The organism is Xanthobacter pollutisoli (assembly GCF_040044995.1).
Taxonomy (GTDB): domain Bacteria; phylum Pseudomonadota; class Alphaproteobacteria; order Rhizobiales; family Xanthobacteraceae; genus Xanthobacter.
Map to the genome: position 1 here is coordinate 1 of NZ_JBDZDP010000026.1, position 40,417 is coordinate 40,417.

At 66.7% G+C, this 40,417-nt stretch carries 39 protein-coding genes and 6 pseudogenes; 14 read left to right on the forward strand and 31 right to left on the reverse strand.

Annotation, left to right across the window (positions count from 1 at the left end; genetic code table 11):
- Positions 1-210: 210 nt before the first annotated feature.
- The 10 genes from ABLE93_RS24000 to ABLE93_RS24045 all read right to left on the reverse strand — a co-directional run bounded on the left by ABLE93_RS24000 (position 211) and on the right by ABLE93_RS24045 (position 5,754).
- Positions 211-945 carry a lytic transglycosylase domain-containing protein gene (locus ABLE93_RS24000; protein WP_149578529.1) on the reverse strand — a complete coding sequence of 245 codons (735 nt, stop codon included), beginning with the start codon at positions 943-945 and terminating at the stop codon, positions 211-213.
- Positions 946-1,041: 96 nt separating this feature from the next.
- A complete protein-coding gene (locus tag ABLE93_RS24005; protein WP_149578523.1) occupies positions 1,042-1,587 on the reverse strand; it encodes a S26 family signal peptidase in 546 nt (181 codons plus the stop codon).
- The gene (locus ABLE93_RS24010; protein WP_373878253.1) at positions 1,584-2,114 is read right to left on the reverse strand and encodes a DUF2840 domain-containing protein; all 531 of its coding nucleotides are present in this window, start codon (positions 2,112-2,114) and stop codon (positions 1,584-1,586) included. Before ABLE93_RS24010 ends, ABLE93_RS24005 begins: the two co-directional genes overlap by 4 nt.
- Entirely contained in the window at positions 2,111-2,362 is a 252-nt protein-coding gene (locus tag ABLE93_RS24015) for a hypothetical protein (protein WP_149578524.1), read from the reverse strand. Before ABLE93_RS24015 ends, ABLE93_RS24010 begins: the two co-directional genes overlap by 4 nt.
- Complete coding sequence (gene parA, locus ABLE93_RS24020) at positions 2,359-3,012, reverse strand: ParA family partition ATPase (RefSeq protein ID WP_149578525.1); 654 nt, start codon at positions 3,010-3,012, stop codon at positions 2,359-2,361. The genes ABLE93_RS24015 and parA overlap by 4 nt, the downstream gene beginning before the upstream one ends.
- Positions 3,009-4,163 (reverse strand): replication initiator protein A, encoded by a 1,155-nt coding sequence (locus tag ABLE93_RS24025; RefSeq protein WP_149578526.1) that lies wholly within the window; start codon positions 4,161-4,163, stop codon positions 3,009-3,011. The genes parA and ABLE93_RS24025 overlap by 4 nt, the downstream gene beginning before the upstream one ends.
- 15 nt (positions 4,164-4,178) lie before the next feature.
- Complete coding sequence (locus ABLE93_RS24030) at positions 4,179-4,460, reverse strand: helix-turn-helix transcriptional regulator (protein WP_149578527.1); 282 nt, start codon at positions 4,458-4,460, stop codon at positions 4,179-4,181.
- A gap of 140 nt (positions 4,461-4,600) precedes the next feature.
- Positions 4,601-5,104, reverse strand: a complete 504-nt coding sequence (locus ABLE93_RS24035; protein WP_348842259.1) for a DUF2285 domain-containing protein — start codon at positions 5,102-5,104, stop codon at positions 4,601-4,603.
- Positions 5,025-5,384, reverse strand: coding sequence for a transcriptional regulator domain-containing protein (locus ABLE93_RS24040; protein ID WP_309298307.1), 360 nt, complete (start codon positions 5,382-5,384; stop codon positions 5,025-5,027). The genes ABLE93_RS24035 and ABLE93_RS24040 overlap by 80 nt, the downstream gene beginning before the upstream one ends.
- A 112-nt stretch (positions 5,385-5,496) precedes the next feature.
- Positions 5,497-5,754 (reverse strand): DNA -binding domain-containing protein, encoded by a 258-nt coding sequence (locus ABLE93_RS24045; RefSeq protein ID WP_149578528.1) that lies wholly within the window; start codon positions 5,752-5,754, stop codon positions 5,497-5,499.
- A gap of 205 nt (positions 5,755-5,959) precedes the next feature.
- On the opposite strand from ABLE93_RS24045, the gene ABLE93_RS24050 reads away from it, so the two are divergent.
- Entirely contained in the window at positions 5,960-6,178 is a 219-nt protein-coding gene (locus ABLE93_RS24050) for a helix-turn-helix domain-containing protein (RefSeq protein WP_138397488.1), read from the forward strand.
- Between the two features lie 57 nt (positions 6,179-6,235).
- Here ABLE93_RS24050 and ABLE93_RS24055 read toward each other — a convergent pair.
- Positions 6,236-6,412, reverse strand: a pseudogene (locus ABLE93_RS24055) (DUF736 domain-containing protein); the annotation flags it as partial.
- A gap of 161 nt (positions 6,413-6,573) precedes the next feature.
- Entirely contained in the window at positions 6,574-6,873 is a 300-nt protein-coding gene (locus ABLE93_RS24060; protein ID WP_149578558.1) for a DUF736 domain-containing protein, read from the reverse strand.
- Between the two features lie 143 nt (positions 6,874-7,016).
- Between ABLE93_RS24060 and ABLE93_RS27080 the strand changes: the two are divergent.
- The 3 genes and pseudogenes from ABLE93_RS27080 to ABLE93_RS24075 all read left to right on the forward strand — a co-directional run.
- Positions 7,017-7,514 (forward strand): annotated as a pseudogene (locus tag ABLE93_RS27080) (tyrosine-type recombinase/integrase); the annotation flags it as partial.
- Between the two features lie 55 nt (positions 7,515-7,569).
- Positions 7,570-7,932, forward strand: coding sequence for a tyrosine-type recombinase/integrase (locus tag ABLE93_RS27085; protein ID WP_408068511.1), 363 nt, complete (start codon positions 7,570-7,572; stop codon positions 7,930-7,932).
- A gap of 436 nt (positions 7,933-8,368) precedes the next feature.
- Positions 8,369-8,668: a DUF736 domain-containing protein gene (locus ABLE93_RS24075; protein WP_149578558.1), complete on the forward strand. Its 300-nt coding sequence runs from the start codon at positions 8,369-8,371 to the stop codon at positions 8,666-8,668.
- 96 nt (positions 8,669-8,764) lie between these two features.
- Here the strand turns inward: ABLE93_RS24075 and ABLE93_RS24080 are convergent, their stop codons facing one another.
- The 4 genes from ABLE93_RS24080 to ABLE93_RS24095 all read right to left on the reverse strand — a co-directional run bounded on the left by ABLE93_RS24080 (position 8,765) and on the right by ABLE93_RS24095 (position 10,388).
- Positions 8,765-8,905 carry a hypothetical protein gene (locus ABLE93_RS24080; protein ID WP_348842260.1) on the reverse strand — a complete coding sequence of 47 codons (141 nt, stop codon included), beginning with the start codon at positions 8,903-8,905 and terminating at the stop codon, positions 8,765-8,767.
- Positions 8,906-9,024: 119 nt separating this feature from the next.
- Positions 9,025-9,411, reverse strand: a complete 387-nt coding sequence (locus tag ABLE93_RS24085) for a DUF302 domain-containing protein (protein ID WP_149578546.1) — start codon at positions 9,409-9,411, stop codon at positions 9,025-9,027.
- Between the two features lie 45 nt (positions 9,412-9,456).
- Positions 9,457-10,146, reverse strand: coding sequence for a c-type cytochrome (locus ABLE93_RS24090; RefSeq protein WP_245327175.1), 690 nt, complete (start codon positions 10,144-10,146; stop codon positions 9,457-9,459).
- Between the two features lie 32 nt (positions 10,147-10,178).
- Positions 10,179-10,388 carry an SHOCT domain-containing protein gene (locus ABLE93_RS24095; RefSeq protein ID WP_149578544.1) on the reverse strand — a complete coding sequence of 70 codons (210 nt, stop codon included), beginning with the start codon at positions 10,386-10,388 and terminating at the stop codon, positions 10,179-10,181.
- Between the two features lie 178 nt (positions 10,389-10,566).
- Between ABLE93_RS24095 and ABLE93_RS24100 the strand changes: the two genes are divergently transcribed.
- The 9 genes and pseudogenes from ABLE93_RS24100 to ABLE93_RS24140 all read left to right on the forward strand — a co-directional run bounded on the left by ABLE93_RS24100 (position 10,567) and on the right by ABLE93_RS24140 (position 22,193).
- Positions 10,567-10,845, forward strand: a complete 279-nt coding sequence (locus tag ABLE93_RS24100) for a metal/formaldehyde-sensitive transcriptional repressor (RefSeq protein WP_138399103.1) — start codon at positions 10,567-10,569, stop codon at positions 10,843-10,845.
- A 12-nt stretch (positions 10,846-10,857) separates the two neighbouring features.
- Positions 10,858-12,027 carry a nickel/cobalt efflux transporter gene (locus tag ABLE93_RS24105; protein WP_149578543.1) on the forward strand — a complete coding sequence of 390 codons (1,170 nt, stop codon included), beginning with the start codon at positions 10,858-10,860 and terminating at the stop codon, positions 12,025-12,027.
- Between the two features lie 63 nt (positions 12,028-12,090).
- Positions 12,091-12,805 (forward strand): annotated as a pseudogene (locus ABLE93_RS24110) (response regulator).
- Complete coding sequence (locus ABLE93_RS24115) at positions 12,802-14,136, forward strand: ATP-binding protein (protein ID WP_209483288.1); 1,335 nt, start codon at positions 12,802-12,804, stop codon at positions 14,134-14,136. Before ABLE93_RS24110 ends, ABLE93_RS24115 begins: the two are co-directional and overlap by 4 nt.
- Positions 14,137-14,229: 93 nt before the next feature.
- On the forward strand, positions 14,230-15,855 hold the full coding sequence (locus tag ABLE93_RS24120) for an efflux RND transporter periplasmic adaptor subunit (protein WP_238513388.1): 1,626 nt from the start codon (positions 14,230-14,232) through the stop codon (positions 15,853-15,855).
- 9 nt (positions 15,856-15,864) lie between these two features.
- Positions 15,865-18,997, forward strand: a pseudogene (locus ABLE93_RS24125) (efflux RND transporter permease subunit).
- A 12-nt stretch (positions 18,998-19,009) separates the two neighbouring features.
- On the forward strand, positions 19,010-19,384 hold the full coding sequence (locus ABLE93_RS24130) for a hypothetical protein (RefSeq protein WP_149577254.1): 375 nt from the start codon (positions 19,010-19,012) through the stop codon (positions 19,382-19,384).
- A 62-nt stretch (positions 19,385-19,446) separates the two neighbouring features.
- Positions 19,447-20,967: a multicopper oxidase family protein gene (locus ABLE93_RS24135; protein ID WP_149577255.1), complete on the forward strand. Its 1,521-nt coding sequence runs from the start codon at positions 19,447-19,449 to the stop codon at positions 20,965-20,967.
- 98 nt (positions 20,968-21,065) lie between these two features.
- A pseudogene (locus ABLE93_RS24140) lies at positions 21,066-22,193 on the forward strand (MFS transporter).
- Between the two features lie 276 nt (positions 22,194-22,469).
- Here the strand turns inward: ABLE93_RS24140 and ABLE93_RS24145 are convergent.
- The 6 genes and pseudogenes from ABLE93_RS24145 to ABLE93_RS24170 all read right to left on the reverse strand — a co-directional run bounded on the left by ABLE93_RS24145 (position 22,470) and on the right by ABLE93_RS24170 (position 28,873).
- Positions 22,470-24,857 (reverse strand): heavy metal translocating P-type ATPase, encoded by a 2,388-nt coding sequence (locus ABLE93_RS24145; protein WP_232847551.1) that lies wholly within the window; start codon positions 24,855-24,857, stop codon positions 22,470-22,472.
- Between the two features lie 153 nt (positions 24,858-25,010).
- Positions 25,011-25,523: pseudogene (locus tag ABLE93_RS24150) on the reverse strand (methyltransferase family protein); the annotation flags it as partial.
- On the reverse strand, positions 25,520-25,813 hold the full coding sequence (locus ABLE93_RS24155; RefSeq protein ID WP_188079545.1) for a DUF2933 domain-containing protein: 294 nt from the start codon (positions 25,811-25,813) through the stop codon (positions 25,520-25,522). The pseudogene ABLE93_RS24150 and the gene ABLE93_RS24155, both read right to left, overlap by 4 nt.
- 67 nt (positions 25,814-25,880) lie before the next feature.
- Positions 25,881-26,480, reverse strand: coding sequence for a Spy/CpxP family protein refolding chaperone (locus tag ABLE93_RS24160; protein ID WP_149577257.1), 600 nt, complete (start codon positions 26,478-26,480; stop codon positions 25,881-25,883).
- Between the two features lie 2 nt (positions 26,481-26,482).
- Complete coding sequence (locus ABLE93_RS24165) at positions 26,483-28,381, reverse strand: DUF3141 domain-containing protein (RefSeq protein ID WP_149577258.1); 1,899 nt, start codon at positions 28,379-28,381, stop codon at positions 26,483-26,485.
- 138 nt (positions 28,382-28,519) lie between these two features.
- Positions 28,520-28,873 (reverse strand): hypothetical protein, encoded by a 354-nt coding sequence (locus tag ABLE93_RS24170; RefSeq protein WP_232847539.1) that lies wholly within the window; start codon positions 28,871-28,873, stop codon positions 28,520-28,522.
- Positions 28,874-29,001: 128 nt separating this feature from the next.
- Between ABLE93_RS24170 and ABLE93_RS24175 the strand changes: the two genes are divergently transcribed.
- Positions 29,002-29,211 carry a hypothetical protein gene (locus ABLE93_RS24175; RefSeq protein WP_012116555.1) on the forward strand — a complete coding sequence of 70 codons (210 nt, stop codon included), beginning with the start codon at positions 29,002-29,004 and terminating at the stop codon, positions 29,209-29,211.
- 354 nt (positions 29,212-29,565) lie between these two features.
- Here the strand turns inward: ABLE93_RS24175 and ABLE93_RS24180 are convergent, their stop codons facing one another.
- From ABLE93_RS24180 to ABLE93_RS24220, 9 genes are all read right to left on the reverse strand, one after another.
- Positions 29,566-29,994, reverse strand: a complete 429-nt coding sequence (locus tag ABLE93_RS24180; RefSeq protein WP_012116554.1) for a hypothetical protein — start codon at positions 29,992-29,994, stop codon at positions 29,566-29,568.
- Positions 29,995-30,131: 137 nt separating this feature from the next.
- Positions 30,132-30,299: a hypothetical protein gene (locus ABLE93_RS24185; protein ID WP_188079546.1), complete on the reverse strand. Its 168-nt coding sequence runs from the start codon at positions 30,297-30,299 to the stop codon at positions 30,132-30,134.
- A gap of 385 nt (positions 30,300-30,684) precedes the next feature.
- Positions 30,685-31,608, reverse strand: coding sequence for a DUF2493 domain-containing protein (locus ABLE93_RS24190; RefSeq protein WP_348842261.1), 924 nt, complete (start codon positions 31,606-31,608; stop codon positions 30,685-30,687).
- Between the two features lie 339 nt (positions 31,609-31,947).
- A complete protein-coding gene (locus ABLE93_RS24195) occupies positions 31,948-32,985 on the reverse strand; it encodes a DUF7146 domain-containing protein (RefSeq protein ID WP_149577259.1) in 1,038 nt (345 codons plus the stop codon).
- A gap of 92 nt (positions 32,986-33,077) precedes the next feature.
- Positions 33,078-35,141, reverse strand: a complete 2,064-nt coding sequence (locus tag ABLE93_RS24200; RefSeq protein WP_012116550.1) for a ParB/RepB/Spo0J family partition protein — start codon at positions 35,139-35,141, stop codon at positions 33,078-33,080.
- A 173-nt stretch (positions 35,142-35,314) separates the two neighbouring features.
- Entirely contained in the window at positions 35,315-36,508 is a 1,194-nt protein-coding gene (locus ABLE93_RS24205) for a hypothetical protein (RefSeq protein WP_012116549.1), read from the reverse strand.
- 187 nt (positions 36,509-36,695) lie between these two features.
- A complete protein-coding gene (locus ABLE93_RS24210; RefSeq protein ID WP_012116548.1) occupies positions 36,696-37,217 on the reverse strand; it encodes a hypothetical protein in 522 nt (173 codons plus the stop codon).
- A gap of 21 nt (positions 37,218-37,238) precedes the next feature.
- The gene (locus tag ABLE93_RS24215) at positions 37,239-39,233 is read right to left on the reverse strand and encodes an ATP-binding protein (protein ID WP_012116547.1); all 1,995 of its coding nucleotides are present in this window, start codon (positions 39,231-39,233) and stop codon (positions 37,239-37,241) included.
- A gap of 2 nt (positions 39,234-39,235) precedes the next feature.
- The gene (locus ABLE93_RS24220; RefSeq protein WP_348842263.1) at positions 39,236-40,354 is read right to left on the reverse strand and encodes an SIR2 family protein; all 1,119 of its coding nucleotides are present in this window, start codon (positions 40,352-40,354) and stop codon (positions 39,236-39,238) included.
- Positions 40,355-40,417 lie beyond the last annotated feature (63 nt).

Below are 40,417 nucleotides of genomic sequence, written 5' to 3' on the forward strand. Positions count from 1 at the left end.
AGCCCGCAAAAGAAGTCCATCACCCGCCTCCTGCGTTGCGTAACGCGGGAGATTTTACCGGGCGGCGAAGCTGTTGGTGGCGCGCTCTTCGGCGGGGAACCGTCCTGCCGATTACGGGCGGCAATCGGACGGTTGTGTCCTGCGTCTCCCATCCCGCCCCTCGCCTGAACACGAGAGGCCCCGCCAATCTGCGAATGAGCCCGGTCGTGGTCATTGCACGCCTCCAGAGCCGCCACGGGCGACGAACAGGCCAGCAGACTGCGGAACGATGGCCGAGATATCGCGCACGTCAGGTGTCGGCTGAGCATGATCCGTTGACATTGGATCTGCCGCTGACGTGCGCACTGGCTGCACGGCGAAGATCGGAGCTTGAGCCCAGGAGGGTGTCTCGACCGCCGGCGGAGAGGGTGATTTCGGCGCGGAAGGTTCGGCTTCGCCGCGCGCGATGTCCGGCGCCAACTTGTCGACGTAAGCGCGCGTCTCCGGGGGCAGCGGGCGTCCCTTCCGAGAGGCCTCGTAGCGGCCCGGCCCCGCATTGTAGGCGGCGAGGAAGCCAGGATTGCCGTAGCGATCGAACAACTCCCGCAGGTAGGCCGCACCCGCCATGATGTTGTCGTGCGGGTCGTAGGGGTCGTCGCCGAGGCCATAGTGGACACGCAGTTCAGCCCAGGTCTGCGGCATGATCTGCATCAGCCCCATGGCGCCTTTTGGCGAGGTAGAGCGCGCGTCGCCGTCGCTTTCGGCGCGCATGACGGCCCGGATCCAGGCTGCGGGAATGTCGAAACGCTCCACCGCTTCCGCGATGAAGTCGGCGTAGCGATCGCTTGACGACGGCGGGTTTTGTGGCCCTCGTGTTTCCGCCGCCATGGCTGTCATTGACCAGCCGCAGAGCACTCCGGAAAGGAGAAGAAGGACCAGCGCACGAGGGCAAATGAGCACGCGCATCGGTCCGCACGCGCCATCACAGGCGCGCAAAAACAGTCTCGTCCGCGGCATGACGGCCTCTCGACGTGTGATGAAGGTGAAGATGGTCGGTCGCCCTCAGCGCGTCGGCGCACGCCAGACGAAGTGCCCATCGCCGGCCTCATCGGTGTAGAGCGGCACGGCGCGGCCGATCACGGTGCTGGCGGGCAGTGGCCCGAAATACCGCCCATCGAGACTGTCGGGCACATCGAAGTTCATGAGGAAGAGCTCGCCGTGGGCGATGCGACGGCATCCGCGCCAGACCGGCAGGGGACGTCCCATGCGGTCGCGCTCCAGCGCCTCACCGTAAGCCACGCCATCGACGGTGATGGTGCCGTCTTTGCGGCAGACCTCCTGCCCGGGAAGCGCCGCCACGCGCTTCATCAATGGGACGCCGGCGCCCACATAGGCGCGCTCCACCAGGAAGCGGGCGAGCGCTGCCGGCGGCGTGATGGCGAGGAGGTCCATGACATCGAGCCTGCGCGCGGGCTCGATTTCGTAGAGCCCGACGGGCGCGCTGGCGGAGACGTTCCACACCAGCTTGAGCGGTGTCGGAACAAAGGCGGCCGCCGCCGCCCCCATCACCGAGAAATACGTCACCATGACATAGCCGAAGCGGGTCATTCTTCGCACTCCCGCCGCTTGAGCCACGCGTGATGGCGCTCAGTCGTGTAGGCGCGGGGCATGTGGCCGGCGATCAGGCGGTTGTGGACGTGCCGCCAGTGGTCGGGGGCGACATCCGCGCCGTTGACGCCGATGGCCTCGACGGCATCCACGTGCTGGAGCACTTTCTCGACCTTCGGCCAGCCGTCGGCGCGCAGCAGGATCTCTCCGCCGGGACGCACGAAGGGCAGCGTCTGGTAGGCCTCGCCGGGTGCGACGGCGCGCACGATGTCGATGCGCGACACCACGGTGCCGAAGTCGTTTGCAGCCCAGCGGACGAAGGCGAAGATGGAGTTCGGCGCAAACGATACGATGCGGCGGCTACGGTCGAGAGTTTGTGCCTGCGCAGGCCGGCCGAAGCGGATCCAGTTCTCGATCCGCTTCTCGATCCAGGTCAGCTCCACATGGGTGAGCGGGTCTGGGGTCGGCGCCGCGGGTGATGGGGCGATGGGTTTGGGAACAGAGGATGGCACCGGCGGGCTCATCATGAGGCCTCTCCTGATGTCGGGGGAAATTCTCGGGCGAGGAGATCGCGGAGCATGTCCGCGACGGTCTGGCCGCGACCGAAGGCGGCGATCTTGATGCGCCCGCGCAGGTCGGGCGTGACGTCGATGGTGAGCCGCGCGGTAAAGCCGCCGGTGACGTCATTTGACGTCTTCGCCTCCGCAGCCTTGATCCACTGCTCCGGATCAGCCGGCCGCGCGGCGAAGCCCTTGCGGGTCGGCGGTGCGCTCATGGTAGGCGTCCATAACCGGCGAGACCGACGATCTCCGCCGCCAGCGCCGTGATCTCGCGCGCAGCCGGGCCACGTTCGTCCAGCTCGCTGACGAGCCGCCCGGACTGTGCCGACATGGCGAAGGCGACGCGCTGGCCAATGGTGGTCGCGAGCACGGGCGGATCGTGATCCGCCAGCGTCTCGGCCGTCTCACGGGCGAGCACGGTGCGGGCACCGCAGCGGTTCAGCACGAACCGCGCAGCAAGCGCCGGTCGGTAAATGCGCGCCTCATTGAGGAGCGCGAGCATCTCCGCGGAGGCCCAGCCATCGAGCGGCGATGGCTGCGCCGGGATCAGCACGAGGTCGGCGGCGAGGAGCGCCGAGCGCATGAGGCCGGCGACGCGGGGCGGCCCGTCGATGACCACATGGTCGGCATCCCGCGCCAGTTCGGGGGCCTCCCGGTGCAGCGTGTCACGGGCGAGGCCGACGACGCCGAACAGGCGCGGCAAGCCCTCGCGGCTGCGCTGCTGCGACCAGTCGAGGGCCGAGCCCTGAGGGTCCGCATCGATGAGGGTCACGCGCCGGCCGCGGCTCGCCCAGGCGCCGGCAAGGTGCAGGGCAAGCGTCGTCTTGCCGACTCCGCCCTTCTGATTGAGCAGCGCGACGATCATCGACGGCCTCCCGATGCGTTCGCGGGAGGCAGATCGGCTACGGGAAGAGGTTCTGGCGCCTGAAATCCGTCTTTACGGAAAGACGGAAGACCCTCATCCTTAGAGGTGCGCAGATGGGCAGCTTTTTGGGCCGGCTGAGCGCGGTTATCCACATCGCCCGCGCGCCTTTTAAAGTTAGACTCTATGTTAGAGTCTAAGTTAAGAGCGCGATTTTGCGTTTTCGGGCTTAGGGTTAACCCCTGTTTCGGTTCCTGAAAGCACGAGGGGCCGGTTCCTGATGGCACGTGGCACCGGGTTCCCGATGGCACGAAGGGATTCACAGGTTGTCCACAGGCCGGCTCGAAGGCGAGCAGCGTGCGCGCACCCGCGTCACACTCCAGAAACAGGGTGTAGCCGGGCAGCGGCTGGCGGCGGATGATGTCCCGCAGCTCGAAGGCGAAGCGCTTGAACGGCGAGAGGCTACCGGACTTGAGGTGCAGGTGGCGGAAGTCGAAGCGCCAGCCGTTGTGCTGGCGGCCGCCGTGCTTGCGCACCAGCCGGTAGAGCCAGCGGTCGAGCCCGCCCGTCAGGTCGAAATAGGCCCGGTCGATGGTGAGAACGAGGGCATCTTCGAGAATGGCGCAATAGAACCAGTCAGGAACGATGAGCTCGATTCCCGCGGGTCTGCCATCCCGGTCGGTGCGCTCCTTCCACTCGTTGATCCAGGAGAAGCGATGGCGCCGTCCCTCGGCCCGCTGGCGGATCGAGGTGGACACGGTTGTGGATTGCAGCCGGTCGAGCGCCGCCTTCAGGCGCTGGTAGTCCCGCAGCGAGGTGCCGCGCCCCACGAACCTGAGGATCTCATAGGGGGTGGCGACCATGAAGCGCGACGTGCGCAGGCCAGCGTCGCGGGCCTCCACGATCTGGCTCGCCGCCCAGATCAGGATGTCGGCGTCCCAGATGGTCGCCATGCCGTGGTCAGGCACGGCCTCGACCCGGATGGAGACATCGCCGGCGGCAAAATCGATGGGCGCGATACGATGGGTCTTGGAGAGGGAGAAGAAGGGATAGGCCATGAGATCCTGCGCATCCCGTGGCGCGAACGCGCCGGGAAGCGCGCGGAACAGATCGAGCTGTCCGCGCTCCGGCTGGGAGCGATGCCGCGCCGCCATGGAGAAGGGTTCCGATCAGCGTGCGAAACGGTGGGGCTCGACAACGCCGGGCAGGGCGTGGCGCTTGGCCGGCAGCACGCAGCCGCGCGGATCGGAGGTGGAGGTGACGGCGCCACGGGCGACCCAGGCCTGCAGGTCCTCGATGGCATAGACGACGCGTCCGCCGAGCTTGCGATAGCCGGGTCCGGTTCCGTAGGTGCGGTGCTTCTCGAGCGTGCGGGGCGAGAGGCTGAGGAAGACGGCGGCTTCCTTGGTGCGCAAGTAGCGTGGCGGCAGCGGGACAGCGTCGGGTCGCATGGATCGAACCTCCGTGGGCGATCTCGGGCCGCTGGTCATCAGCGGCGGATGGCGATCACGGTGGCGAAGGGCAGCCGTCGAGGGGGATGGGGAAGTTGAGGGGGGCGAAAATCCCCACCCTCAGGATGCCGACGATGCGGCTATGGTCTTCTGCGATGACGCAGGAGCCTGAGATAGCCGCCGCCGATCATGGCGAGGCCGCCTTTGACGAGGCCGATGACCTTGTCGCGCAGCGCCGAGGTTTTCCAGGGCTCGGATGCCACGCGCTTGTGGCTGTAAAGGAAGATGGCGATGTCGCGATAGCTGGCGCCGTTCGCCCGACCATCGGCCGCCAGCATCATGGTGCGCAGCCGGCCACGCTGCTGCGCGGTGATGCGGGTGTCGGGGATCGCCGGCCGACCCTCGACAGCGCGCCAGAAGCGGGTCAAGGCCTCCACCCGTCCAATGGTGTCCGCGTCCAGCGGGATCAATGCCGCCAGCGGCGCGTCGGGGCGAGTCCCGGTCAGCAGCAGCACCTGCGCGGCATGAGGTGCCGGACGATGGACCCAGTATCGTCCCTCGGTGCTATCGCGCGGCGCAACCATGCCGCCGAACGACACGCTGGGCGCGCCCGGAAGAAACGCGGGCTGTTGGGCGAGAAGCACGATGGCCGGATCGACAACCGGCGACCACGGGACGTTCTGTTCCACAGCGGAGAGAGATGGCCGCGCGGCGAAATCGCAGCCCCCAGCGTTGCTCCACCTCCCGGGGGAGCGGGTCGGCGTCCGAGCCGGCCTTCACGAGGGACTGGTAGTGTTCCTGGTAGGTCTCGTCCCGGCGCAGGCATTCCCAGGCGAGGCCCTCCACCGACAGCGTGTCGAAATAGACGTAGCTGGCATCCTCTCGCCAGCGCGATGTATCGGGCTTCATCACTCGTCTCCGCATCCAGCGTGCGTGTCGAGTGAGGACAATCTGGGATTGAGAATACTGGGGGAAGTCTGCCAGGGAGCATCGCGTGATGCCGCAGCCGCATCACCCCTGCAAACGGGCTGCAACGTCAGACAGGGCGGTGGAGGAGGTCCTTGTAGCCGCTGGAGGCCACCCATCGGGCCCGGGCCAGATGGCTGTCATGGACATGACGGGCACGTTCGGACTCCCGAGCCGCGTCGATGCCGAACAGCACCGAGGCGATCTCCTCCCAGCCGGCGCCATCCGCCGTGGCGTCCAAAAGGCGCGCATAGAGCTTGATGTGCGCTCGGTCGTAGTCGGTGAGCTCGGAAGCGGACGGAGCGGTGTCTGCAAACGCGTCGGTCATGTCACCCCCCGTTTCCATGCCTGGCGCAGCCTTCGTCCCTTCTAGACGACGGCGGATGGTGAAGCGAGCCCGCGAGCCGGGAGCATCCCCGGGCCGCTCGGTGATCGATCGGCATCGGCATTGCCGCCGTCTAACCCGCTAGGGCCGCTTGATTACATATTATAGTTGATAAGCTCAAAGTGTGTAAATTGCGATCCGTCTGCGCATGGATATGCGCAAGCTGGTCGGCCGGAACTTCGCTCGCCTGCGTCAGGAAAAAGGCCTGACGCAGGAGGATGTCGAGGCGCGCTCCGGTTTCAGCCAGCAGTATATCAGCGGCCTCGAGCGTGGCCGGCGCAATCCGACGGTCATCACCCTCTACGAGCTGGCTCAGGCGCTGGGGGTCAGCCACGTCGAACTGGTGCGGCCGGACGGCAACGACTGACCGGTGAACCCGGTGGCGGGAAGGCCCCGGCCGGAACCGGCCGGGGCCTTGTGCGGCTCACTCGCCGCGGCGCCCGCTGGGGCGGGACCAGATCAGCGAGAAGGTGTCGGCGTCCTCGTCGTCGAAGAGGTTGGCGTAGATCGGGGCGTTGAAGCTCGGGTCGTCGAGCTTGAGGCCCAGATAGTCGCGGCCTTCGCTGGAGCGCTTGGACCAGGCGGCGCCGATCTCGATCTTATGTGGAGCTCCACATAACGTCGATTATGCGGAGAGCGGGATTATGCGGAGCGCTGGCCTGTGAGGTCTGTGTTGCCGCCGGTTTCGGCGGGGGTTCTGCTCCGCATAATTGCGAGGGTGGAAGGCGGGCGCCCCGCGGGAAGCGGAGCGCCCGTGGCCGGTCATCGCGACCAGATGAGCTTGTGCTCGCCCTTGTCGCCCTGGACCAGGGAGGCGTAGACCGGCGCCGTGAAGGACGGATCGTCGAGCTTGAGCGAGAGGTATTCGGTGCCCGTCTCGCGGGCGGTCCGGCTCCAGCCGGCGCCGAACTCGACGCCGTTGGCGGTGACGCGATAGTCGGGCGCCTTGTCGGTGTCGCGGTCGCAGGGCTTGATGGTGGCCTTGACGTTGAGGGTGAGGGTCTTGATCGTCCCGGCATAGGCGCCGTTCTCGTCGCGGGTGAAGGTGCCGATCTGAGCCATTGTCATATCTCCTGAGAGTTGCCCGAAGCCGCCCGATGAGGCCTCGATGGCGGTCGAGAGGCGACGGACCGGACGGCTGCACCCCTTGTGGGCCGCAGCGGCAGCGGAGGACGGTGGCAGCCGAGCTTGTTGTCCCGCGAGGAATGACCGCTTGCGGTCAGGGGAAGAAGGTCGGCGGAGCCGTTGCAGGCCAAGGCCGAACCGGCGCCAGACCAGCCCGGAAGAGAGGCCGCCTGGGGGCTTCGCCGCATGATCGGCAGAGATCGACGCAGGCGGTCGGCACCTCATCAGCACGTCGGCGACGCCAGCGCGTCATCCTCCCGCGGTCACCGACGCCAGGCTCCGAGCCAACGACACATGCCCCGCCCGATACGGCACAGACCGTGGCCGCGTTCGGACCGGCCATCCTGCTCCTGGCCCGACTGGGCCTCAGGGCCAGCGAAGTCGCCAACCTCGACTTCGATGAGATCGACTGGGTGACAGGCCGCATAACCCTTGCTGGCAAGGCGCGGCGTGAGGAGCGCCTGCCGCTGACCCAGGAGATCGGGGACGCCATCCTCGCCTATATCGAGCGGGCGCGGCCACGGATCGCGACGACGCGGGTGTTCCTGACGGACACGGCGCCTGTCCGCCAGCTGAGCCGGATCGCCGTGAAGTGCATCGTGCGCCGCGCCCTCGACCGGGCCGGCGTCAAAAGTGTCCATCGCGGCGCCCACGTTCTGCGCCACTCCGCCGCGACGTCCATGCTGCGCAGCGGCCGAGACCTGCTCATCGCTGCGTGGTCGGAGCGTCTCGCCACATCAGCTCCGGCACAGCTGCGCGGTCGTCATGCTGCAGGCCACCCACGACATCCGGAAGGTTGCCCTGTGGCTTGGTCATGCCGACATCCGCACGACGGAGGCCTATCTCCGCATGGACCCCTCTGAAAAGCTGGAAGCGATCGAGGCGGTCATCCCGCCGGAGCTCAGGCGCGGCCGGTTCAAGGCACCGGATGCGCTGATCGCTTCCTTGCTCTCGGACCTGGAGGCACCGGCCGGATCGGAACGGGTCCGCACCTGAAGCGGCTCTCTCGCCCAATCGCCCCGGTCCTGCACCGGCATCGTGTTCGACACGGTCTGTGCCGTATCGGGCGGGGCATGTGTCGTTGGCTCGGAGGCTGGCGTCGGTGACCGCGGGAGGATGACGCGCTGGCGTCGCCGACGTGCTGATGAGGTGCCGACCGCCTGCGTCGATCTCTGCCGATCATGCGGCGAAGCCCCCAGGCGGCCTCTCTTCCGGGCTGGTCTGGCGCCGGTTCGGCCTTGGCCTGCAACGGCTCCGCCGACCTTCTTCCCCTGACCGCAAGCGGTCATTCCTCGCGGGACAACAAGCTCGGCTGCCACCGTCCTCCGCTGCCGCTGCGGCCCACAAGGGGTGCAGCCGTCCGGTCCGTCGCCTCTCGACCGCCATCGAGGCCTCATCGGGCGGCTTCGGGCAACTCTCAGGAGATATGACAATGGCTCAGATCGGCACCTTCACCCGCGACGAGAACGGCGCCTATGCCGGGACGATCAAGACCCTCACCCTCAACGTCAAGGCCACCATCAAGCCCTGCGACCGCGACACCGACAAGGCGCCCGACTATCGCGTCACCGCCAACGGCGTCGAGTTCGGCGCCGGCTGGAGCCGGACCGCCCGCGAGACGGGCACCGAATACCTCTCGCTCAAGCTCGACGATCCGTCCTTCACGGCGCCGGTCTACGCCTCCCTGGTCCAGGGCGACAAGGGCGAGCACAAGCTCATCTGGTCGCGATGACCGGCCACGGGCGCTCCGCTTCCCGCGGGGCGCCCGCCTTCCACCCTCGCAATTATGCGGAGCAGAACCCCCGCCGACCGAGCCCGACAGATTGACCTATACGATCAGTGCCGTATCGATCGGCGTCTTCTTGCCCGAATCCTGCGCCGCTGCACGATCCGCCGCGACCAGAGCCAAGCCGAAGGCAGAAAATCGAAGCAAGGAAGATCTCTCTGGAACCGAGATGCTATCATCCATTTGCGCGGAATAGTCCGCGCATTCAACGTGATAATGCGGCGACGCGCCCTTTCCAGTAAGCCTAAATAAATCCAGGCGCCGGGAGCGACCCATGAGGATGCAATGCGCCCGAAACCGTGTCAGAGCGAACCGATCACGCTCTTGAGCTTCGCCTGGACGTGTTCGGCCGCCTGCTTGAGCCGCGGATTGTCGATCGCTTGCATTGAGGCGACGGGATCGATCGCCGCCACTTCGGTGTTGCCGTCCCCCTTGTCCTGCACGATGACGTTGCACGGCAGCATCGTGCCTACCTTGTCCTCAATCTCAAGCGCCTCGTGGGCAAGCGCCGGGTTGCAGGCGCCGAGAATGCGGTAGGGACGGAAATCGACATTGATCTTCTTCTTGAGAGTGTCCCTGACGTCGATCTCGGTGATGATGCCGAAACCCTCGCGCTTGAGCGCCTCAGTCGTCAGCCGCACGGCGTCATCGAAGCCGAGCGCAAGCGTTTTGGCGAAATAATAGCTCATGGTTCACTCCCAAGGCGTTCTTGCAAGACGCGAATATAGGAAAGTTCAACGCAGGCCGGAGAGATATTCGGCCACGGCCCTCTTATCGGCTTCGCTCAGCGCCGCCGCGATACGGCCCATCATTGTCGACGACGGACGCGCGCCACTCGCGAAGCGATCCAATTGATCGACGATATATGCCGCATGCTGTCCATTCAGATAGGGAGCGTCGGCCATCATGCCCATCATCGGCATCCGCTCCATCATGCCGCCTCCCATCATGCCCGTCACGGGCATGCCGCGTTGGCCGGACGCACGGTGACACATGGCGCAAGCGGGCATTCCCGCGAAGAAGATGCGCTCTCCAATCGCCGCCAAGCGTTGGTCCTTGACCGCGTCCGCCTTGCGCGACTGCTTGCCATAAAAGCTCGACGCATTCGCCATGTCGGCGTCGCCGAGGTCTGCCGCGATTGGCGCCATGATGTCCGACCTGCGAGTCCCATTCCTGAAGGCCCAGAGTTGGCGATAAAGGTAAGCCGGACTTTGACCCGCCAGTTTCGGAAATTGCGATTCGCTGCTATTGCAATCCGCGCCGTGGCACTCGGCGCATTTGGCATCGGCCACATGGCTTCCTAGCGCCGGGTCGCCTGCGCGCGCGCCATCCGATTGTCCCCGTGAGGCTCCCGTCATGGCGAGTAAACCTGCTCCAGCGATGAGAATGATCGCACCCGCTAATGAGATCGCCATCTTGCTCATTGTCATGGCTCCGCGACGTCACCCGGTCCGGATCAGGCGCTGAGGTCGCGCTTTTCCTGGAGGTATTCGTCGCGCTGGATTTCTCCCTTCGCGCAGTACTCACCGAGAATGTCGAGGCCTCGCGAAAGGCTTCGATCGTTACCGATCCGCACGGCGCCTCCAAAGAAGGAGAGGACAAGCGCAACGATCCCAACTGTCAGAAGCACCAGCAACAAAAAGGAGAGGATGCCGTCGGCATCCATCCCCAGCTATGTCTATCAGCCCGAGGGCCGTTCCACCACATCGGGGTCATTGCGCAGATTGCCAAAAGCCCGTCCGCCCCGATGTCCGCGGCCGGTTCCGCAAGTTCCCGTATTTGGCCCTGCCGCCGAGCGAAAGGAACGATTTATATAGGGTACCCCCCTATATTATAAACCCGTGATGGCACACACGATCAAGCACAAGACCAAGCTTCTCGCCCGCATCCGCCGAATCAAGGGGCAGGCCGAAGCCGTGGAGCGCGCGCTGGAAGCCGAGATCGGCTGCACCGACGTGTTGATGCTGGTCGCCTCCATGCGCGGCGCCATCAACGGACTGACGGCGGAGCTGATGGAGGACCACATCCGCCATCACGTGGTGAACCCGGACGCCGAGCCGGACCCCGAGCGTGCCAAAGGCGCCGCCGACCTGATCGAGGTCGTCCGCACCTACCTCAAGTGATCTGAGAGCAAGATGACTGCGTTTACAGACCTGCTCCAGCAGGGGGCCGCGCACGCCTGGCTGTTCATCCCCTCGGCCATCCTGCTCGGTGCCCTGCACGGGCTTGAGCCGGGCCATTCCAAGACGATGATGGCCGCCTTCATCATCGCCATCCGCGGCACGCTCACCCAGGCCGTCCTGCTGGGCCTCGCCGCAACGGCCTCGCACACGGCGGTGGTCTGGCTCATTGCCCTCGGGGGGCTGTATTTCGGGCAGCAATGGGGTGGCGAGGCCAGCGAACCCTATTTTCAGCTCGCTTCAGCCGTGGCGATCATCACCATCGCCGCCTGGATGGCCTGGCGGACGTGGCGCGAGCAGAGCGACGCGCATCACCACCATGAGGACAAGACCCGTCTCCTCTCGACCGCAGAAGGGGAACTGGCGCTCGACATCTTCGAGGATGGCGTGCCGCCGCGGTGGCGCATCTCCAGCCCCGGCGGGCGCATGCTTCCTGACGCCGAGCGCGTCTTTCTCGAAACCCTGCGGCCCGGCGGCGGCCGTCAGGTCTTCCCGTTCGTGCACCGGGGTGAATTCCTCGAGAGCACGCACGATATTCCCGAGCCCCATGCCTTTTCAGTGGAGCTTCGCATGCGCCTCGCCGACGGCGGGGAGGAGGTCCATGCCCTCGTGTTCGAGGAGCATGACCATGCCCACATGAATCTCGGCGACGAGGACGACGCCCACGCCCGCGCCCACGCCGCCGATATCCGCAATCGCTTTGCCGGCCGCCCGGTGACCACCTGGCAGATCATCGTCTTCGGACTGACGGGCGGGTTGATCCCGTGCCCGGCGGCGATCACCGTGCTGCTGATCTGCATGCAGCTGAAGGTCTTCAGCCTCGGCTTCGTGCTGGTCCTGTGCTTCAGCATCGGCCTGGCGCTCACGCTGGTGTCGGCCGGCGTGCTCGCGGCCCTCAGCGTCCGGCACGTCTCGCAACGTTGGTCGGGCTTCAGCGCCTTCGCCCGGCGCGCGCCCTATGCCTCGGCCGCGCTGATCCTGATGGTCGGCCTCTACACCGGCTGGCTCGGCTGGCATGGTCTTTCACGGGAGCACGCTCCGTCGGCCGGCATCAGCGCGGGCGCGGTGCAAGGCGATTTCTTGCCTGCGCCAACTTCGTATGGCGAAGCACGCCGGCTGGGATAAAAGGGCTTGTCCGCAGAGCAGCCGTCGCGCCCGCAGGACGGCCTCGCAGGAGTGCGTCACCCCGTGTCTCCCGAATGCCATATCCTGATCGTCGATGATGACGCCGAGATCCGACGCCTCGCCGGCAAGTTCCTGCGCGAGCACGGGCACAAGGTCACCGCGGCACAGGATGCGCGCGAGATGCGCGAGGCAATGAAGGCGGGGGCGGTGGATCTCATCATCCTCGACATCATGCTGCCCGGCACGAGCGGGCTCGACCTATGCCGGGACATCCGCCGCACGTCGGACGTGCCCATCATCATGCTCACCGCGCGCGGCAGCGACGTGGACCGGATCGTGGGGCTGGAGCTCGGTGCGGACGACTATCTGTCGAAGCCCTTCAATCCGCGCGAGCTGCTCGCGCGCATCCATGCGGTGCTGCGGCGCATGCGGCCTTCGGGCGACGCCACGGCTTCCGGGGGCCACCCTGCTCGCCTTTTCCGGCTGGACCCTCGACACCCGCCGGCGCGAGCTGACCAATCCCGAAGCCGTGGTGGTGGATCTGTCGACTGGCGAATATGACCTGCTCCTGACCTTCCTCGAACATCCCCAAAGGGTGCTGACGCGCGACCAGCTGATGGACGCTGCCAAGAACCGCACCGCCACAGGCTTCGACCGCGCCATCGACATCCAGGTCAGCCGGCTGCGCAAGAAGCTTGAGTCCCATGGCGGACCGGAGATGGTGAAGACCGTGCGCGGCGCCGGCTATTTCTTCGTCCCGGAGGTGGAACGCTCGTGATCCGCGCCCTGATCCGCGCATCGGACAGCCTCGCCGTCCGCACCGCCGTGGTGGCGGTGCTGGGCATCGTCGTCGTGCATGTGCTGAGCCTGTGGACCTACGAGCACGCCATGGAGCGCGAGCGCCATGCGGCCCATGCCATCCGCCTCGCCGACCAGATCGTCGCGCTGCGCCGGTCGCTGGCAGCAGCGCCGCCGGAAAGCCGCGAGGATGTGGCCCATGACTTGTCCGGCGGCGCCATCGACGCGCACTGGAGCCGGGAAGCCATGGCCGCACCCGGCCCCCATGCCGCGGAGGGATGGCAGCGCCTCGCCGACGACGTGCGCACGCTGGCGCCTGACCTCGGACCGCAGGATGTGCTGGTGGGCGCGGGCACCGATCCGCACCTCAGCCTGGTCGCCGTGCGCCTTCCGGACGGCAGCTGGCTGAACGCCCGCCTGTTCGCCTCCATGCCGCAGGCGGCCGGGACGCACGGATCGGTGCTCTCCACGACCCTCATGGCGACGGGCGTGCTGCTGCTGTCGCTCGCCATCGCCGCCTGGCTGACGCGGCCGCTCAGGGCCATGGCGCGGACCGTCGCGGCCCTGCCTCCGGACGCCCCTCTGGTGCGGCTCCCGGAGACCGGCCCGACGGAGGTGCGGGAGCTGGCCCACGCCTTCAACGGCATGCAGGCTCGCATCGCGGAGCTGATGGAGCGGCGCACCCAGGCCCTCGCCGCCGTCTCCCACGATCTGCGCACGCCCATGACACGCCTGCGCTTCCGCATGGAGGACGTGGGCGACCCCGCCCTGCGCGAGGCCATGGCGGCGGACGTGGCGGAGATGGAGCAGATGGTGGACGCCACCCTGTCCTACCTGCGCGGCGAGGCCAGCGAGGAGCCGGTACGCCCGCTCGACCTCGTGGCGCTGGTGGAGACGCTGGTGGACAATGCCCGCGACCGGGGCCTTGCCGCCGATCTTGCAGCCCCGCCGCGCCTGGTGGTGGCAGGCCGCCTCGTCAGCCTGAAGCGGATGGTGTCGAACCTGCTGGAGAACGCGCTTCTCTATGGCGGCGCCGCGCATGTCGTGCTCGCGGAGGAGGGCGCCGAGGCGGTGCTGACGGTGAAGGACGAAGGCCCAGGCATTCCGCAGGACCAGTTCGCCGCCGTGCTCGAACCCTTCGTCCGGCTCGACACCTCGCGCAGCCGGTCCACCGGCGGGGTGGGGCTCGGCCTTCCCATCGCCCGTGCGGTGGCCGAGGCCCATGGCGGCACGCTGACCCTCGCCAACGGCGCCGGCGGCGGCCTCGTCGCGACAGTGCGCCTGCCCAAGCTCCAGACTGAAACAAACTGATACAGAAGCGATACGCGGCGTGACAGCCCGTGCGCTATCTGGCTCCCGTACCGGATTGAGGATCGGACGGGTTGAAGGATGGTGCGTCATTTCATGCGGAGAGTTGGCCTTGGGTCGTGGGCCCTTCTCGCCGGCCTGGTGCTGGCGACGGGCGCGATGGCGCACGAAGGCCACGACCACGGCGCGCCTGCCGCGCCTCAGGTAACGTCTCTCGCCCCCCGTGCCGAGGCCGCCTCCGCCGATTTCGAGCTGGTGGCAGTGCTGCGCGACGGCATCCTCGCCATCCACCTCGACCGCTTCACCGACAACGCGCCGGTGGACCGCGCGACCATCGAAATGGACACGCCCGAAGGCGCGCAGACCGCAAAGCCCGAGGAGCCCGGCACCTATGTGGTTGCCGCTCCGTTCGCCGCGAAGCCGGGCACGCACGACCTCGCTTTCACGGTCACGGCCGGCGGCACGGTGGACGTGCTCGCAACCACTCTCACGGTGCCTGCGGCTTCGGTGACGGCCGACCCCAGAGCCACTGCGCCGGCGGCGCTGGCGCTGCTGGGCGGATCGCAATTGGGCTTGGGTGCCGGCGTCGTTATCGGCTTTCTCGCGGCCGTGCTCTTGATGTCGCTGCGGCGGCGCACGGCGGCACTCGTTCTCGCTGCCGGTCTGGGGCTTGCCTCCGCCGCGCTCCCGCCGGATGCGCAGGCCGCGGATACGCCGAAGCCTTCCGCACGCGATGCGGCCCAGCGCCTGCCCGACGGCTCGGTGATCGTGCCGAAGCCCAGCCAGCGCATCCTCGGCGTGCGCACCATCGTCACGGCTTCCGCCAGCCATGCCCGCGCGGTGGAACTGCCGGGGCGGGTGGTGCCGGATGCCAATGCCAGCGGGCTCGTGCAGACGGCGGTGGGTGGGCGGCTGGCACCGCCGCAGGGCGGCTTCAAGCCGCTCGGCACCAAGGTCGCGGCGGGCGACATCCTCGCGTTCGTGCACCCGCCCATCGGCGCCTCGGACCTCAAGGACCTGGAGCAGCAGGGCTTTGAGCTGGACCAGCAGATCGCCATCGTGAAGCGCCGCTATGAGCGCCTGTCGGCTATCCAGAACGCGGTCACCCGCCGCGAGGTGGAGGAGACGGAGATTGAGCTGAAGGGTCTACAGACTCGCCGCGCCACGCTGGAGCGGGTGCAGCGCGAGCCGGAGGCGCTGCGCGCGCCCGTTGCCGGCATCATCGCCACCTCGGACGCGGTGGCGGGACAGATGGCGGACCCGAACACTGTGGTGTTCCGCATCATCGATCCGGATCGGCTGTGGGTGGAGGCGCTGGGTTTCTCGCCGGACATGGGCCGCTCCGGGGCTTCCGGGCGATTGCCCGATGGCCGCTCCGTCGCGCTCACCTTTCTGGGCGCGGGGATGTCCGACCGCAGCCAGGCCGTTCCGCTGCAGTTTTCCGTCACCGCGGGTGCCGAGGGGCTGCGTCCAGGCCAGTTTCTCACGGTCCTCGCGGAGGCCGGCGCCCCGCGCATGGGCATCGCCATCCCCCGCACGGCGGTGGTGCGCGGGGCGAACGGTCAGGCCATCGTCTATGAACATGTCGCAGCCGAGCGCTTCGTTGCGCGCGAGGTAAAGACGGAGCCCCTCGATGCCGGCCGCGTGCTGGTGGTGGCCGGCCTGCCGCCCGATCGCCGCGTGGTTACCGAGGGCGCCGAACTCATCGACCAGATCCGCTGAGGCCGGCCGATGTTCAGCTTCCTCGTCACCCAGTCCCTCAAAAACCGCCTGCTGGTGCTGGCGCTGTCCCTCGTGCTGGTGGTCACCGGCGCCTTTGCGGTCACCCGCCTGCCGGTGGATGTGCTGCCCGACCTCAACCGGCCCACCGTCACCATCATGACCGAGGCGGAGGGCCTTGCCCCGGCCGAGGTGGAACAGCTTGTCACCTTCCCGTTGGAGACGGCGATGAACGGCCTGCCGGGCCTCATCCGCCTGCGTTCGGTCTCGGGGGTGGGGCTCTCCGTCCTCTATGTGGAGTTCGATTTCGGCACCGACATCTTCCGCGACCGCCAGCAGATCGCCGAGCGCATCGCTTTGGTGCGGGACCGGCTGCCGGCGAACGTTGCCCCGCAGATGGGGCCCATCAGCTCCATCATGGGGCAGATCCTGATGTTCGCGGTGACGAGCGACACTGCGTCCCCCATGGCGGTGCGCGAGGCGGCGGACTTCATCATCCGCCCGCGCCTGCTCGCCATTCCCGGCATCGCGCAGGTCATCCCCATGGGCGGGGAAGTGCGGCAGTTCCGCGTTTCGCCGGACCCTGCGGCCATGCGCGCCCATGGCATCTCCCTCGATGCGCTGGAAAAGGCGGTGGCGCAGTTCGGCACCAATTCGGGCGGTGGCTTTGCTGACCATGGCGGGCGCGAGTTCCTGATCCGCAACATCGGCCGCACCCTCAGCCTCGACGACCTGAAGGGGCTGGTGCTGCCCCGCCCCGCCGGCGGCACCGTCTTCCTGCACCAGGTGGCGCAGGTGGATTACGCGGCCCGCATGAAGCGGGGCGATGCCGGCTACATGGGCCGGCCGGCGGTGATCGTCTCGGTGGAGAAGCAGCCGGAGGTGGACACGATCGCCCTCACCCGCGCGGTGGAGGACGCGGTCAACGACCTGAACCGCACGCTGCCCAACGGCATCCGCATTTCGCCGCCGGTGTTCCGGCAGGCCGACTTCATCGCCGCCTCCATCGGCAACGTGGAAAAGGTGCTGATGGAGGCCATGGCGGTGGTGGCCGTGGTGCTGTTCCTTTTCCTCGTCAACTGGCGCACCACCTTCATCTCGCTCACCGCTATACCCGTGTCGATCCTCGCCACGGCCATCGTGTTCCACGCCTTCGGCCTCTCCATCAACACCATGACGCTGGGCGGCCTCGCCATCGCCATCGGCGAGCTGGTGGATGACGCGGTGGTGGACGTGGAGAACATCTTCCGCCGCCTGCGCGAGAATGCCGCCGCCGCGGCGCCGCGGCCGGTATTCGACGTGGTGGTGGCGGCGAGCCGGGAGGTGCGCTCCGGCATCGTCTACGCCACGCTCATCATCGTGCTGGTGTTCGTGCCCTTGTTCGCGCTGCCGGGCATCGAGGGGCGACTGTTCGCGCCGCTGGGGCAGGCCTATATCGTCTCGATCCTCGCGAGCCTTGTCACCTCCGTCACGCTCACGCCGGTGCTCGCCTTTTACCTGCTCCCCGCACTCAGCCGCCATGTGGAGCGGGAGAGCGTGCTGGTGCGGGGTCTGAAGCGCGGATACGCCGGCCTGCTCGCCGCCGCCTTCCGCCACCAGCGCCTCGTGATGTGCGCAGCCGCGCTTCTCTTTCCTCGCGGCGGTGGCGGCCGCCGTGGGCCTGCCGCGCGCCTTCCTGCCGCCGTTCAACGAGGGCTCGCTCACCATCTCCATGTCCTTCCGGCCGGGCCTTTCCCTCGCCGAGAGCCATCGCATGGGCCTTGTCGCCGAAAAGCTCATCCTGGACGTGCCGGAGGTGAAGGCGGTGGGTCGGCGCACCGGCCGGGCCGAGCTCGACGAACACGCCGAGGGCGTCCATGCCTCCGAGATCGAGGTGGATCTAGGACCCTCCGCCCGCAGCCGCGCCGAGATCACCGCCGACATCCGCGACCGCCTCGCGGTGCTGCCGGCCGCCTTCAACCTGGGCCAGCCCATCTCCCACCGGCTGGACCACATGCTCTCCGGCGTGCGGGCCGAGATCGCCCTGAAGCTGTTCGGCGACGACCTCGATACCCTGCGAACTACGGCGGAAGACCTGCGGGGGCGCCTCGCCGGCATTCCCGGCCTTGCGGACCTGCAGGTGGAGCGGCAGGTGCGCGTGCCGGAAGTGACGGTGCGCGTGGATTATGGCCGCGCCGCCCTCTACGGCCTCCAGCCCGCGCAGGTGACGGACGCGCTGGAGCGGCTTTCCAACGGCCGCGTGGTCTCCCGCCTCGTGGACGGCGCGCGGCGCTTCGACGTGGTGGTCCGCCTGCCCGATGCGGCGCGCACCACGGAGGGACTTTCGGGCCTGCTGATCGAGACGCCCTCTGGCTGGGTGCCGCTCTCGCAGGTCGCCGAGGTGACGGAGACGGACGGGCCGAACCAGATCCTGCGCGAGGGCGGGCGCCGGCGCATCGTCGTGCTGGCCAACACCTCCGGCGGGCGCGACGTGGCGGTGGTGGTGGCCGACATGCGTGAAGTGATCGCGGCGACCGCACTGCCGGCCGGCATCTCCGCGAGCCTTGAGGGCACCTTCGCCGCGCAGGAGCAATCCATGCGCACCATCGGCGGCCTGTCCGCAGTGTCGGCGCTACTCGTTTTCGCGCTCCTCTACAGCCGCTACCGCTCGGCGCTGTTCGCCGCCATCATCATGGGGAGCGTGCCGCTGGCGCTCATCGGCGCGGTGGTGGCGCTGTGGATCGCCGGGCAGCCCCTGTCGGTGGCGAGCATGATCGGCTTCGTGACGCTCACCGGCATCGCCGCGCGCAACGGCATCCTGAAGATCAGTCACATCATCAATCTCGCCATCGCCGAGGGCATGGCGTTCGGCCCCGCTCTGGTGATGCGCGGCAGCCTGGAGCGGCTGACGCCGGTGCTGATGACCGCCGCGTCCGCCGGCATCGCTTTGCTGCCGCTCATGAGCGGGGCCGAGGTTCCGGGCAAGGAGATCCTCCACCCCGTCGCCATCACCATTTTCGGCGGCCTGGTCAGTGCCACGCTGCTCGACGCCGTTCTCACCCCCGTCCTCGTCCTGCGCCATGGCCGACGCCCGCTGGAGCGGCTGGTGGCAGCGGCGTGGGAGACCGCCCCCTCCACCGCCGCCGCCCGCGCGGACGCCTTCTGACCGGAGCCTGTCATGATCTTTCGCCGCCTTTTGCCGGCCGTCCTCAGTCTCCCGCTGGTCGCCTTGCCCGTCCTGGCCCACGAGCCCGGCGCGGGGGCGAACGGCGGGGTGCGGGTGGATGCCGGCCATTACCACGCGGAGCTGGTGGCCGACGGCACGCCCAATGTCGCGCTTTATCTGAGCGACGGCGCCGACAAGCCGGTGGCGGCCGAGGGCTTCAAGGCCAACGCCATCCTCGTGGTGGACGGCAAGGCCCAGCGCTTTCCCCTCTCGCCCGCCGGCGGCAACCGGCTCGCCGGGACGGCGGCGGTTGCCATCCCAAAGGGCGTGAAGGGCGTGGTCCAGATCTCCGCGCCCGACGGCGCCTCCGCTCAGGCCAAATATTGAAGACCGCCCGAAACCCCTTCGCTTCGCCTCGTCTGCCCGGCGACGAGCCAAAGAGGCCGATCATGACCCGACCCGTGTTCCAATCCGCCCTCTCCCGCCGCGCCGTCCTGACCGGTGGCGCGGCGCTCGGCGCCCTCGCCTTCTCCAGCGGCTGGCAGCGCGCCCTTGCGGCTCCGCTTCTCACGGTGGAAAGCCTCACCCTCGACGTGAACGGCAAGGCGGCGAAGGTGTTCGCCGTTAAGGGCCCTTCCGGCGAGGGCCTCTTCGCCAAGGAGGGAGACCGGCTCACCGGCGCGGTGCTCAACGCCTCGCAGAGCCCTGCGGTGATGCACTGGCACGGCCAGATCTTCGCCCCGCCGGACCAGGACCTCGCCCGTCCCAATGGCGGCGAACTTGCCCCCGGGGGCATCGATCAGGTGGATTTCCGCCTTACCCCGGGCACCCACTGGATGCACTCCCACACCTTGAGCGAGCAGCAATTGCTCGCCGCGCCCCTCGTCACCCGGGAGGCGGACGCGGGCGATGTCCAGGACGTGGTGGTGATGCTGCACGACTTCTCCTTCCGCAGCCCGGAGGAGATCCTGGCCGAACTCGGCGGAGCGAACGCACACGGCGGCCACGGTGGTCACGGCATGGGCCAGCAGATGCAAGGCATGCCGGGAATGGCGATGCCGGGAATGGACCACTCCGGCCACGGCATGGGGGGAATGGGTGCCGGGCCGGGCGCTGGAATGGGCGCCGCGATGCAGGGGGGAGGTATGCAAGGCGGCGGCATGATGGTGCACGCCAACGATGTTGCCTACGACGCCTTCCTTGCCAACCGCCGCACCCTCGCCGATCCCGAGGTGGTGCAGGTGGAGAAGGGCGGTCGGGTGCGGCTCCGCATCATCAATGGCGGCACCGCCACCGCCTTCTTCATAACCGTGCCGGGCCTGAAGGCGACCTGCATCGCGGTCGATGGCACGCCTTGCGCCCCGCTGGTGGCGGATGCCTTTCCGCTCGCCCAGGGACAGCGCATCGACCTCCTCGTGGAGATCCCGGCAGGGGGCGGTGCCTTTCCGGTGCTGGCGCAGGTGGAGGCCTCGCCCCGTCGCACCGGCTTCGTGCTGGCGACGGCCGGTGCTGCCATCGCCCGCCTCGGGGAGACGGCCGACAGACCGCAGGGGCTTCTCGACCTCGCCTTCGAGGGGCGGCTTTCCGCCTTAAATCCTCTCCCGGCGCGGCGGGCGGACAAGGTCTTCCCCATCATGCTGGGCGAGGAGCCGGGCTATCGCTGGACCATCAACGGCCGCATCCACGGGGAGGACGTGCCCTTCAGCGTGCAGCAGGGCGAGCGGGTGGAGATGACCTTCCTGAACCCCACCGGCATGAGCCATCCCATGCACCTGCACGGCCACCATTTCCAGGTGGTGGGCATCGGCGGGCGCCGCTTTGCAGGCGCCCTGCGCGACACGGTGATGGTGCCGCCGCACACGCCCGTGACCATCGCCTTCGATGCCGGGCAGAGGGGCGAGTGGTTCCTGCACTGCCACCACCTCTATCACATGGCCACCGGGATGATGGCGGTGGTGAAGGTGGCTTGACGATCGAGGTGGACAGGAAGCAGCAGGAAGCCTGGCGGGAGGCTGCAGGTCCGCGCCCCGCCATCCCGAGGACCGTCTGGGCCCTCGGCTTCGTCAGCATGTTCATGGAAATCTCGTCCGAGATGATCCACGCGCTGCTGCCGCTCTTCCTCGCCGGCACCCTCGGTGCGAGCGTCGCCATGATGGGCATGATCGAGGGCGTGGGGGAATCCAGCGCGCAGATCGCGAAGGTCTTCTCGGGCTATTTGTCGGACCACTTCGGTCGGCGCAAGCCGCTGATCCTGCTCGGCTACGGGTTCGGCGCCGCATCCAAGCCGTTCTTTGCCCTGGCCGGCGCTCCGGCGATGGTGTTCGCCGCGCGCTTCGCCGACCGCGTCGGCAAGGGCATCCGGGGCGCGCCCTGCGATGCGCTTGCGGCCGACGTCACCCCGCCCGAGATCCGCGGACGCGCCTATGGCCTGCGCCAGGCCCTCGACACGGTGGGCGCCTTCGTCGGGCCGCTGCTTGCCGTCGCGCTGATGGCGCTGTTCGCCGACGACATGCGGGCCGTCTTCTGGGTCGCCCTCGTTCCCGGCGCTCTTGCCGTGCTCTGCGTCGTCCTCGGCGTCGAGGACAGGTCCGTGGGCACGGTTGGAACAGGCCGGCCTCCACCGGTGCGGATCGCGGATCTCAGGCGCCTCGAACGTCCCTTCCTTGTCGTCGTGGCCATCGGTGTCGTCTTCACGCTCGCGCGCTTCAGCGAGGCCTTCCTCGTCCTGAATGCCTACGACGAGGGACTGCCGCTGGCGCTCGCTCCGTTCGTGCTCGTCGCGATGAATGTCGTCTATTCCCTCGGCGCCTAACCCGCCGGCGCCTGGTCGGATCAGGCGCCGCCGGAGCGGCTTTTGCTCAGCGGCCTTGCCGTGCTGGTGGCGGCCGACCTCTCCCTCGCCTTCGTCCCGGGCCTGTGGGGGGCGTTCCTCGGCATCGGCTTGTGGGGCGCGCTCATGGCGCTCACCCAGGGCCTTCTCGCCAAGCTCGTGGCCCAGAACGCCCCGGCGGCGCTGCGCGGATCAGCCTTCGGCCTGTTCAACCTCGCCACTGGCCTCGCGACGCTGGCGGCGAGCCTTGCCGCCGGGCTGCTGTGGGACATCAGTGGCGCCCGGGCGACGTTCATCGTCGGCGCCGTCTTCGCCCTCCTCGCATCCGCGCTCGTGATCACCTTCGATCCCAGCCGGAAGTCCTGAGGCGGTCCCGCCGACCATCGTCGCGGGAGGCGCGCTGGTCCTGTCCGACAGGGGGCGGTGGACAGGCTTGGCCTGCCCACCCCTTTCGTCCCCGGGACGCACTCTCATCGGCCGAGATACTTGAGGAGCGCCGCGATCCCGAGGACGACCAGGACCAGGATCAGGAGGCCGAACAGCCACATCCCCCACATGCCGGAGCCCATCATTCCGTCGAAATTCAGCATGGTTCCCTCCCTGGAGCCGGATCCGTCTCTGCAGTCCAAGAACGAGGACGCCTTAGCCAAGCGGCGTGCGCCGCAGGCGCAGGGCATTGGCGATGACGCTGACCGATGACAGCGCCATGGCCGCGGCGGCGATGATGGGCGACAGCAGAAGCCCGAACAGGGGATAGAGCACGCCCGCCGCCACCGGTATGCCGGCCGCATTGTAGATGAAAGCGAAGAACAGGTTCTGGCGGATGTTGCTCATGGTGGCGTGGCTCAGCTGCCGGGCGCGGGCGATGCCCTGGAGATCGCCCTTCAGCAGCGTCACGCCGGCGCTCTCGATGGCGACGTCCGTCCCGGTACCCATGGCGACGCCGACGTCCGCCGCGGCGAGGGCGGGCGCATCGTTCACGCCGTCGCCGGCCATGGCGACGATCCGCCCTTCCTGGCGCAGCCGCGTCACCACCTGCGCCTTGTTCTCCGGCAGCACCTCTGCTTCCACCTCGTCGATGCCCAGGCGCCGGGCCACCGCCTCGGCGGTCGTCCGATTGTCGCCGGTGAGCATGACGACGCGGACCCCGGCGGCCCGGAGCGCCGCCAAGGCCACGGGGGTGGTCGCCTTGACCGGGTCGGCGATGGCGATGAGGCCGCCGATGCGCCCGTCCATTGCAACGAAGATCACGGTGGCACCATCGGCGCGTAGCGCCTCGGCCTCGGCCGACAGGGGGGAGAGGTCCACGCCTTCCTCGCCCATGATGCGGTGGCTGCCGATGACGAGCTTTTGGCCGTCCACCGTGCCAGTCACGCCCTTGCCCACCGGGCTGTCGAAATCCTGGGCCTCGCCGAGAGGCAGGGCGCGCTCCTCCGCCGCGGCGACGATGGCCGCCGCGAGCGGGTGCTCGCTCGCCCGCTCGAGCGTCGCCGCAAGCCGCAGGAGCGCGTCCTCTTCCAAGGCGCCGGCCGTCTTCAGCGCGACCACCTTCGGCTTGCCTTCCGTCAGGGTGCCGGTCTTGTCCACCACCAGCGTGTCCACCTTCTCGAACCGCTCCAGCGCCTCGGCATTCTTGATGAGCACGCCCATGGATGCGCCGCGACCGACGCCCACCATGATGGACATGGGCGTCGCCAGCCCGAGCGCACAGGGGCAGGCGATGATGAGCACCGCCACGGCGGCGATCAGCCCGTGGGCGAAGCGCGGCTCCGGCCCAAAGATGCCCCACGCCGCAAAGGCAAGGACCGCGATGGCGATCACCACCGGCACGAACCAGCCGGATACCTCGTCGGCGAGGCGCTGGATCGGCGCGCGCGAGCGTTGCGCCTCGGCCACCATGTGGACGATCTGCGCCAGCATGGTGTCCCGCCCCACCTTGCCGGCGCGCATGACGAAGCCGCCGCTCTGGTTGAGCGTGCCGCCGATGACCTTCGCGCCGACGTCCTTGGTGACTGGCATGGATTCGCCGGTGATCATGGATTCGTCCACCGAGGAGCGGCCCTCGACCAGCTTGCCATCCACCGGCACCTTCTCGCCTGGCCGCACGCGCAGGCGGTCGCCCACCACGACCGCCTCCAGCGCCACGTCCTCGTCGCTGCCGTCGTCACGCACGCGCCGGGCGCTCTTGGGGGCGAGGTCGAGCAAGGCGCGGATGGCGCCGCCGGTCTGCTCGCGGGCGCGCAGCTCCAGCACCTGGCCGAGCAGGACCAGCACTGTGATGACGGCAGCGGCCTCGAAATAGATGGCAACCGATCCGTCGGCGGCGCGGAAGGTCGCGGGGAAGATCTGCGGCGCGAAGGTCGCCACCACGCTGTAGGCCCACGCCACGCCCGTGCCCATGGCGATCAGCGTGAACATGTTGAGGCGGCGGGTGACCAGCGACTGCCAGGCGCGGGTGAAGAACGGCCATCCCGCCCACAGCACCACCGGTGTTGCCAACACGAGCTGGGTCCAGTTGGACGCTTGCGCGCCGAGCAGCATGTGGAGATTGGTGAGGTGCCCGCCCATCTCCAGGGCCAGCACCGGCAGCGCCAGCGCAAGGCCGATCCAGAAGCGGCGCGTCATGTCCACGAGCTCGGCGCTGGGACCGGTTTTGCCTGTCGCCACCTCGGGCTCCAGCGTCATGCCGCAGATGGGGCAGTTGCCCGGTCCCAGCTGACGGATCTGCGGGTGCATGGGGCAGGTGTAGATCACGCCTTGAGGCTGACCCTTCGCTGCGGGCGGCGTTTCCGCCGCACCGGCGGTATAGGCAGAAGGGTTTGCGTCGAATTTGTCGTGGCATTTTGCCGAGCAGAAGAAATAGCTCTTGCCGCCGTAGTCCGACCGGAACCCGGCGGTGGCCGGGTTCACCTCCATGCCGCAGACGGGATCCTTGACCATTTCCGTGGGCGCGATCCCGGCGCCTTCGGGCGGGTGAACTGCATGGTCGTGGTGGTGATGGTGGCCGGCGTGCGTGTCGTGCTCAGTCATGAGGGCGGTCTCCGGAGCGAGGGGCTGTCGCGGATGAAATTCCGATACGGGGAAAAAGGCGGGGACGCGGCTGGCATAATCATCCCACGTCGGCCCGAACTCAGTGCGGGCTGCGGCTTCTTCCTGCCGTGCGAGCCGCACATAGACCGAGACGAGAATGGGGAACATGGCGAGCGTGACCAGCGTCGGCCATTGCAGCAGGAAGCCGAACATGATGACGACGAAAGCGGCGTACTGGGGATGCCGCACGCGGGAATAGGGACCTTCGGTCGCGAGGCGGTGATCGCGCTGGGCCGCATAAAGCACGTTCCAGCTCGCGACGAGCAGCCAGAAGCCGCCGAAGATCAGAATATTGCTGAAGATGTGGAACGGCCCGAAATGGGGGTTCACGCGCCATCCGAACAGGGTCTCCAGCAGATGGCCGGCGTCGTGGGACCAGAAATCGACACCGGGAAACTGCCGGCCGAGCCATCCCGACAGGAGATAGATGGTCAGCGGAAAGCCGTACATCTCGGTGAACAGGGCAAGGATGAAGGCCGAGAACGCCCCGAGCGTGCGCCAGTCCCGCGGTGTCTGCAGCCGGGTGAAGCTTGCCGCAAACAGGATGAAGACCGCCGAGTTGATGATCACGAGGCCCCACAGGCCATAAGCGGAGGTCTCGGTCATCGGTTGCCCCCATCGGGACCCGGCGGCCGTTCGCCTGGCTGGTGTCCCGCATGATGGCCGTGGCCGTGATGCATGAACATGTGCATCAGCGGGCAGGCGAGCAGCAGGAGGAAGGGCAGATACCCCAGCGCATGGACGCGGTGCTCCGAGAACAAAAGAAAGGCCACCGCGAGAAGAAAGCCGATGGCGACGATGCCGCCGGGCGAGCGCCAGAAGCTTCGGTGCGGGGCGCGCGTGCCGGTGTCATTGCCGGGCCGCGGCATATGGCCGGTGTCGTCATGCAAGGACATTTGGTCCTCCTCCACCTGAGCGAAGCAGGCCGGCTGCGATCGCCGACCCGCCAGCGAGGTTCGACGCTCACATGGGGCCCATTCCACCCGGCATCATGAGCTGGTCCGCCGTGCGCTTCTGCGCTTCGTCGAACGACGCGTAGAGCGGCCCGAGCGCGGCCTTGAGGCGGCGCACCGCTTCGAGGCGGGCGACGAGCATGCGCTCGTGACCGTCGATCCGCTGCGGCAGGGTCGGCGCCGAGCCGCCCTGCGCGGCCATCATCATCTCCTGCATGTCACCCATCATGGCGCGATTGGCCTTGAGCGCTTCCGTGAATGCGCTCCACAGGGGCTGCTGCGCCTCAGTGATCTTCAGTTCGGCCTTCAGGAAGGCGATGCGCCCTGCGATGCGGTCGGGGTCCATCATCTGGCTCATCCCCATGCCGGCCCCTGCGTTTCCGCCGCCCATCATGCCCATGCCACCCTGGCCCATCATCCCCATCATGCCCGGCCCCATCATGCCTTGAGGGCCACCTGGCGTCGGCGTGGCCTGAGATGGCTGCGGTGCCGGCGCGGCAGCCTGGGGCGCAGCAGGCTGGGCCTCCGGCGGATGGTGCGCGTCCTCGGCGAAGCCCGGCGTCGAGAGCAGCAGCGCGCCGGCGAGCATCAGATTGCGAAACGTCGTCATAGTCAGTTCTCTCCTATCGCTGCGGTCCGGCTGATGCCGGCCGCCTGGAAATCCAAACCGCTCCGTGTATCCTGTGGCCCTGTGCCCTCACTCCTGTGCTGTGGGTCCGCACCGGCTGGGTGGGCACTGCCCACGCCGTCATAGAGACTGTCGAAGAGGCGCTCCCACAGGGCGTCCCGCAGGCGCCGGCCCTGCTCGATCCCCTCGGCGACGCGCGAGACGACGTGCTCCTCCTCGACCTTGAAGGGGTTGTCCGCTGCGGCCGGATGCCGGTCGGCGGCGACCTGCTCCGCGAGCCATCGGACATCGCGCATCCAGGGCATAAAGCCTTCCGACAACAGGTAGCGGCTGGTGCGCATTGGGTGCAGCGTCTCAAGCATCGCCGCCGACCAGGGCGTCGTCAGCGCCCGTACCCAGGGGCTGACGAACGTGCGGTAGAAGGCTTCGTTGCGCTCCGACAGGTCGCGCACGCGCTCGAAGGCAGGGTCCTGCCGGGCGAAGCGGATGTCGGACACCTCGCGCGCCTCGAAGCGGACCTGATAGGCGCCCTCACGGCAATCGGGATCGCCGGACGGATTGTCGATCTTCATCTCGTAGAGGCCGGGCGGGAGCGTCTCGATCCGCGGCAGGCTCTCGAGGATGGCCCGATGCTCCAGCCGCGCAACCTTTGCGGAAACGAAGATGCCGAGGTGACCCACATGGCGGTTGATGAGATAGACGATGCGCTGGCCCGCCGCCTTGAGATCTTCCGTATCCTGGTACACGATCGGTAACCAGCCGAGCGCCTGATGGGGCGGCGTGATGTTGTCGCCATAGGATGCGAAGATCACGAGCGGGTTGCGGATGCGCCTGAGATCCGCATGGCACCCTTCGCAGATCCGGACGCGGCCCTGCTCCAGCCTGTTGCCGACGAAGAAGTTCTCCACGATGGCGAGGATCTCCTCGCGGCTCAGGAAGTAATAGCCGCCCCACCAGCGCTCGAAGGCGAGGAACCGCTCCCGCTCAGTATCCATGTGGGCATAGAGGTTCGCGTACTTCTCCCATACCGCCTCGGGCTTCAGCCCCTCGAAGTTCTGCACCAGAAAGGCGCCGTCGAAGCGTCCGTCCCCGAGGTCGGCGAGAAGGTGTGTCAACCACGCCCCGCCCTCGAAGCCGGCGGCGATGCGCATGGGGTTGATGCCGGTCTCGCCGGCCCAGTAGGACAGAGGGGTCCCGTTCAGCACGGCCGGTCCGGCCAGCCCCGCGCAGTTCGCGGCGAGCAGCGTCACCGCCCAGCCGGCCTGGCAGTTCCCATAGAGCACAGGCGCGGCGCCGGAATGTCGCCATGACACCTCCTCGACGAACCGCCGCAGCACGTGAAGCACGTCGGCGAGCGTCTGCCCCGCGGCGGGCTCTGGATAGAAGGTGACGAAATAGACGGGGTGCCCCTGGTGCAGGGCGATGCCGACCTCGGAGTCCTGCTTGAAGCCACCGATGCCGGGGCCGTGGCCGGCGCGCGGGTCGAGGATCACCACGGGCGGCTTGGCCGCGTCCAGACAATCTTCCAGGCACTCGTCCCCCACGCGGGTCACGCGCAGGAGGGCATAGTTTGCCGGACGCTCGAGCCGGCGGGCATCGAGCAGGACCTCATAGTCGAAGTCGAGCAGAGCCGGCTTACCGGCGCGCTCGTGCGCCAGCATGTTGTCGGCCCGCTGGCGCAGCGTGTCCCAGAACAGGATCCAGCGCTCGGCCACGTCCCTGCCATAGGACAAGAAATCGCGAGCGAACGTTCCGGGATCGCTGGAGAAGGCGCTCCCTTGGGCATTTCGGGTTTGCCGCGGGGTTCCGGTGCCAGTCGGTCCGGATTGTCCAAGCGCAGCCGTGCCGGCCATAGGCTCGGCAAGCGTGTCGCGACCATACATGGAAAGGTCCTCGTTTCGCCATCGGCACGAGGCCGACGCTGATTTCGGGGGCATCTTGCGGCACGTCGACGCGCCGGCGCCCTGAACGGGCGCTGCTTCGCGCGTCCGCCTCACGCCTGAAATGCGTTGAGACCGGTATCAGCTCTGGAAACGCGGGGGATCGAGGCCGGGCAAGACCGCCAAGCCGTCCGCGGCCTGGTTGGCGAGATCAAAGGGCTCTCGAACAAAGGTCAGATCCAGAACGTGCAGGCTCGCGCCGTCGGCCACGGGCACATAGACACTGCAGGAGACGCTGCAGCACTTTCCGTGTTCAGCGGGTTGGGTCGGCTCGTCCGGATGATGATCTGCGGGATCAAGCGAGGCGATCTGGTACGGATGATCCGCCGCAGCTGCGTATGCCGAATCCTCGTCATGGCACGGCGCGGAATAGGCGCTCGCGATGGGTCCGAACAGCATGGCCATTGCCACCAGGATCGCTGGCAGCACCTTCACCCACCCCGCTGCCGACCTGAGCCTGATCATATGCCTCATCGCCTCACCGGCGAACTATGCCTCATCATAGGTGCGCATGAAAGGACCGCCTTGAGCAGGATCAACGCGGGCGCCGACGAGGTCACCTGTTGCACGTGCTGTTCGGCGAGATCATCACGCTGAACACGCTGGGACTGGGCCTGGAGGTGCCGATGTTGGCGTCGATCCGGCCAGCGTCCCTGATCCTCACCCTTGCCGCGCTCAACGCCGTGTTCCGCTTCCACCTCGGCGTGATGACGATTTTGGCAGGCTGTTCAGTGCTCGGACTGCTCTATGGGCTTGCGGGCGGTATCGGGTGAGCCATGAATAATGGCTCTGTTCGACTTGGCGCGTCGACGGACGGATGCCGAACGGGGATGATGGCGGCCTCCGCAACCTCACAGAAGACCGGCCCGATCCTCTTCGGCTTCACGTCCCCCGTTCCGGGCCGGCTCCGTGCACTTCCGCCGCGACGGGTAGGACCAGATAAGATAGCTCCCATCATGCGCTGGTCCGCGACCGACCACGTGGCGTCGTCTCGTCTCAAGTAATCGCGATCGACCGCCGCTTGGGCCTCTGCCACAATCCGGACGGCGCCACCGATCCGCATCCTCGGACAGCATGGATGGCAAGGCTCTTTCGGCTCCGGCCCTGCCGAATGACATGGAGCGTGCTCAGATCTGCGCAAGGTCCCAACTGGACGCGCTGGCCGCGACCCGCAACAGCGTCGTGACGCCGATGGCAATAGCGCCGATGATCGAGAAGACGATCTGCCACGTCTCGGACGGCATGGCGAGCTTCGCGATGCCATGCGTGGCGTGATAGCCGACGATGACGGCCGGGATGACGAAGGCGAGCGCAAAGAGGAGCCGCGCCCACATCGGACGAACGACCGCGAACAGAACCTGGCCGATGCCGAGCGTGATGCCCCCGGCGATCAGGCCAACGACGATCGCACCGAGCCAGCCCGCGCCGGTTTGGTGTGCCCAAGTGCCGGCGCTGACAGCGGCGAAGAACGGCAGCGCGAAGACCGCGAGCGTAAACAGCAGCCAGCAGAATAACGCGATGGCGGCGAGACCAAGCAGGATGCCGAGGAAAATCATGGTGGTATCTCCATAAGGAAAGCTCTGACGGTTGCGCCTTCCACCACCACCACCGCGGCGCGATCACCAGCATAGCAAGGGAAAAAGCCGCCGGAATCCCTGCAATGGGGATGCTCGGGACTTCCGCGCTCCCTCCGCTATCTGGCGAAGGGATCAATCTCCCAGACGATCTGGGAGGCATCGCCGTCGAATTCGTCGGCCGGCACGACCGAGAGGCTGCCGTCGCCGGCGCGAAAGATCACGATGACGACCATCAGGGTCTTGGCAAGGCTGAGGGCGAAGGCCTGCGCATCGGTAGAGGACATGGGGTCCGGCTCCTGCTCGAAGCGGAGGACCATCCCCCGCTGACAGGCGCCCGATTGGTCCGGCCGATGGCCGCAATCACCGCGACGGCGAAGCGGAGCGGCGGCACGCGGTGCGTAGCCGACCCCTTGCGGGTTGATGGCGTCAGGCCCTCGGCCGGACCAAGGATCAGCGCAAAAAAAGCGGGGGTGGATGGTCGCTCGAAGATCGGCAGGTGCGGCCGTCTCCCTGCATAAGCTGACTCTGGAGGCTTTGTTCAGCTACACGTCTGATGAGTACAGGTCCTGCTCGTCAGTCCGGTGAAAATCGATAATGGAGCCAGCACTTTCATGAGAAACGTTCAGGGCTCGTGAAATTCGATTCCGATGGTCGAGAAGGGGGCAGCGCTCATGCGCCGCCTGACCCGAACCGATAGACCGGGATGCCGAGCTTGCGGGCCTTGTCGGCGAGGTTGTCCTGGATGCCCGTGCCGGGGAAGATAATGACCCCGATGGGCATGACCGAGAGCATCTGGTCGTTGCGCTTGAAGGGGGCGGCCTTGGCGTGCCGTGTCCAGTCGGGCTTGAACGCGACCTGCGGCACCTTACGGGCATCGGCCCAGCAGGCGGCGATCCTCTCGGCACCCTTGGGCGAGCCACCGTGCAGCAGCACCATGTCAGGGTGCTTCGCGCGGACCTGATCGAGCTTCGCCCAGATGTGCGTGTGGTCCATCGTGTCGCCGCCGGAAAAGGCGATCTTCGGACCTGTGGGCATCATCACCTCGGTCTCAGCCCGCCTGCGGGCGGCGAGGAAATCGCGGCTGTCGATGAGGGCTGCGGTGAGGTGCCGATGGTTCATCAGGGATCCGGAGCGCGGGCGCCAGGCTGAGCCGGTGTGCCGTTCGAAGGCATCGGCAGCCTCGTCGCGCATCAGCTCGAAGGTGTTGCGGCGTTCCATGAGGCTCTGGCCCTCGGCGATGAGTCGCTCCAGCTCCGCCGAGCGCACCTCGCTGCCGTCCTGTTCCTGCTGGCTGCGGCGCTGGCCTTGCTCGTTGTCGTCAAGGGTGCCCGAGATACGGCCGGCGGCACGGTGGAAGAGATGGACGGTCGACCACAGGAGATCGGGAAGGTCCGGCTCGAGGCGAGTGTCTTGCAGCGTCGCGATGAGGGCATCGAAGATGTCGGCAATTGCGCCGGTGATGCGGTCGGCATCGGGAAGCGGCCGCGGATCCGTTTCGTCGTCCGAGGGACGGTAGCCATAGAGCTGAAGTTCCTGCAGCAGGTGATCGGTGGGAGAGGAAGCGTGGCGGGGTCCGTCGTGCTCGGTGCTCATGGGAGGCTCCGTCGGTTGGACCGCAGCCTTGCGGCCTTCATGGCGACGAAGCCGGCGGGCGGGACGGACCTGCACCCCGCGGGAAGCGCGGGGCCGGAGCGTGAGCGGAGGATGGCGAAGGCCGGGGATTTTGCTTCGCGATGGAACGCCGCGTGTCGGGGCCCTGCGACGCCTGCGTCGTGGGGAAACACCGGCGACGGAAAATCACCGGCCGGAGCCATTGCCGGTCCGGGACGACTGCCGGCCGATCGCCCTCTGGAAGGCCTGGCTGCGGGTTCTCTGTCGGCGGTGGGTATCAGAGCGTGGCGGAAGAGCATTCCCGCTCGCAGCCACTCCAGATCATGGGCTCGTCACGGACAAGCGGGCGACGTCCTCGGGAGCAAGCTGACATCGGAGTTGCGCCCGCAAGGCGTCAACGCCAAAGGCGCGCAGATCTTCGTTGAAGTCGCCAAGCGTCGGCGAGAGCACGATGGCCTCGATCCCGGTGGAGTTCGCTCGTGCAATGAGGCTGTCCCGTGCCCTGTTGCCGGCCGGATCGGTGTCGCGGGCGATGTAGAGCCGCCGTAGCCCGGGTGGAAAGGCGATGGCGGAAAGGTGGGCGGCCGAGAGCGCCGCTGCCGTCGGGAGGCTTGGCAACACGCCGCGGAGGGAAAGGATCGTCTCGATGCCCTCTCCGGCAGCCATCACGTCATCAACTCGGCCGAAGCGAACGGCATGCTCCAGCAGGTGACCTATGGCCCGCCGGGGCGTGGCGATTGCCGCCTTGTCCGATCCGTCCGGAGCGAGCCACGTCCGGTGGATGCCCATGATCCGTCCCCTGAGGTCGGTGACGGCAGCGATCATGGCCGGCAGGGGTTGAATGGGCCCGTGCGCAGCCGGGCGATAGAAGCAGCGAGGATGAAAGCGCAAGCTTCCGGTTTCGTGCAAAGCCGAGATGCCGCGGGTCCGCAGATACGCCTCTACGATTGTGCCCGAAATCGGCTCTGCAGCGGCGAACAGCCGTCGTGCCGAGATGACCGGATCACGTGAGGAACATTGCTTTCCGCCATGAGGAGCTTCCGCGTCTGGTGAGATTGGTGGAAGGCGCAGAAATGCTTGAGCCTCTGCGACCACATCGGTGAAGTTGAGCAGGCCCCGGCTTTCGCGGATCACGTCGAGGAGGTCGCCGTGCTCGCCCGTGGCAGCGTCGGTCCATTTTCCGGCTGGGCCCTTCGCGGTGTCCGTCAGCCGCACGAACATGGAGCGGCCGGGAGAGTTGCGAACATCGCCGACCTGCCAATAGTGCCCCTGCCGTCGGCCCGCGGAGAGATAATGGCGGCAGACTGCCTCCGCCTGCCGCCCCAACTGCCGGGCCAGATCATGGGTCACATCCGTCATGGGGACGCTCCAAGAAAATGGCCCGCCGTCCGGGCCACGCGATAGGGGGGATCGCGGAGCCACAGACGGCGGGCCAGGTTGCCCGGGGAGGATTATTCGGCAGCGATCGAGGAGGAGATCGCTTCGGGCTCCTCAGTGTCGGCGAGGTCTTCGCTGTCGGCCATGGCCGTTTCGCCGTCGGTCTCCGCCGTTTCCTCGCCGACGGTGTCCAAGGGCTGGGTCCGCAGCGCCTCCGGGAGCCAGCCGCTGTCGGCGAGGAGGGTCTCGGCCTCCCGGGCCATGTCGCCCTTCTTGAGGTGGGCGATCCGCTCGGCCGGGCGCTCCCCCTTGGCCTCGGTCACCGCCTGCAGGATGCGGGCCTTGGTGACCCTGCCGAGGAAGGTGTCCACCGTGGGCTTCCATCCGACGGCTGCCATGTCGAGCGACACCGCCTGCGCCAGCCTATCGGCATGGGCGAAGGCGCGGGGACGGCGGTTCCAGGCCTCATGCACCGCATTGACCGAGAGGCTCACCACATGGGCGAACAGTGCGGCCCGGCTGTCGTGGTCCCACCCGCTCAAGGTGTCCCAGAGCGTGCCCGGCTCCTTCGGCAGAGCCTTGGCCCAGCTCTCATGCCGGACACGAATGGACTCGGCGGAGACGCTGTCATTGAGGCCCGGCGCCTGGGCATTGAACGAGACGCTCTTGAGATCGAGCTCAAGGCAGCTGTCCGAGCCATAGGCGTAGAAAGCTTTCAGCGTCAGGGCATGGACCGCGGCAAGGAAGGCGACGTCAGGCTGCTCGCCCAGCGAATGGCGCAGGCCGAGGGTGCGGTGGGTGGTCAGCTCCGTGAGCAGCCGGTCGGAGATGGGGGTGAGGCCGTCCTCCTCCTCGGGCTCGCCAGGAGCATCGCCTGCTGCCGCCTCCTGCCGAGGGGATGAGGCCACGAGGTTGGCACCGTCGGTCTCGATGGAAGGGTCATGGTCCTCCTCGACCGGCACCTCGTCCTCCGGGCGGACGAAACCCCGTTCCACCCGGAGCTTTCCATCCTGTGCGATGCTGACGAAGGCGCCGGCCCGGGCGACCTCCGCCGGATCGAACGCGAGAGGACGCGCTTCGAAGGCCTCCAGCATCGCCTCGAGTGCCCCGAGCCGCGCGTCGACCTCTTCGGGAAGCTCGTCGACATCGGCATGTTCTTCGGACAGACGATCGTATTCCCCCTGGGCTGCCTCCCGCGCAGCCTCCTCCGCTTCGGTCAAATGCATGGGCTCGCCCCGCAATTGGCGTAGGCCATAGGTGTGGCCATAGGCGAAGTCCGGCGCGACCTCGATCCACTTCCAACCCTCGCTCCGGATCACGTCGGCCTCGGCGACGAGCTTCTCGGCCACCATCCGGTCGACGAGGGGCACATCCTGCAGCCAGCCACCGTCATCGCCCTGGAACAGGTCGCGCAGCACCGTGCCGCCGGCCATCTCGTAGGCCTCGATGCCGATGAAGCGGGCCCGCTTGTCGGATGCCCGCACCGCGCCCTCCGTCAGCATGCGCCGGATGACATAGGGCTGCTTGTCGTAAGCTTGGGCGAGACGCTCCAGCACCTGCTCCTGCCGTTCATGGTCGCCCGATACGGTGAAGGCCATGAGCTGGTCGAGGGTGAGGCCATCCTCGGCATAGGTGTCGAGGAGCGTCGGAGAGAGCGAGGCGAGCTTCAGCCGCTGCTTCACCACCGCGACCGAGACGAAGAAGGCGGCGGCGATCTCCTCCTCGGACTGGCCCTTCTCCCGCAGAGCGAGAAAGGCACGGAACTGGTCGAGGGGATGGAGCGGCGCGCGCTGGACATTCTCGGCGAGGGAATCCTCCTCGGCGATGCCGCCCTCACGGACAATGCATGGCACCGGGGCCGTCCTGGCGAGGCGCTTGCGCTTCACCAGCAGCTCCAGCGCCCGATAGCGCCGCCCGCCGGCCGGGATCTCATACATGCCGGTCTCGACGCCGTCGGGATCGACCACGGCTCGGACATTGAGGCCCTGGAGCAGGCCGCGCCGGGCGATGTCCTCGGCGAGTTCCTCGATGGAGACGCCCGCCTTCACCCGGCGGACGTTGGCCTGACTCAGCACCAGCTTGTTGAAAGGGATGTCGCGGGAGGACGAAAGGGTGATCTTCTGAACGGCCGTGGCCATGGGATATTTCTCCGCGACGGGCGGCCAGAGAACCTCTCTCTGGCCTCCAACCCGTCACGAAGGACGGCGCCGCCCTCTTCCTCTGAGGGCAGCGCCGCAGAACCGATGATCCGGAAATCCGGAACAACACGAAGCCGGAGACACGACATTCCGCATCTCCGGCTTCGCGGATCTCAGACGGCGCGGTCGAGGAGTTTCTTCGCCCGCGCCTCCAGATCGAGGCGGGCATCCTGGTGGGGCTTGTCCCGGGCCACGGCCGTGATGCCCTGCACGAAGTCGAAGATGCTCTCCGGCTTGCGACCTTCTTCGGCCAGCACGGTCTCGATCACCTTCTGCGTCTCCGCCTTGGAGAAGCCCTTGCGGCGCAGGAACTCGGTGCGGTCCTCGTCGGTGCGCGCCACGATGCGCTCGCGTGCCGCCTTGATGCCGTTGACGAAGGGCATGGGGGAGGAGTTAGCAAAGCGCTCCAAAGCCGGCGCCGCCTGATGGGCGAACCGAGATGCGGCATACTTGGAGTGCCGGATGGTGATCTCCTCGAAATCCTCGACGCCCCACAGGTTGCGGTTCTGGCAGACGGCCCGCAGGTAGAAGCTGGCGATCCCCAGCGTCTTGGCGCCCACCTCCGAGTTCCAGCAATAGAAGCCCCGAAAAAACAGGTCCGGAGAGCCGTCCGGCAGCCGGCCAGCCTCGATGGGATTGAGATCATCCACCAGGAACAGGAAGACGTCCCGATCCGAGGCGTAGAGCGTGGTGGTGTCCTTGGTGATGTCGACGCGGGGATTGTAGATGCCTGTCGACCAGTCGAGCACACCCGGCACCTTCCAGCGGGTGTCGCCGGTGCCATTGCCGGCGATGCGGCGCACGGCATCCACCAGCTCGTGGTCGTAGATGCGGCCGTAGTCGGGACCGGTCACGGCCCGTAGCTCGACGCGGCCGTCCTCCACCTCCAGCGTCTTCACCTGCTCAGCGCGGTGCGTCAGCAGGCCGTGCTGCAGATTGATGCCGGCGAGCGGAGCCGGGAGTTGCCGCAGGTAGGCCGCCGGCGCGCCGATGAGGCTTGCAAGCTGGCCGAAGCTCCAGTGGGTCGGCGCAACAGGAGCCTCCGTCCCCGGCAGCGCGAGCGTCAGCCGGTCCGGCGCCTCTCGGCTCGCTTTGACGCGGATAGCCGCGCTCTCCACCGTCCGGGTCCGGCTCCGGTCGGACCGGCCGCGCACCGCGCCATACAGCTCCGACAGGGACAGATAGCGTTCGTCCGCCGGCCGGGAGAACCACTCCGACGACACGCGGCCGACGCGCTCGCCGCGATTGACATCCACCTTATACCCGCCGCTCGGATCACCGCGGGCGTCCAGAACCTGTTCGTTCATGGGATCGTTCTCCATGACGGGCGCCGGCAGCCTCTCTCCCGGCAGTCAACCCGTCACGGAAAACCGGTCCACCCTCTGACTCTTGAGGGGCGTTGCGGGGGCTCCCCGCTCGATGGGGTCGGCCGAGACCTGGCTCGGCCGCAGGGGAAGGCTTTCCCCTAGCAGCGTCACATCAGAAGAGCCGGATTCATTCAGGCCGGCTCGGGAACAGGAGATAGATCCAGTCGGCGCAAGCCGCCAGGATCTTCAGCGCCATGCCGGGGGAATGAATTTCAGCGCTGCCGTGGGACAGACCATTACGTAATGCGATAAGCGCCTCGACAGGATCGGCCATCAGCATGCTGCCCTCGACCATTGGCGGCAACGCGCCCGTTTTGCGTGCTCGATCGACCAGATTGCGCAGCGTGCCGCGTGCGTCTCCACCATGCCCACTCAAACGAAATTTGAGCGCTAGCTCGAAAGCTCCGAATGCTTGGATTTCTCCCACCACGAAGAGATCGTAGTCAAAAAAGGCGTAAAGCATGATGCTACGCGCTCTGTCGAAGGCCTTTTGAACCTCTACGGGTGCCGCACCCTTCAAGCCGACATCAACTATTCCGGCATGATGGTCTCGAAGCGTCATTCGACGCGCGACATCTTGCTCAATAACATAGAGGTCAGCGAACCGGGGATCGGGCTCGAGAAGGGAGTCGAATGGCTTGAGAGACATGGGGCAGATGGCTCCTCTGAGCTATGCGCCCCAAGCGTCAATGATTTGGCGCAGAGGAAACGGAGCTCTTTCCTTCGACCATTCGTGGTACGGCGCTGCCGTCTGGCTATAGGGGCCAGGCTCCGGTCGATCGAACTGAACCCGCGCCGGGATATGGAACGCGCTTCCGAAAACGATCGCCTCGCCCGACGACAAAATCGTCACCTGATCGAGCAAACGCCGCGCCTGCATCGGGATGATGCGTCGGAAATGGTCGATGTCGTCCGGGTTCTGCAGACGATGGCTGATGAAGTTGGCACACTGGCTGATAATTGTCTGGCTGATCTCGCTCGGTCGCTGGCTGGCGATGATCAGTGAGAGGCCAAACTTCCGTCCCTCCTTGGCGATACGCTCATAGGCGAGACGTGCGAGGCGATGGCCGCGGTCTTCGTCCGATCGCGCCGGCCGCGCGTAGTTGTGCGCCTCCTCCAGGACGAGCACCCAAGGATGCTTATAGCGTGATGCCGCCGGCAATCGCTCCCTTGCCTCGAGGAGTACGCGCCCGATGACGGCGCAAGCATAAGGGAGAATCTCGTTTCCCAACATGGATAAGTCGAGCACCGACACCTTAGGCCCGCCCGCATTTCCGAGACCAAAACGGGAAAACCACGATGCCAGATCCGGGATGCTAGTTTCGGCGTTCTCATAATTGAGAAACGAATGCCAGCGTTTATCGTCGAGGCGCGTCTTCAACCTCAGTTTCAACGTCGTGAGGTGTGCATCGACCCTTATGGTATCTTCCTTGGACACCGCTCGATTGATCAGGGATGGATCTGTCAACGTCGAACGGGAGATGCGCAACGGTGAATCGGCTGTCCGAACGGCAGTCTCGGCGACATGGCTGCCGCCGATGATCTTTGCGCGGATTTCATCCTGGAGCTTTCGAGCCTCGGCTTCGATCTGAGCAGCATTCGCGAGGACCTCTTGATTGAAACCGGTGATCGCTTTGTGCGATGCGAACAGAGTTTCAAATGAGGCTGTATCGATGTCGGAATTCGCCAGATAGCCTACAATCAGATCGCAATATGAACCAGCCGACTTCCGTTGTATCTTTTGGAGATCGGAAAGCAGCTTTTCGATTGAGCTTAAAGCACTCTGGAATGTATTAAGATTCGAAACCTCATCAGCATTCCCGCCCTTCGCGATCGCCCACCAATCCTTCAGGACCGGCTCCTGCGTTTGTTCGGCAGCGCTCAACCAAGCGCAGATCTCTTCAGCATTGAGAAACCAGAGTGGAAGGCCGAATTCTTCACCGTTGAGGTAGATGCGATCGGGCAATCGTGTGACGGTCTTGCCTGTTGGGAATGCCTTTTCATACTCGCCATTAATGTCGAGGATAAAGACATGCGGCTCCTCGGCGGCACCATCGAGCGCCTTCATCGCCTTCTGGATCAGGCTGGAAACGGAAAAGGACTTGCCCGAGCCGGTGTTGCCGACGATCGCCAGAGGGCGCGAAAACAGATCGTTGTAGGAGGCGCGCACGACATTGCGCGTCTGGCCCGTTGGAAACCCGATTTTCAGGTCGTAGTCGAAGTCCTTGTCATCATAGCCTTCTGGCCTATTGCGCCGCGGCGGAAGCTCGAACACAGCGCGCAGCACGGCCGGCGATCCGATCTCAGCAGGGGTATCGAGGGTTGGCAGAACGGATATGCCCGGGCTGAAGGAGGCGTCGTCATCAATGTTCTCGATCGTGCCCAGCAACTGCACGCTGGCGATCCGGCGAGACTTCATCAACTCAAGGCTGAGGTCGTCGCCACTTGCAGGGTCGAAGCTCTCGCGCGCCTCGAGGTCGGTAATGATGCCGATGACGGTTTCGCCCGCCCCCAATGAAAATGTCAGGTAGGCGTTGATGGCGATCGCGACCTGGACGCCGTCAAGGGTCGCGCGAAGCGCCGAGCGGGTTTCGGGCAAAAGCTCGACTTTCACCCGAAACCCCTGAACAGCGACGATGTGGCCGACAAGTCTAGGATTATCCATGGTCAAGCCCCCGTATCGGGTTCGGCGGGCATTGCAGACGAGGCGATCTGCTTTTCAAAACGACGCAGACGCAAGAAATCGTCGAGCCATTGGACGTCGGGCATCGCTGACCGCGCAAAATCATCAAAGGTCGCGTGCTTGAACGTGGCAGCCGCAAAGGCTGCGTCGGTCGGGCACAACACGAAAGCGCGCTTGCCAAGGTCCTTGTACCGCCGGATGCGCTCGACGACCGGGCTCTCCGGATTGGGCTCCACCACCAGCATAACCAGCGACGGGTTGATCAAGGCACTCTCGATGATTCGGCTGACATGATCGTCGCCGAAGCCGTAGCCGAGGACGAGCAGGAACGTCTGAGGGATGCCGAGGCGCACTTGGAATGATCGGAAGAGATGCGCATACGGCATCGTCAGCGTCTGCGTGAACTTATTCGCGGTCGGCAGAATACCGATCGATGCGGTTCCCTCGGCAAGATCAACGAGTGCGGCTGCCTTCTCCTCCGGCTTCAAGTCCACATAGGCTCGGAACGGCGCGAGGTCGGGGTGCCGCGCCCGCATCTCGCCATCTTGCTCGAACCAGTGAATTGACCCATGCAGCTTGTAAAAATGCAGGAACTTGTCGAAGCGCCGGACTCGGCCTTCGGCGACTTCCCCCGGATAATAGACGTCAAGGCCGTAGACGGAGGGATCGAACCGCGCTGCGGCGCGGCCGGTGAACCCATCGAAATACTGGATGCCGAGCAACTCCAGCGCCTGCTCGAACAGGGTGTCGTAGTTCAACGTGAAAAGATGAGTTCGCCCGAGATTGCTATCTCGGGCGACGAGCTTGGAGAGAAATGCGAGCTGCGGCGGGGTCTCTCTTATCGACTTCGCCATGGCCTTATCGGGCAAGGACAGCGCGCATTCTGCGAAAATCGACATGCGCAGATGGTTTACGAACCACTGGAGATCGTCAAAGCTTGGTGCGGGTGTGCTCGGCCAGGTGACACCGGAGAATGGTGCGTCTTTCGACTGGCCAATGACCAAGGCGTTGGCGACGAAGGATAGCCAAGCTTCGAAACCTAGGCAGTGTGGACGAAATCGCGATTGAATCTCGCTCAGGTATTCCCCTGCCGAATCCGGCATGATTCATAGGACTCCGACTGATTCGGAGACCAGAAGCCATGTCGACGCGGATGGACGAGGAGG

What these genes read in the sequence shown, in the direction of transcription:
- ABLE93_RS24000 (WP_149578529.1), bottom strand. Translation starts at nt 945, where the DNA reads ATGCGCGTGCTCATTTGCCCTCGTGCGCTGGTCCTTCTTCTCCTTTCC.
- ABLE93_RS24200 (WP_012116550.1), bottom strand. Translation starts at nt 35,141, where the DNA reads ATGGCCACGGCCGTTCAGAAGATCACCCTTTCGTCCTCCCGCGACATC.
- ABLE93_RS24190 (WP_348842261.1), bottom strand. Translation starts at nt 31,608, where the DNA reads ATGAGCACCGAGCACGACGGACCCCGCCACGCTTCCTCTCCCACCGAT.
- ABLE93_RS24030 (WP_149578527.1), bottom strand. Translation starts at nt 4,460, where the DNA reads ATGCGACCCGACGCTGTCCCGCTGCCGCCACGCTACTTGCGCACCAAG.
- ABLE93_RS24060 (WP_149578558.1), bottom strand. Translation starts at nt 6,873, where the DNA reads ATGGCTCAGATCGGCACCTTCACCCGCGACGAGAACGGCGCCTATGCC.
- ABLE93_RS24005 (WP_149578523.1), bottom strand. Translation starts at nt 1,587, where the DNA reads ATGACCCGCTTCGGCTATGTCATGGTGACGTATTTCTCGGTGATGGGG.
- ABLE93_RS24015 (WP_149578524.1), bottom strand. Translation starts at nt 2,362, where the DNA reads ATGAGCGCACCGCCGACCCGCAAGGGCTTCGCCGCGCGGCCGGCTGAT.
- ABLE93_RS24155 (WP_188079545.1), bottom strand. Translation starts at nt 25,813, where the DNA reads ATGTCCTTGCATGACGACACCGGCCATATGCCGCGGCCCGGCAATGAC.
- ABLE93_RS24010 (WP_373878253.1), bottom strand. Translation starts at nt 2,114, where the DNA reads ATGATGAGCCCGCCGGTGCCATCCTCTGTTCCCAAACCCATCGCCCCA.
- ABLE93_RS24205 (WP_012116549.1), bottom strand. Translation starts at nt 36,508, where the DNA reads ATGAACGAACAGGTTCTGGACGCCCGCGGTGATCCGAGCGGCGGGTAT.
- ABLE93_RS24160 (WP_149577257.1), bottom strand. Translation starts at nt 26,480, where the DNA reads ATGACGACGTTTCGCAATCTGATGCTCGCCGGCGCGCTGCTGCTCTCG.
- ABLE93_RS24090 (WP_245327175.1), bottom strand. Translation starts at nt 10,146, where the DNA reads ATGAGCAAGATGGCGATCTCATTAGCGGGTGCGATCATTCTCATCGCT.
- ABLE93_RS24120 (WP_238513388.1), top strand. Translation starts at nt 14,230, where the DNA reads ATGCGGAGAGTTGGCCTTGGGTCGTGGGCCCTTCTCGCCGGCCTGGTG.
- ABLE93_RS24080 (WP_348842260.1), bottom strand. Translation starts at nt 8,905, where the DNA reads ATGGATGATAGCATCTCGGTTCCAGAGAGATCTTCCTTGCTTCGATTT.
- ABLE93_RS24210 (WP_012116548.1), bottom strand. Translation starts at nt 37,217, where the DNA reads ATGTCTCTCAAGCCATTCGACTCCCTTCTCGAGCCCGATCCCCGGTTC.
- ABLE93_RS24085 (WP_149578546.1), bottom strand. Translation starts at nt 9,411, where the DNA reads ATGAGCTATTATTTCGCCAAAACGCTTGCGCTCGGCTTCGATGACGCC.
- ABLE93_RS24165 (WP_149577258.1), bottom strand. Translation starts at nt 28,381, where the DNA reads ATGTATGGTCGCGACACGCTTGCCGAGCCTATGGCCGGCACGGCTGCG.
- ABLE93_RS24180 (WP_012116554.1), bottom strand. Translation starts at nt 29,994, where the DNA reads ATGATTTTCCTCGGCATCCTGCTTGGTCTCGCCGCCATCGCGTTATTC.
- ABLE93_RS24215 (WP_012116547.1), bottom strand. Translation starts at nt 39,233, where the DNA reads ATGGATAATCCTAGACTTGTCGGCCACATCGTCGCTGTTCAGGGGTTT.
- parA (WP_149578525.1), bottom strand. Translation starts at nt 3,012, where the DNA reads ATGATCGTCGCGCTGCTCAATCAGAAGGGCGGAGTCGGCAAGACGACG.
- ABLE93_RS24145 (WP_232847551.1), bottom strand. Translation starts at nt 24,857, where the DNA reads ATGACTGAGCACGACACGCACGCCGGCCACCATCACCACCACGACCAT.
- ABLE93_RS24220 (WP_348842263.1), bottom strand. Translation starts at nt 40,354, where the DNA reads ATGCCGGATTCGGCAGGGGAATACCTGAGCGAGATTCAATCGCGATTT.
- ABLE93_RS24025 (WP_149578526.1), bottom strand. Translation starts at nt 4,163, where the DNA reads ATGGCGGCGCGGCATCGCTCCCAGCCGGAGCGCGGACAGCTCGATCTG.
- ABLE93_RS24075 (WP_149578558.1), top strand. Translation starts at nt 8,369, where the DNA reads ATGGCTCAGATCGGCACCTTCACCCGCGACGAGAACGGCGCCTATGCC.
- ABLE93_RS24100 (WP_138399103.1), top strand. Translation starts at nt 10,567, where the DNA reads ATGGCACACACGATCAAGCACAAGACCAAGCTTCTCGCCCGCATCCGC.
- ABLE93_RS24050 (WP_138397488.1), top strand. Translation starts at nt 5,960, where the DNA reads ATGGATATGCGCAAGCTGGTCGGCCGGAACTTCGCTCGCCTGCGTCAG.
- ABLE93_RS24195 (WP_149577259.1), bottom strand. Translation starts at nt 32,985, where the DNA reads ATGACGGATGTGACCCATGATCTGGCCCGGCAGTTGGGGCGGCAGGCG.
- ABLE93_RS24185 (WP_188079546.1), bottom strand. Translation starts at nt 30,299, where the DNA reads ATGTCCTCTACCGATGCGCAGGCCTTCGCCCTCAGCCTTGCCAAGACC.
- ABLE93_RS24040 (WP_309298307.1), bottom strand. Translation starts at nt 5,384, where the DNA reads ATGCGGAGACGAGTGATGAAGCCCGATACATCGCGCTGGCGAGAGGAT.
- ABLE93_RS24045 (WP_149578528.1), bottom strand. Translation starts at nt 5,754, where the DNA reads ATGACCGACGCGTTTGCAGACACCGCTCCGTCCGCTTCCGAGCTCACC.
- ABLE93_RS24135 (WP_149577255.1), top strand. Translation starts at nt 19,447, where the DNA reads ATGACCCGACCCGTGTTCCAATCCGCCCTCTCCCGCCGCGCCGTCCTG.
- ABLE93_RS24130 (WP_149577254.1), top strand. Translation starts at nt 19,010, where the DNA reads ATGATCTTTCGCCGCCTTTTGCCGGCCGTCCTCAGTCTCCCGCTGGTC.
- ABLE93_RS24105 (WP_149578543.1), top strand. Translation starts at nt 10,858, where the DNA reads ATGACTGCGTTTACAGACCTGCTCCAGCAGGGGGCCGCGCACGCCTGG.
- ABLE93_RS24095 (WP_149578544.1), bottom strand. Translation starts at nt 10,388, where the DNA reads ATGGATGCCGACGGCATCCTCTCCTTTTTGTTGCTGGTGCTTCTGACA.